At 38.2% G+C, this 57,671-nt stretch carries 44 protein-coding genes (1 of these 44 cut by a window edge); 13 read left to right on the top strand and 31 right to left on the bottom strand.

What is annotated here, in order from left to right:
- Together ACFPQ3_RS04335 and ACFPQ3_RS04330 are read right to left on the bottom strand one after the other, a co-directional pair.
- Positions 1-915 carry the 5' portion of a transketolase family protein gene (locus ACFPQ3_RS04335; RefSeq protein ID WP_156805700.1) on the bottom strand. Its footprint begins 33 nt before the window's first position, so 915 of the gene's 948 nt are visible here — the first part of the coding sequence; the start codon lies at positions 913-915; its stop codon lies off the left edge, out of view.
- Positions 905-1,738 carry a transketolase gene (locus ACFPQ3_RS04330; protein ID WP_156805699.1) on the bottom strand — a complete coding sequence of 278 codons (834 nt, stop codon included), beginning with the start codon at positions 1,736-1,738 and terminating at the stop codon, positions 905-907. Before ACFPQ3_RS04330 ends, ACFPQ3_RS04335 begins: the two co-directional genes overlap by 11 nt.
- 203 nt (positions 1,739-1,941) lie before the next feature.
- On the opposite strand from ACFPQ3_RS04330, the gene ACFPQ3_RS04325 reads away from it, so the two are divergent.
- Entirely contained in the window at positions 1,942-2,964 is a 1,023-nt protein-coding gene (locus ACFPQ3_RS04325; RefSeq protein WP_198039885.1) for a LacI family DNA-binding transcriptional regulator, read from the top strand.
- 618 nt (positions 2,965-3,582) lie between these two features.
- On the opposite strand, the gene ACFPQ3_RS04320 is transcribed toward ACFPQ3_RS04325, so the two are convergent.
- The 8 genes from ACFPQ3_RS04320 to ACFPQ3_RS04285 all read right to left on the bottom strand — a co-directional run bounded on the left by ACFPQ3_RS04320 (position 3,583) and on the right by ACFPQ3_RS04285 (position 14,450).
- Complete coding sequence (locus tag ACFPQ3_RS04320; RefSeq protein WP_198039884.1) at positions 3,583-5,844, bottom strand: glycoside hydrolase family 3 C-terminal domain-containing protein; 2,262 nt, start codon at positions 5,842-5,844, stop codon at positions 3,583-3,585.
- Between the two features lie 134 nt (positions 5,845-5,978).
- Positions 5,979-6,911: a nucleoside hydrolase gene (locus ACFPQ3_RS04315; protein WP_156805696.1), complete on the bottom strand. Its 933-nt coding sequence runs from the start codon at positions 6,909-6,911 to the stop codon at positions 5,979-5,981.
- A 15-nt stretch (positions 6,912-6,926) separates the two neighbouring features.
- Entirely contained in the window at positions 6,927-8,393 is a 1,467-nt protein-coding gene (locus ACFPQ3_RS04310; RefSeq protein ID WP_156805695.1) for a DUF1593 domain-containing protein, read from the bottom strand.
- A 1-nt stretch (position 8,394) separates the two neighbouring features.
- Positions 8,395-9,261, bottom strand: a complete 867-nt coding sequence (locus ACFPQ3_RS04305) for an MBL fold metallo-hydrolase (RefSeq protein ID WP_156805694.1) — start codon at positions 9,259-9,261, stop codon at positions 8,395-8,397.
- An 83-nt stretch (positions 9,262-9,344) separates the two neighbouring features.
- A complete protein-coding gene (locus ACFPQ3_RS04300) occupies positions 9,345-11,759 on the bottom strand; it encodes a glycoside hydrolase family 2 TIM barrel-domain containing protein (RefSeq protein WP_156805693.1) in 2,415 nt (804 codons plus the stop codon).
- Positions 11,760-11,902: 143 nt separating this feature from the next.
- Complete coding sequence (locus ACFPQ3_RS04295) at positions 11,903-13,291, bottom strand: MFS transporter (RefSeq protein ID WP_156805692.1); 1,389 nt, start codon at positions 13,289-13,291, stop codon at positions 11,903-11,905.
- Positions 13,292-13,418: 127 nt separating this feature from the next.
- Positions 13,419-13,613 (bottom strand): alpha-L-rhamnosidase C-terminal domain-containing protein, encoded by a 195-nt coding sequence (locus ACFPQ3_RS04290; RefSeq protein ID WP_269747722.1) that lies wholly within the window; start codon positions 13,611-13,613, stop codon positions 13,419-13,421.
- A gap of 39 nt (positions 13,614-13,652) precedes the next feature.
- Entirely contained in the window at positions 13,653-14,450 is a 798-nt protein-coding gene (locus ACFPQ3_RS04285) for an alpha-L-rhamnosidase-related protein (protein ID WP_232323190.1), read from the bottom strand.
- Positions 14,451-14,586: 136 nt separating this feature from the next.
- On the opposite strand from ACFPQ3_RS04285, the gene ACFPQ3_RS04280 reads away from it, so the two are divergent.
- Together ACFPQ3_RS04280 and ACFPQ3_RS04275 are read left to right on the top strand one after the other, a co-directional pair.
- The gene (locus ACFPQ3_RS04280; RefSeq protein WP_156805691.1) at positions 14,587-14,763 is read left to right on the top strand and encodes a cupin domain-containing protein; all 177 of its coding nucleotides are present in this window, start codon (positions 14,587-14,589) and stop codon (positions 14,761-14,763) included.
- A 319-nt stretch (positions 14,764-15,082) separates the two neighbouring features.
- Entirely contained in the window at positions 15,083-15,382 is a 300-nt protein-coding gene (locus ACFPQ3_RS04275) for a helix-turn-helix domain-containing protein (RefSeq protein ID WP_156805690.1), read from the top strand.
- Positions 15,383-15,420: 38 nt separating this feature from the next.
- On the opposite strand, the gene ACFPQ3_RS04270 is transcribed toward ACFPQ3_RS04275, so the two are convergent.
- Both ACFPQ3_RS04270 and ACFPQ3_RS04265 read right to left on the bottom strand, forming a co-directional pair.
- Positions 15,421-16,467, bottom strand: coding sequence for a family 43 glycosylhydrolase (locus ACFPQ3_RS04270; RefSeq protein WP_156805689.1), 1,047 nt, complete (start codon positions 16,465-16,467; stop codon positions 15,421-15,423).
- A 69-nt stretch (positions 16,468-16,536) separates the two neighbouring features.
- Complete coding sequence (locus ACFPQ3_RS04265) at positions 16,537-17,925, bottom strand: MFS transporter (RefSeq protein WP_156805688.1); 1,389 nt, start codon at positions 17,923-17,925, stop codon at positions 16,537-16,539.
- Between the two features lie 224 nt (positions 17,926-18,149).
- On the opposite strand from ACFPQ3_RS04265, the gene ACFPQ3_RS04260 reads away from it, so the two are divergent.
- Complete coding sequence (locus ACFPQ3_RS04260; protein ID WP_156805687.1) at positions 18,150-19,148, top strand: helix-turn-helix domain-containing protein; 999 nt, start codon at positions 18,150-18,152, stop codon at positions 19,146-19,148.
- A gap of 163 nt (positions 19,149-19,311) precedes the next feature.
- Here ACFPQ3_RS04260 and ACFPQ3_RS04255 read toward each other — a convergent pair whose 3' ends face one another.
- The 3 genes from ACFPQ3_RS04255 to ACFPQ3_RS04245 form a co-directional block, all read right to left on the bottom strand.
- Entirely contained in the window at positions 19,312-20,250 is a 939-nt protein-coding gene (locus tag ACFPQ3_RS04255; protein WP_156805686.1) for an alpha/beta hydrolase, read from the bottom strand.
- Between the two features lie 150 nt (positions 20,251-20,400).
- Complete coding sequence (locus tag ACFPQ3_RS04250) at positions 20,401-21,402, bottom strand: helix-turn-helix domain-containing protein (RefSeq protein ID WP_156805685.1); 1,002 nt, start codon at positions 21,400-21,402, stop codon at positions 20,401-20,403.
- 53 nt (positions 21,403-21,455) lie between these two features.
- Positions 21,456-22,454, bottom strand: coding sequence for an AraC family transcriptional regulator (locus ACFPQ3_RS04245; RefSeq protein WP_156805684.1), 999 nt, complete (start codon positions 22,452-22,454; stop codon positions 21,456-21,458).
- Between the two features lie 129 nt (positions 22,455-22,583).
- Here ACFPQ3_RS04245 and ACFPQ3_RS04240 point away from each other — a divergent pair, with 129 nt between their 5' ends.
- The 3 genes from ACFPQ3_RS04240 to ACFPQ3_RS04230 all read left to right on the top strand — a co-directional run bounded on the left by ACFPQ3_RS04240 (position 22,584) and on the right by ACFPQ3_RS04230 (position 28,266).
- The gene (locus ACFPQ3_RS04240) at positions 22,584-23,969 is read left to right on the top strand and encodes an MFS transporter (RefSeq protein ID WP_156805683.1); all 1,386 of its coding nucleotides are present in this window, start codon (positions 22,584-22,586) and stop codon (positions 23,967-23,969) included.
- Between the two features lie 63 nt (positions 23,970-24,032).
- Positions 24,033-25,679, top strand: a complete 1,647-nt coding sequence (locus tag ACFPQ3_RS04235) for a glycoside hydrolase family 3 protein (RefSeq protein WP_156805682.1) — start codon at positions 24,033-24,035, stop codon at positions 25,677-25,679.
- Positions 25,666-28,266 (top strand): alpha-L-rhamnosidase, encoded by a 2,601-nt coding sequence (locus tag ACFPQ3_RS04230; RefSeq protein ID WP_156805681.1) that lies wholly within the window; start codon positions 25,666-25,668, stop codon positions 28,264-28,266. The genes ACFPQ3_RS04235 and ACFPQ3_RS04230 overlap by 14 nt, the downstream gene beginning before the upstream one ends.
- A gap of 479 nt (positions 28,267-28,745) precedes the next feature.
- On the opposite strand, the gene ACFPQ3_RS04225 is transcribed toward ACFPQ3_RS04230, so the two are convergent.
- On the bottom strand, positions 28,746-28,928 hold the full coding sequence (locus ACFPQ3_RS04225) for a hypothetical protein (RefSeq protein WP_156805680.1): 183 nt from the start codon (positions 28,926-28,928) through the stop codon (positions 28,746-28,748).
- A 248-nt stretch (positions 28,929-29,176) separates the two neighbouring features.
- Here ACFPQ3_RS04225 and ACFPQ3_RS04220 point away from each other — a divergent pair, with 248 nt between their 5' ends.
- From ACFPQ3_RS04220 to ACFPQ3_RS04200, 5 genes are all read left to right on the top strand, one after another.
- Entirely contained in the window at positions 29,177-30,862 is a 1,686-nt protein-coding gene (locus ACFPQ3_RS04220) for a glycoside hydrolase family 3 protein (RefSeq protein ID WP_156805679.1), read from the top strand.
- Positions 30,863-30,877: 15 nt separating this feature from the next.
- Entirely contained in the window at positions 30,878-33,679 is a 2,802-nt protein-coding gene (locus ACFPQ3_RS04215) for an alpha-L-rhamnosidase (RefSeq protein WP_156805678.1), read from the top strand.
- Between the two features lie 486 nt (positions 33,680-34,165).
- Complete coding sequence (gene pgmB, locus ACFPQ3_RS04210; RefSeq protein ID WP_156805677.1) at positions 34,166-34,837, top strand: beta-phosphoglucomutase; 672 nt, start codon at positions 34,166-34,168, stop codon at positions 34,835-34,837.
- A 4-nt stretch (positions 34,838-34,841) separates the two neighbouring features.
- Positions 34,842-35,744, top strand: coding sequence for a glycoside hydrolase family 43 protein (locus ACFPQ3_RS04205; protein WP_156805676.1), 903 nt, complete (start codon positions 34,842-34,844; stop codon positions 35,742-35,744).
- A gap of 1 nt (position 35,745) precedes the next feature.
- Positions 35,746-37,302 (top strand): glycoside hydrolase family 43 protein, encoded by a 1,557-nt coding sequence (locus ACFPQ3_RS04200; RefSeq protein ID WP_156805675.1) that lies wholly within the window; start codon positions 35,746-35,748, stop codon positions 37,300-37,302.
- A gap of 317 nt (positions 37,303-37,619) precedes the next feature.
- Here the strand turns inward: ACFPQ3_RS04200 and glgP are convergent, their stop codons facing one another.
- The 15 genes from glgP to ACFPQ3_RS04125 all read right to left on the bottom strand — a co-directional run bounded on the left by glgP (position 37,620) and on the right by ACFPQ3_RS04125 (position 56,946).
- Positions 37,620-39,890, bottom strand: coding sequence for a glycogen/starch/alpha-glucan family phosphorylase (glgP, locus tag ACFPQ3_RS04195; protein ID WP_156805674.1), 2,271 nt, complete (start codon positions 39,888-39,890; stop codon positions 37,620-37,622).
- 55 nt (positions 39,891-39,945) lie between these two features.
- On the bottom strand, positions 39,946-41,469 hold the full coding sequence (gene malQ, locus ACFPQ3_RS04190; RefSeq protein ID WP_332307252.1) for a 4-alpha-glucanotransferase: 1,524 nt from the start codon (positions 41,467-41,469) through the stop codon (positions 39,946-39,948).
- 121 nt (positions 41,470-41,590) lie between these two features.
- The gene (locus tag ACFPQ3_RS04185; protein ID WP_156805672.1) at positions 41,591-42,610 is read right to left on the bottom strand and encodes a LacI family DNA-binding transcriptional regulator; all 1,020 of its coding nucleotides are present in this window, start codon (positions 42,608-42,610) and stop codon (positions 41,591-41,593) included.
- 2 nt (positions 42,611-42,612) lie between these two features.
- A complete protein-coding gene (locus tag ACFPQ3_RS04180) occupies positions 42,613-43,443 on the bottom strand; it encodes a maltodextrose utilization protein malA (protein ID WP_156805671.1) in 831 nt (276 codons plus the stop codon).
- A 21-nt stretch (positions 43,444-43,464) separates the two neighbouring features.
- Positions 43,465-44,322, bottom strand: a complete 858-nt coding sequence (locus tag ACFPQ3_RS04175; protein WP_156805670.1) for a sugar ABC transporter permease — start codon at positions 44,320-44,322, stop codon at positions 43,465-43,467.
- Entirely contained in the window at positions 44,323-45,627 is a 1,305-nt protein-coding gene (locus ACFPQ3_RS04170; RefSeq protein ID WP_156805669.1) for a carbohydrate ABC transporter permease, read from the bottom strand. It lies immediately after the preceding gene.
- A 3-nt stretch (positions 45,628-45,630) separates the two neighbouring features.
- Positions 45,631-47,343, bottom strand: a complete 1,713-nt coding sequence (locus tag ACFPQ3_RS04165; RefSeq protein ID WP_156805668.1) for a glycoside hydrolase family 13 protein — start codon at positions 47,341-47,343, stop codon at positions 45,631-45,633.
- A 114-nt stretch (positions 47,344-47,457) separates the two neighbouring features.
- Positions 47,458-48,717, bottom strand: a complete 1,260-nt coding sequence (locus ACFPQ3_RS04160; protein WP_156805667.1) for an extracellular solute-binding protein — start codon at positions 48,715-48,717, stop codon at positions 47,458-47,460.
- A gap of 130 nt (positions 48,718-48,847) precedes the next feature.
- Positions 48,848-50,131, bottom strand: coding sequence for an alpha-amylase family glycosyl hydrolase (locus ACFPQ3_RS04155; protein WP_380433636.1), 1,284 nt, complete (start codon positions 50,129-50,131; stop codon positions 48,848-48,850).
- Positions 50,132-50,897: 766 nt separating this feature from the next.
- On the bottom strand, positions 50,898-52,157 hold the full coding sequence (locus ACFPQ3_RS04150) for a UDP-N-acetylglucosamine 1-carboxyvinyltransferase (protein WP_156805665.1): 1,260 nt from the start codon (positions 52,155-52,157) through the stop codon (positions 50,898-50,900).
- A 332-nt stretch (positions 52,158-52,489) separates the two neighbouring features.
- Positions 52,490-53,755 carry a D-alanyl-lipoteichoic acid biosynthesis protein DltD gene (dltD, locus tag ACFPQ3_RS04145; protein ID WP_156805664.1) on the bottom strand — a complete coding sequence of 422 codons (1,266 nt, stop codon included), beginning with the start codon at positions 53,753-53,755 and terminating at the stop codon, positions 52,490-52,492.
- A complete protein-coding gene (gene dltC / locus ACFPQ3_RS04140; RefSeq protein ID WP_156805663.1) occupies positions 53,748-53,987 on the bottom strand; it encodes a D-alanine--poly(phosphoribitol) ligase subunit DltC in 240 nt (79 codons plus the stop codon). The genes dltD and dltC overlap by 8 nt, the downstream gene beginning before the upstream one ends.
- A 33-nt stretch (positions 53,988-54,020) precedes the next feature.
- Positions 54,021-55,274 (bottom strand): D-alanyl-lipoteichoic acid biosynthesis protein DltB, encoded by a 1,254-nt coding sequence (dltB, locus tag ACFPQ3_RS04135; protein WP_156805662.1) that lies wholly within the window; start codon positions 55,272-55,274, stop codon positions 54,021-54,023.
- Positions 55,271-56,809, bottom strand: a complete 1,539-nt coding sequence (gene dltA, locus ACFPQ3_RS04130) for a D-alanine--poly(phosphoribitol) ligase subunit DltA (protein WP_156805661.1) — start codon at positions 56,807-56,809, stop codon at positions 55,271-55,273. The genes dltB and dltA overlap by 4 nt, the downstream gene beginning before the upstream one ends.
- 14 nt (positions 56,810-56,823) lie before the next feature.
- A complete protein-coding gene (locus tag ACFPQ3_RS04125) occupies positions 56,824-56,946 on the bottom strand; it encodes a teichoic acid D-Ala incorporation-associated protein DltX (protein WP_156805660.1) in 123 nt (40 codons plus the stop codon).
- Between the two features lie 306 nt (positions 56,947-57,252).
- Between ACFPQ3_RS04125 and ACFPQ3_RS04120 the strand changes: the two genes are divergently transcribed.
- Positions 57,253-57,671 (top strand): transposase (locus ACFPQ3_RS04120; RefSeq protein ID WP_465269565.1); only part of this gene is annotated, 419 nt, incomplete at its 3' end.

Raw genomic sequence — 57,671 nt, 5'->3', positions numbered from 1 at the left:
AGTTTGACTAATGCCTTCCGAAGAAAGACCGTAATGATTAAAGACTTCCTGACTAGTACCTGTGATAATATGATCATCTGGTAACGCCATGATGTTTACAATTCCCTTGCCTTCTTGGGCAACAACTGATGAAATGGCTTCTCCTAAACCACCATTCACGCTATGTTCTTCAACAGTAACAATCGCTCCTGTCTCTGCAATAGCCTTTTTTATCGCCTCTTTATCTAGCGGCTTCAAGCTAGCAAAGTTAAGAACTCGTGCAGAGATACCTTCTTTCGCCAAGCTAATCGCAGCGTCCATTGCTGGTCGAACGGTCTCTCCTATGGCTGCAATGGTGATGTCATTTCCAGCTACCATTTCATGAGCTTTACCGATTTCAAATGCGACATTGGTCTCTGTGAAACAATCTTCGACAGGATTTCGCCCTAAACGGATATAAGCTTGTTTATCCGATTTGACTAAATAGTCAAATACAGCTTTCGTTTCATGGCGATCTGCAGGTACAATGACTTCTAAATTAGGAATTGCGCGTGTCACTGCAAAATCTTGTAACGAATGGTGGCTCATCCCTAGAGCACCGTAGCTAACACCGCCACTGATACCAACTAATTTGACATTTTTATCTGAATAAGCAACATCAACCTTAACTTGTTCGATACTTCTCATGCTAAGAAAGCAAGCTGGAGAGGCTACAAAAGGTCGTTTCCCATTAAGGGCTAAACCAGCGGCAATACTCACTAAATTTTGTTCAGCAATCCCAATTTCAATGTGTTGCTCAGGTAATTCTTGCCCAAATTTGACTAAGGAAGCTGAGCCACGCGAATCACTGGTTAAAACCACTAGGTCTCGATTTTCTTTACCTGCTTCAATCAGGACATCACACATAACCGCGCGGTTTGCTATTTTATTTCCCATTTTCCAAGGCCTCCATTGCTACATCTAATTCTTTCATTGCTTTTTGATATTCCTCAACATTAAGAACATGATGGTGCCAGCTTGCTACACCTTCCGCATCTGACACTCCTTTACCTTTTACCGTATTAGCAATAATAACCGTTGGTTTTCCAGGTTCCTTATCTTGATAGGCTTTCAGTAATCGCTCAACATCATTTCCATCCGCAACATCAACAACATGCCAGCCAAAAGCTGTCCATTTATCATGTAAGTTATCTAGTGCCATGACATTTTCTGTTGACCCTGTAATTTGTAAACGATTACGGTCAATAATAGCCGTTAGATTATCTAATTTATAGTTAGCTCCAGCCATTGCTGCTTCCCACACAGAGCCCTCAGCTAATTCACCATCTCCCATTAGTGTGTAGGTGTGGTAAGATTCTCCATCTAGTCTAGCTGCTAAGGCACTTCCTACAGCCAAGGCCAGTCCGTGACCAAGTGATCCTGTATTCATTTCAATACCTGGCACCTTATTGTTCGGATGTCCAAGCAATCTAGAGTCAAACTGTGAAAAAGTTTTGAGCTCCGCTTTTTCAAAAAATCCTTTATCAGCTAGAATTGCCCACAAAATTTCAACTGCATGCCCCTTACTTTGAATATAACGATCTCGTTTGGGATCCTTAGGGAAAGCAGGGTTTACATTGAGTTGATGATAGTATAGACTAACCAAGATATCTGTACACGATAAATCTGATCCGATATGACCTGTGCCAGCTTCATAAATCATCGTGATAAAGTCTTTTTTCAATTCTAAGGCCTTTCGTCGTAACGATAATGTATCCATCTTCTCACTCCTTATTTTTTAAAAACTTGCAATTTACAAAAAGTAAGCGCTTAACTTCTTGTTATTTTAGCATGCGACCTCTAGAGATTCAATTCATTTTATAAAATAAAGAAAATATTTTAGCTTAGTTTACTAAACTAAATTGACAAACCAAATCTTAAACGATATGATAAATCTATCAACTATCAAAAATGAGGAGAAATATGATTAAGTTAGAAGATTTAGCTCGCTTAGCAGGCGTCTCAAAAGCCACTGTATCCTTAGTTTTAAATAATAAGTCTGGCGTCAGTCCTAGTAAGCGTGAAGAAATTCTGAGTCTTGCTAAAGAGCATCATTATCAGCCATTGCGAAAATCACGAAAAAAAGAGGCCTACCAACCTCAACATACTGTCCGTTTACTTGCCTGCAACTCTCTTCATCGCTTTACCTATAATTTTCAGCAATTACCCTACTTCAATGAACTCATCAATGATTTTATTGTTTATGCTCCGAAATATGCTATTGACTTACTGATAAACTCTATTTCAATTGATAATGTGGAGGATGAGCTCAATGCACTCGAAAAAAACCAACCTTCTGAGGCTATTATTTTACTCGGAACAGACCTACCTGAAACAACTGTTGAAACAATTCTAGACTTGCATAGTAATATCATCGTTATTGATGCTTGCTTTGACCACATCAATAATAATTTTATTGCTAAAAATAATTTTCAAGGAGCTTATTTGGCGACAGCTTATTTGATTGAATATGGTCATACTGCCATAGGATACGCCATGTCAAAACAACGCATTCGCAATTTCCAAGAGAGGCAAGCAGGGTTTAAAGCAGCGTTAAAAAAATCTCATTTGGATACTGAACATTTCCCTAAACTCATCTTTCCAGCACACGAAATTGCACCTCATCCTGAATTATTGCGAAAAAATAACTTAGCAACTGCCTATTTTTGTGATAATGATTCCATAGCAATCAGCCTCATTAAATCCTTACAAGCTATAGGACTGAAGGTTCCCGAAGAGGTCTCCGTCATTGGTTTTGATAATATTTCTGAATCAAAAGTCATTACACCAGAATTAACAACCATCGATATTGATAGACAATTTATGGTTAACAAAGCTCTCGAAAAAGTAGCAACCGTCATCAGTCAACAACCAGGTCAAGAAAACTATACTCAATACCGGATCAATGCGAAATTAGTAGAACGTGATTCGGTGAAAAGATTGTGATTTCACGCCATATAATAGACTTGTTCGTAAACTATTTCAACTCATAGTTGATGATGCCACAAATCAGCTCATACCTTAGTTCAAATCTTTTCCTTTCAATAATTTAAAGTTCTTAGGAGTTAGTTGTACGGTTTTTTGGTGCATCGTTTTCATAGTTATAGTAGATTTCTTTATTGTTTCCGAACAAGTCTAATATTCATTTACAATCAAAATCTGATAACTTGTGAATGCTGTTTCTGAAAAGGATTCTAGTCTCAATATAAATGATAAATCTGGTTGAATTTTTACAACAAGAAAGACACCTAATCCACTCCACTTGTCATAATATAAGTTCCACAATCTCATATTTTGAAGTGAATTATAGTATTTTGAATCAAGAATAGGACAACTGGGAATGAGATGAATATTAGAATTATCTCCCATAAACCCAATTAAATATCGTCTTGTTCCTAATTCAAATAACTATAAGGATAAAAAAGGGGGGGATAAAAACTTTTAAAAATAACAAATGGCTTAGATTAACGTCATCAAGAAACGTTGATTCTAAGCCATTTTATATTGTTCAAATGTTAAGAGAAAGGCTAAAAATTTAGTTTTCTCCCAAATCTTTATTTGCACTCACTCAACAACTGTATTTAATGCAATCAGTGTCTCCTCGAGGGAATCATCTGTTAATATGCCAAAGCTTAAGAGTGCTCGTAAAGGCATTGAGGACATCATTTGGGTTGCCATTTCGTCTGAAACAGCACTTGATTCAGACTCTTCGTTATGGTCTCCAAAGCTTGCTGCTATGCGTTTCATGAGATCTTTAGTGATACTTTGGCAGTTAGGTTGTTCTAATAATTCACCAATTGTTGTATTACGATGTACTTTAAACGGTAAGGCTTGTGAGCTATTTATTCGAACCTCAGTCTCGCAAATAACCTCTCGGGAACTACGACATACTTGAATGTTATAAATACCACTAGCAATGTACCAGTCATTAAGTTCTTCACTGAAATAAGCAAAACTACGTGGAGTTAGGTTTAACGTCACTTTTTGACTCTCACCTGGGGCCAAGTCAATTTTATCAAAAGCTTTTAATTCACGTATCGGTCTCTTATGATTTGCATTCTGATTGGAAACATAAAGTTGAACAACCTCTTTACCGCGGCAAGTGCCACTATTTGTGACCGTAACTGAAACTTCCAAATTGTCTGATTCAGTGAGGGTGTCCTTAGATACTTTTAAATCACTGTAGGTAAAAGTTGTATAGCTCAACCCATGTCCAAATGGATAGGCTACGGGTAGATTTTTCGTATCATAATAACGATACCCCACAAAAATCCCTTCTTGATAATCGACGTCACGGCCATTCCCAGGGAAATTAAGATAGCTTGGATTATGTTCCAATTTCAATGGGAAGGTTTCCGCTAAGCGACCGCTTGGGTTCACATGACCAAATAAAAGATTCACGGTTGCTTCACCTACAGCTTGACCAGCTAAATACATTTCTAAAATAGCTGCCACTTTATCAGCCCACGGAAGTTCCACCACAGATCCATTATAAAGAACGACAATGGTATGAGGCTGTACTGCGGTAACAGCTTCTACTAAGTCCGTTTGATTTTGTGGTAAGCTCATGTGAGTACGGTCATAACCTTCTGACTCGTAACTGTCTGGTAGTCCAATAAAAAGTACAGCAACATCAACGTTCTGAGCCACTTCAACAGCCTCGGTTCTTAATTTGACATCATCTGTTTGCTCCGTCACATCGTAACCTTGAGCATAGATAATTTTAGTTTCCTTGTTTGCTTCATCTAAGGCATTTGTCACTTTGAAACTGTTAATATGAGAACTACCACCACCCTGGAAACGTGGTTTTTTAGCAAACTCACCAATAAAAGCAATTTTTTGACTAGCTGAAAGTGGTAAAATGCCACTATTTTTAAGTAGCACTGCTGATTCCTCTGCAATCTGTCTAGCAACTGCATGATCCGCTTCTTTATCCCAAGTGACTGCTCTGCGATGATCAATATAATCAAAAGTCACAGTTAATAGACGTTCTACCGCTAAATCTAAGACACTCTCCTCTAAAAGACCTGCTCGCACAGCTTCTACTAACTTTGTATCATTGATGCCATTTGAGCTAGGCATTTCTAACTCCAAACCAGCTTCAAGACTTTTTACGCGATCGTCAACAGCACCCCAGTCAGAAACAACGTAGCCTTCAAATCCCCATTCCTTTCGCAAGATATCTGTTAACAACCACTCATTTTGAGAGGTATAGACACCATTTAAGCGATTATATGAAGACATGATAGTCTTAGGTTGAGCCTCTTTTACGATTGTCTCAAAAGCAGAAAGGTAGATTTCACGTAACGCTTGTTGCCCTACTTGGGAAGAAATGCTCATGCGACGATACTCTTGGTTGTTAGCAGCAAAATGTTTAGGGCTTGTTCCAATTCCTTGAGATTGCACACCTTTAACAAAAGCCGTTGCTAATTCTCCTGTTAGGTAAGGGTCTTCTGAAAAATATTCAAAATTACGACCACACAATGGCGAACGCTTAATATTGACACCTGGTCCCAAAATAACCGAAACATCTTCTGCCTGGCATTCATTGCCTAAAGTTTCTCCCATTTGTTGCAATAGATTTCGATCAAACGCCCCTGCCGTAGCACAAGCTGCTGGGAAACAAACAGCCTTGATACTATCGTTGATTCCTAAGTGATCTGCTGATTGGTCTTGTTTACGTAAGCCATGAGGACCATCACTCAGCATTAAACTAGGAATTCCTAAACGCTCAATTGCTTTAGTATGCCAAAAATCCTGTCCTGAACAAAGACCTGCCTTTTCCTCCAATGTTAATTGGGAGACGATTTCTTTAATATTTCTCATGATACCTTCCTTAAACTTCTTTCTAATCATGATTATTAAAATGGATATAGATGGTTATTAGCAAACATTAGACTAATGTAACTATTCCCCATCTATTCCAACGCTATACTGATTCAACTTTCATCAACCATCCATTATTTTGCAAATAGGGCTATTTTACAGAAGAGATCTTCAAGCGTCAATCGAGTATCCATATCTTTATAGACTCTTATAAGGCGATTATCAGGATTTGGTTCATAGTTCATCGTCTCTAAATTAATTTTGGGAGCAGGTACCTCCGTATAAAGATCTGTACGTTGATTTTCCTGCATAAGGGCAGCTACGACACCTTCATCTCCTAGCCCCCAAATTTCACCATGTGGCCAATCAAAATCTGGCATTTGTTTTCCTAAAGCCATATTGAGTTCTGTTAATTCTTCAAAAAGATAATTCCCTAATTTACCATAAGGTTTAACCTTGTATTCCAGCTCTGCTATTGACACTGCAAAACGCTTATAAACATTAGCTGGAACCTGCCATAAGGGCATATCAGATTGGAAAACAACATTGGCTGCATGGACATCCTGCATTAGGTTAAATTCAGAGCCACCGTCTGGGTAACTCCCTCCACCAATCCAAATCGCTGTCATTTTTTGGCAAATTTCAGGTTTTAATAAAATAGCTGACGCTAAATCTGTCAAAGATCCCTGCATCCCGATATAAAGAGGACGGTCATCATCCTTCATCGCTTCATCAATAATGAACTGTGCCCCTTCAGATAAAATTGGCGTCTGTTCATCTACCATTGCCTGCTCTGCCCCTAGTAAAACGGGATAATGACTAGTTAGTTCCATTACCTCTAACACTTTAACTAGCTCATCATAACTAGCTTTAGCAGACGTGCCTGCTGGATAACGTCCATAATTTTTATCAAAATGAGCAGCAATAAGTCCTTTTACCTCAAATCTTGGTGTCAATAGGCAATGCGCTACTGTAAACTGATCATCTGCCTCATTTTTACAATCTGAATGGATAATATAACGCACTTTACGACTTTCAGGGACTTGATAACTTAATTTTTCAAACATGACAACACATCCTTTCTATTTCACTGTCACAATCACACGCTCATAGGTTTTCAAGGGTAAATCTGCTACATTTGATACCTCCAAAATCATGTGCAATGTTTGACCAGGTTTCGCATCTTCTGGTACCGTAAATTGCACAACTGGCGTATCTTCTCCAGTCAAAGGCAATGCCCAATCTATTTCCATTTCTTTAGAATGCCACGAGGACACATGATCCATATCTCCTAAGCGAAAAACATCTGATTCTAACTCAAGGTTACTAAAATCCCAGTAGGAAGAGGCTTCATGGTAACACCACCAATGATAATTAAGACTATACCCATTGAGATCACTTGCTTTTGCTTGCAAGGTTATGATTTGGCCAGGTTCAGCTTGGATATCTTTTTTTGCTACTTTTACCTGCGGATAATGGGTCACTGACTTAAAATCATCCGTAATACACCACTGCGCTCTTGCGGCTAAGTCTGCTTGGATATCGGGAATCCAGCGGTAAAGACTGTACTCTTGCTCAAAACGTTTGGTATAAGGATTGTAGTCAATCGTCTGATTCGTCGTAAATGTATTTGGACTAATCTCCCTAAAACGACCTCCCCAGCCACCAAAACCTGGGTTTTCAAATCCCCTCAAACTAGTCTGCAAAAGGTAAAAATATGACGGCGAATCGCCTTCAGAAATAAAGTCATAGGCCTCATAATCTGGATGTTGATTTAACCAGGCCTGTTGCCCAAACTGCTCAGACTCAACTTCTCCTTCCAGGTAATAGCCATCACCGATAAGAGCATACTGGTCTAGCAGCGGTCCCTTATTTTTCAAATGAGTCAGATGCCAGTCAGCATTAAGACTTGCCCGAAAAGCCTCTGGCAATCCTTTCCAACCATAAGCAAAATACCCAAAATTCAAACTATCATTAAGTGTCTTAATATTCCAATTCTTTGAAATATAGTCGCCATAGGTCCCATCTTGATCAAGAATAATGTAGAGAACGACTTTATCCTCAACCTTTTTCTTTATCGTGTCCCAATCTGCGGTTCCTTCATAACGTTCTTGAATAGATTTCAGGGCTCTGGCAGTTGTATTTGTCCCACCCCATGTTTGAATGTATAAGGGCCTATCATCATCGTCCAGTATAAGATCTGCTAAAAAGTTAGAACCTTCTGTCTCCTCAGTCATATCACTCACATCATCAACATTCCCAATGCGATAAACCGATAATAGGGACTCCGGAGTTGGAAAAGTTGGATCGTGTTTCATAAGGTTTGGATAAACGTGACCGTATTTAGCAATCAACTCTGGAATCCAAGTCTCCCCAGTCCAACGATAAGCGGGTTTCTCTGCTGTTCCTCGGTAATGAAACATCGACGACGTTAAAATGATACCAGCAACATCAACATCATTGCTGTAAAGCAGGAATCGAATAAACGAATCCATATCGTCGATTTCACCGTCTGTTGTCACTACCGTACGTAATTTTAGTTTTTTCATGTCATTCATCACCATTCTCCAAACCAGTACCAAATACTTTTAACACGTCATCTTTGACCAAGATAATGCTTCCCTTACCGTAACGAATACGGCAAAAGGTCGCTGAACGAGGATCCATTTCAATAAAACGGTGGTTCAGCTTATCTTCAATCGTAACCGTTCCTGCAAAAATACCGTCCACTAAATCAAGGTAATCTTGTAAGTAACTTTTCGCAATCGGTCCTCCATTGTGATTTGGAAGGAGGTAATCATACTGGTCTTGGTAGGATAGTAGTAGTTCCGTATTAGCCTTAAAATTCAACAGACGCTCTTTAATGTCATAAGAAGCAGCCATTTTAGGATTACGCGAATTTTCCAGTAACAATACCTGAGCTGATTCCATCTCATCTCCACAAAACATCATCCGCTCTCCCTCATCAAAGAAAAAGAGCGATGAATTACAATGCGCAGGTTTAACTTCCAGCAACTTCAACTGACGATTTCCTAAATCAATAACATCACCTGCCTCAATCAACTTTTTGCGATAGTGAGGAAAGGGTAACCTTGTAATATCAAACGGACCTGTATTATTCATTACAGAATGTTCATCATCAACATAGCCAGAGTTTACCAAAACTTCCTCAAATTCCCCGTTTCCAGACGAATGATCAGGATGAAAATGCGTATTAGCACAAATCAAAGGCTTAGTGGTTAAAGTTTGAGCAAAAGCTCGTAAAGTCCCTGAACCATAACCAGTATCTAGAAGTAGAGCTTGTTCATCCCCTTCTAGAAGGTAAATGTGTTGACTCCCTCCCATGAATTGAATCACCCAAGTTCGTTCTTTCAATTGGTATGCTGTATAGGATGCAAATACTTCTAACGGATTCATATTAACTCCTTTCAATTCAATAAAAAATCACAGTTTCGTTACTATTATATTGTTTAATTTAATACTGACCTTTTTAAATTTCTCTAAATATTAACATCAAGGTTAAGGTTCTCACCCGAAACTGTCATTTTGGCTAAATCTTCTGTTTTTTGAAGAATCGCTAGAGCTTGACCATAATAAGTTGTTGTATTTGACTCTAGGTAGTGTTCTTCTGGTTTAGGGTTTCCTGTACCAAATCCAAGTAATTTAGCGCCTTCAAGTTCAATATGCAGGTCTTGTTCAACTGACGGGATAACCATACCACTGGCATCAACTACAGAAAAACGCACATAAGTTAAATCAGCATTTTCCTCAACTTCTGCCACTAAATGAGCACTGCTCTCATCTGCTGTGCCTAAAACATGCTCTGCAATGATTTCACCATTGAGGTAGTTGACGGCTTTCAATTCTCCGGCCTGATAAATCGTTTCAAACGTGGTCAAACATCCAAGATCTTGACCAACAGATTGTTTAGCAAGTAATTCATCATTTAGGTATAGAGCTACTTCATCACCAGCCGCATAAACTTCGACGACAACAGGTTGTCCTTTGTGACCAGACCAAGTCCATGAATGAACCGCATCTGATAAAACCCATGGTGTCTTGATAAGCTTTTTACCATAGTGCTCGGGTTTTTGCACCGCAATATAAGGTTCTTTTCGCAAACCAAACACAATCTCACGATAGTAAGAGAGCGGACGGCGTTCACCTGTAATATCAATGTCTCCACAGTAGGCTAATTGACAAGGGAACTGAGCTCCAAAACCTCCTTCTCCCCAATTATAAGCAGGAACTCCGACACCAGCTTCTCCGATATAATCCCAGCCTGTCCATGTAAAGTCACCGATAACACTTGGTAGTTGCTGAATAACCTCCCAGTTTCGAGCAATCTCTGGCGGATAAGTTTCACTACCAACCATCACGCGATTAGGGTAGTTAACCGCATCCAAGGCATAACGGGCAGTCATGTAGTTATAACCTGCAATGTCGGTTGCTGCTGTAGCCCTCTCCAGATTTTCAGAAACAATAGGATGGACAACGATTTGATCCATACTGGTATCCATCATGGACATGAAGTCGTTGACATTTCCGACCACTTCCTCACCTTTAGCTTCTTTTTCAGCAACCACATCTCTCAAGATTTGAGGAATACCATCACTAGAAGCAAAAACTCCGTTAATCCCTGCAAGAGTTGGTCGTGTAGAATCAAGAGACTTGATATGGTCATGAATATCCTTAGCTAGATGAGCTCCGTGTTTGGTAGCGATTTCAGGGATTTCATTACCAATTGAATAAAGAATCACGCTTGGGTGATTAAAATCCGTTAAAACCATAGCTGATACATCTTTACGCCAATTTTCTTCAAAAACAAGACTATAATCAAAATCTCCCTTAAATCGCGTCCACATGTCAAATGTTTCATCCATCACATAAAGTCCCAATTCGTCACAAGCTTCTAGTAAAGCTGGGGCTGCTGGATGGTGAGCCATACGAATCGCATTGAATCCTGCTTCTTTGAGGAGACGAACACGACGTTTCTCAGCAGTTAAGTAAGTTGCTGCTCCTAAAAGGCCACTGTCATGGTGAATGCAAGCACCACGCAACTTAACAGTCTTTCCATTGATACGCAAACCACGCTTACTATCAACAGTAATTGTCCTAATACCAAAGGTTTGTTTATCACAGTCAATCAATTGATCATTTTCTGTCACATCAACTTCTAACTGATAACGATAAGGAGAATCCGCTGACCATAGCTGAGCTTTTTCAATAACAAGTGAGGTAACCAAATCAGAAGATTCACCAGCTTTGATAAAGTATGGACGAGAATCTTGCTGAACCAATTGCCCTTGATCATCTTTAATACGTAAAACAAGATTGAAAGTTCTTGCTCGACTGCTCTCATTCACCAGAGGAACCGTCATTTTAACCGTTGCTAAATCATCACTCACATCCATCGTTTCAACACGGCTACCGCTGGCAGCCACATGAAGTTCCTGACTGCGCAAGAGGTAAACATCACGGTAAATCCCACTTCCAGAATACCAACGGCTATTACTCATAGCACCATTACGGACTTGAACACGGATTTCATTGCCCCCAACTTGTAAAAAATCATGGATAGGAACATAGAAAGTTGTATAACCATTGTGATGTTTACCAGCCAATTGCCCATTGACATAGACAAAGGTATTCATATAAGAACCTTCAAATTTTAACACAAGGCGTTGCTCCAAATCAGCTTCAGTAGCTTTAAAGGTTTTGACATAGACATAATTGCCACCATCTCGAAAACCAGTATTCCCACCATTGTTACTCTCTGCGTAAGGTTTCTCTTCTAGCATCGCATCATGTGGAAGTGTCACTGACTTAGCTTTTTCAGGAACATTCCAAACTAAAGCAAAAGAATCTCCGTCATTCCAAAATAACCAATTGTCGTTATAAAGTTCTTGTTTCATGTTATGTTATTACCTGATGTCAACATCACTTGGACACCCAAATGTTCACATCGTTTCCTTTCTGTTCTATTATATCTTTTTAACAAACAAACGACACCGCTGATACAAACCAACCGTGTCGTTGCCGCTATATTCAGTTGGTGTTACGCTTCGTGATTATCATCTGAATGGTCACGAATCATTGATTTCATTGTTTGAATATCATCATAATGTTTTTCAACTGGGTTAAATCGCAAACAGAACAACATGATTAGTCCTGTAATAATTGGCGCTCCAAATCTCATAAAGTTCAGAACAAATAGTGTTGCTTCATTTTGTTGCCCAACCGCACCGGCTACATAACCAACAAGACCAAGAAGGAAAAGTGGCAATGAGTTTGATACAGTGTTACCCATTTTTTGAGCAAAACCTTTAATAGAAGAAATTACGCCGTTTGCTGAAATACCTTCTGTAAATTGAACATAGTCAATCGCATCATTAACAAGAACGTTAACCAGAGCATTTTGCATAGAAGCAAGTGCTGTAGCGATAAAGGTAACAACACATAGGAAAATAAAGTTACTATTTCCAAAGAAGAATAGTAAAGCATAGCAAATTGATGAGCTAATCACTGACACTGTCAAAGCACGTTGACCAGTTTTAAAGACACGCAAGAAAATTGGAAGTAGAACAACCATTGACACCAAAGCACCCATAGATACTACAAGCATGTAAGTTTCAATAAGATCAGGACGGGCAAGATAGTACATCACATAAAAAACTGAAGTCGCAAACATTAAGCCATATCCCATAGAAGCCATAATCCACACAATGATGAATGGAGATAACTCTTTGTGCTTCAAAATACGTTTCAAGTCCTGAGACATTGGACGGTCTGGTAGGGGTTCAATATATTTTTCCTTAGATGTTGCAAATAGCCCCCAGAAGGATACGCATGATAGAGCACCGAGGATAAGCATAAGTGGTACCCAACCATTTGATACTCCAAAAAGATTTCCTAAAAATCCTTTAATAGAATTTGCATAGGAAGAACCTACTGTAAACATAATGGCTGTTGCACTTGCACCATAGCCAATAACCTTATTACGAAGAGCGTCACTTTTAACATGTGCTGGTAATACTGACATTTGAGGCATGGTGTACATGGTTACTGTCATTTGATAGCCGATGTAAGCAATCAAGAAGTACCACCAGTTACCATTTTGACCAAGGCCTGGATTTTGCCAAAGCATAACAGCAAAAATAGTCAAGAAAATTGGCGCTGGAACGAAGTACGGGCGATAACGACCCCATTTGGTCTTAGTACGGTCAGCAATCAATCCCATCATTGGATCATTAACGGCATCCCAAAATGTTGAAATTGTCATCAGCAAAGCTACCGATGTCGCAGTTAAGCCAACTGTGTCAGTTAAATGAATACTAAAGTAACTTCCCAAAATAGCTGCAATCATCATGGCAGTACCACTAACCGATGTGGCATGGAAGAAGGCAAATTTACCATCTAATTTTTCTTTTGGCTGTTTATTTTCCATAAGAATATCTCCTTAATTTATTTTCTTTTGGTTTTTACAAGAATAAGTATATCAATTAGAAAACGCTTCCTCCATATCCTAATAACACATCTTGTGTGTTCATTTCGTAGATATAAACCAAAATTGATTACCCCTTTAAAAAGCCACCTACTCGACTCAAATCAATTTCTACATCAATTTCTTTCGGAACTGTCACTACCCACTCTCTTTTCCTTTTTGAAATACAAATTTGGCCCGAAACTGATTGATAAGTCATCTCAAAATCCTCAACAATTTCCAACGATGGCTTGATTTGGATAGCTTTATAGCCTGGTTCTAGGATTTTGAGTCCAACCGTTTCACGAATAATCCAATCCAGAACTCAACCGAAAGCATAATGATTAAAAGAGAAGGTGCCTACTGTCCCATCAGGTTGAATGCCTGCCCAAGACTCCCAGATCGTTGTAGCACCTTGGTTAATTTCATAGAACCAGGATGGACAAGCATCTTGGAAGAAGACTGTTTTTGCTAACTCTTCTTGACCATACTCACACAAGACATCCAATAGGTAGGGAACCGATAAAAATCCTGTGTCCAAGCGATTATCATTATCTTTGATTTTTTGTACAAGCTGGGCTAGTAGCTGATTTTCGAGAACTTTAGGAACCATCGCGAAAGCTAGCGCTAGGACGTAGCAACCTTGATAATCTGCAATCAATTTTCCTTCTCTGGTCACAAAATATTGGGTGAAGGCTGACTTGACTTTTTTCGCATAATCACGAAAATCTGCTCCGCTTTTTCCCAAAACCTCAGAAATATCTGCCAAAAGCTCTGCCGAATGGGCAAGAAAAGCTGTCGCCACCAAATCCTTTGTAACCTCTGCTGTCCGCATGGGGTTAGACTCAGTCATCATGAAACTCGGAAACATCCAGTCACCATAGTGGAACTTGGTATCCCAAATGTAGCGAGCATCGCCTTTTTTATCACCAGCCGCACTTTTCTGCGCATAGGTAAACCATTTGAGCATAGCTTCATAATTGTCTTCAAGGGCCTTTTTATCTCCGAAGCGCTCGTAAAGTGTCCAAGGCACCATGATAATAGCATCCCCCCAACCTGCAGATGAATAAGAACCCGTGAAGGACGAATCTTTGGCATCTTTTGGTGTCGGTGAATAGTCCACATTCAAATAAAGAAAATTTCATTTATAAAGAAGATGATTTCATGCCTTTTACAAAATTAAAAGATAAATCCGTCTTATTTGCTTTAAAGATATCCCATACAGTATTAATCTCCCTCAAAATAGCCAATTAGCCCTTATGCATCACCACCTAGATAGACCTTCCAAACTTCATTTTCATGACTATATTGAAATTTGCTATGTTGCCAGTGGCCGTCTCATCCATATCGTTGATAAAGACCCCTTTGTCATGACTGCTGGTGATCTGATTGTCATTCCAGAAAAGAAGGAGCATCTATTAGCTCCTTTAGAGTAAGAAAAACCTATTCTTATCAACCTCCTCATTCATCCTAATCTTCTAGTGCTAGTAACTCCACTAACCCCCACATTTTCTATTTCCAACTCCAATACGCCTTTTTTGAAAATATTACTCGGTCTACTTCTCTCGAATACGCCTTTTATCAATTGCTTAAAGAATATCAACTCCAGCATCATCACGATAATCTTTCAACAATAGGTACTCTTTTACAATTTTTATACCATCTCAATCAGCAAGAAAGGTTAAGCGAGAGTACTTATGATTTACTAACAATAACCTGCCTAGCCTAGATAAGATTAATTAAGATAGCCATCAAATGACTCAGAAAATTTTAGCTGAAGCAGTCAATTATAGTCCTAGCTATCTATCACGTCATCTCAAAAAAGTCACTGGAAAAACAATTTCACAGTTGATAAGCGAGGCCAAACTCCGACTAGCACAAGATTTACTAGCAAATACTAATATGCCTATAAGCAAAATCGCTGAACAAATTGGTTATACAAGTGAAAGCCACTTTTTTAAACTCTTTAAAAATAACTATCAGATTACCCCTAATCATTACCGTAGGCTGATGAGTACTTCCCAATACAACGTTAAAAAGCCTAGAAATACATGATATTAAATCATTGTAATTCTAAGCTTTTTAGTTAGTGTTTACTCAAACTCATCCAGCGTCCATTCGTCGCGCCAATCAATATAGGCACGTTCTCCTTCAAAACGAATTGGGAGCCAGACGTAATCTGCAATCGCTGTATTTTCAACAGGTGTTTCTCCCATACGGGAAAAATTAAAATCATCCTTGCGCCCTTGGTAAATAAGGTCAAACATTTCAGCGTAAGTTTCATAATCACGGTGCATCTCATTTGGTAGCCAACGGTCAGCACAGGCAATATAAAGGTCTTTCTTACCTTCAACTTTGAGAACAGAAGAAATTTGTGAGTGGAAAGAGGTATTGCTCTCGTCTCCCACATGTGGGTTACCTTGCACTATAAATGGTCCATGCCATGTATCAGCGATTGCCACTTCAGACGGGTTTGGCAGATAACCTGTTGTCCCAGAAGTCAATAAGTAATGCTTCCCATTTCTGTAAAAATGAGCTGTCGCTTCACGTACATAAGGAGGGTGCACACGCGGAAAATGTGTGGAATAGTAGCCTGTTACATCTGTATAATCATCTGTCAAATCCGCACAAATCGTCTCACTATGTACGCGCTCAAAGTAATAATAAGCTTTTCCATCAGGAGCAACTGCCAAGTCAAAATCCCCAGCACTCATGCCTAAAGGTCGTAACCCTTCTTTCACCTTTGTGTAAGGTCCCAAGATATGATCAGCAGTTAAAACTGTTTCGGTTTGTTCATCAAAACCATTCATAATTTTTAGCCAGCAGACATATTTTTTGGTCCGTTCATTGTAGATAATATGTGGGCGGTCCATACAAGATGATGGGTGAAGGCTCGAAGTCTCATCATCTTGCTCAGGCTCAATAATGATACCTTCGTCCTTCCAATTATACAAGTCTGTTGAGCTATAACATTTAACGCCCCAATGCCAAATACCGTTTTTTCCATCTGTTTTTTCTTTATTTTCACCGTACCAATAATATACACCATCCACATAAAAAACTGAGCCACCGTGGGCTTGGATTCTCTTGCCGTCCGTATCTAACCAAGGTTCCCCTGGTTTAAATGAATGATAAGTCATTTCTCTTCCTCTGCTTTCTTTGAAATGAAAAGTCCTTGAACTCAAAGACTTTTCGCATGTTATCAATTTTTACGCTCCGTGATTATCTTCTGAATGGTCACGAATCAGAGCTTTCATTGCTTTAATATCCTCACGATGTTTGTTTACAGGATTGAAACGAAGGGCAAAAAGCATAATTAGACCAATCACTACTGGTGCACCGCATTTCAAAAAATTAAGAGCAAACATTGTTGCAGCATTTTGTTGACCTACAGCATTAGCGACATATCCAGTCAAACCAAGAATAAATAAAATTCCTGAATTGGTAATCGTACCACCACACTTTTGAGCAAAGCCTTTAATGGAAGAAATTAAACCATTGGCAGAAATACCTTCGGTAAATTGAATATAATCAATAGCATCATTGACCAAGACATTTACGAGAGCATTTTGCATAGTCGAAAAGAGTGAAGCACCAAAGGCAAGGACACAAAGGAATATAAAGTTACTCGTACCAAAGAAATACATAACTACATAGAAAATGCTAGAACTAATCACAGAGAAGGTGATAGCTTTCTCTGCCGTCTTGAAGATTTTCAAAGTTAGTGGCATTACCACCATCATTGATAGGAGGCCTGCTGGTGAAGCAATAAGCATGAATGTACCAATCAAATCAGGACGTTGGTAATAATAAGTCATGTAATAAACAGATGAAGCAAAGGACAAGCCGTATCCAACAGAAACCAAGACCCAAACAATAATAAATGGTAGCAATTCTTTATGTTTCAAGATACGTTTCAAGTCTTGTGACATTGGACGATCTGGCAATGGTTCAATATATTTTTCACGTGATGTCGCAAATAGTCCCCAGAAAGACAGACATGATAGTACGCCTAAAATAAGCATTAGAGGAATCCAGCCATTTGACACACCTAGCGTTTTTTCAAAGAATTTTGTCAAATCTGGACCAAAGGATGTTCCTGCTGTAAACATGAGAGCTGATGATACTGCTCCAAAGGTAATGATTTTATTGCGGTGGTTATCATTTTTAACATGTGCTGGCAAAATTGACATCTGTGGCATAGTATACATGGTAGTTGTCATCCCAAAACCAATTTGCATAGCCAGTACCCACCAGAATTTTCCAGTTTGTGAAAGATCAGGATTAAACCACATTAAAGTCCCAAAGATAGTTAATAAAATTGGCGCTGGAAGAAAATACGGACGATAACGTCCCCAACGAGATTTGGTTCTATCTGCGATAATCCCCATCATCGGGTCATTAATCGCATCCCATAACGAACCAATAAACATAACAAGAGCACCTGCACTGGCTGCTAATCCGATGTTATCGGTCATATAAACACTAAAATAAGTTGATATCAATGCCATCATCATCATGGCTGTACCATTTACAGATGTAGCATGAAAGAAAGCAAACTTACCGTCAAACTTTTCAGTTACTTGGGTCTTTTCCATAAGAAAAACTCCTTATAAATAATACTTATGGTAAACATGTGAAACTCTTGTCTTTTCTATAAAAACCAAAAATCGAAAAGTCATCAAAGAGTTGGTAAAAATTTTGATTGAGCTTCACAGTTACCTACATTTGTTATTTTAATGAAAAATATGGTAGAATAACATACAAAAAACCAACTTAAAACACACTTTATTTCTTAAAAAACGACCTTGGGAGTTTAAAGATGACTGAAAAACAAGATGACTTTAGTTATAAAACTGAAAATACGCGTTCTGCTGATAACTATCCTTTGATTGATGTCCGATATCCTCTGGCTATGTTTTATAAAAAGACACTCGGAAAGCAGCAACTTTTAACGCTAATCCAAGATAAAACTATCGAATTCATTGTTAAAGAACAATCTCAAGATATGTATAAAAGTAATAGTTTTCAACTATTCTATGTCCTTTCTGGACAAGTTACCGAATGTATCGAAAACAAGGAATATACCTATTTAGCTGGTCAAGGTTGCTTACTGAATCGAAGAATTGCTCACAATGATTTTATAAAAGGTGGTCATCTATTAATTTTGGATATCTCAGAAAGAATGGTTGAAGAATTATTAGAAGTAATGACAATAGAGCAAAGAGAGCAACCCATATTTTCTTATCTTCAACAATTTTTTCAAAAAAATCAAGATTGGAAACGCCATTTTATTGAATTTAATGCCATTTTGCCTATAGAAAACCAGCCTTTTAACAAGATTTTGGATACCATTCAAGTTGAATTATCTACCCAACCTTTGGGGAGTTTATTTTTTCAAAAAGGGTTGGTCTTACGCTTACTTCATGCACTTGAAAATCCTCATTTTTTCACACTACGCCAGGTTGCATTAGACGCATGCAAGGAAGACTTTCTCACTCACCGTCTAATGACCTTAATCGAGGCTAGTCATGGCAATATTTCTCGGCTAGAAATTGAAGAAACATTACATTATAATTCGGAATACCTTAATCGATTATTGAAAAAGAGATATCAACATACTATTACTAGTTATTCAAAAATTATTCGTACTCAAAAAGCTCAACAACTCCTTACAACAACAGACCTCACTGTAGCTGCCATTGCAGAGGCACTCAACTTTTCAACGGAACACTACTTCTATAACTTTTTCAAAAAAGAAACAGGTTTCTCCCCAAAACAGTATCGATTAAAGCATCAAGATAGCAAAAATAATTTTTGAGCCTTAACAAGGAATCTAGGAGACTAGGCAAAAAAACTTAAAACAGTAAATGGCTTAGATTAACGTCGTTAAGAAACGTTGATTCTAAGCCATTTTATATTTGTTCTATTTTTTTAAGAATAGTTGAAATCTAAGTCTCTTACTACCCTATTTTTGAGGATTCCTATGCCCATCTACTTTTTTCTTCTAACGGTAAAGCAAAACGTTTTTGGAGCCAGATATCGGCTGAAGTAATCCATTCTGCTGCTATCGAATTGAGCTCTGTCTTTGCTTTAGCAGTTGCCTGAGTTGCTAAGGCTAAGCCATGGTTCCCTTCCTCATAAATATGAACCTCAAACGGGACACCGGCATCAGCTAAGGCAGTTGCCATACGAGTCGTATGTCCTACTGGCACCAAACGATCTCCTGCCGTTGCCCAAAGAAAGGTCGGTGGGGTTGTTTGAGTAACGAGACGATTTGGGCTCAGCTTAGCCAACTCCTCTTCTGTCGGCTCTTCCTTTCCAAAAAGGGACAAATTCCCAATCCTAAATAGATTTTTAGCCATATCATCTTGTGTCTTTAAGAATTCTTTCATATAAACGTAGTCTGACAGCGGATAACCTGCAATGACTGCTGCTGGCTTAACTTTTTCTGAGTCAAATACATCTGTAATGACTGCTTTATCATAATGCACAGCATAATTTAGGACATTGTGCCCACCTGCAGAAAAACCACAGATAGCAATTTTATCAGTATCAACCAGCCATTCATCGGCATGATCATGAATCGTCACAAAAGCTTTGGCGATATCTCTAATCGCCGCGGGATAAATAGAATAATCACGTTTTTCTAAGTGTTTCCCTTCAAATACCACGCTAAAATCATCTGATTCTGTCATGAAAACATTGTAACGAAGAACAAAAGCATGGTACCCCATAGCAGCAAAACGAAGAGCTACTGGCTCCCCTTCACGATCAGAACAATTGAGGTAAGCACCTCCTGGACAAATGATAATCGCTGGACGTTTCTTTCCATTTAACAGTTCAGAAGAATCATCCAAGATATAGGTGGTTAGTGTAACATTAGGGTTATTGTCATCTAATTGAATTTTTTTAACAAGCATTGTGACACCTCCTTTCTCTAAATTATAAAACTTTGTAAGCCTTTTCTCTATGGCTATTTTACAGAAATATACTGTCTTTTTCACAGAAGGAAGATTAAAAAAAACTCTAAAAGTCGTTTCCCCTAAACTAAAATGTTCAGTTAATCACTTTTATTTCCCTTTACCGCTATTACGATACTCAGCTGGCGACATGCCTAAGATTTTCTTAAATATTTTGTAAAAATAAGATGGGTTTTCATAGCCAACTTTAGCTGCAATTTTTTCAATTGGTGCATTGGTATATAAGAGATAATCCGCAGCAGCATTGACACGCTGTAAGTGAAGTAATTTAATAAAAGACTTACCTGTATGTTTTTTCAAGTAGGAGGACAAATAATTCGGGTTAAAACCAAAATATTCTCCCATCTCATCTAAGGTAGTAGAAGCATAGTGTTTTTCAATATAGAGAAGCAATGACATTAAGGTTGATTCATTTTTACGACTGCTGACCATTGCTGTTTCTTCTTTTATAGATAAGCGTAATAATTTTGCAAATAAGACAAGGAGTTCGTATCGAATAATAGAACTTGATTGACCATCTGTAATTCGATAATATTCATAAACAATATTATTAATCGTATGTAAAACACCGTCCTCGGGTTTGGTATGAAAAACAGTATAGATTCCCTCATCATCACTCGTTTCTTGCGGTGTAAAAAAAAGAAGATCTGCTAAGTAGCTACTGGCGCCACTTCTTCTCAAAAAATCTAAATCTGTATGTGAAAATGCAGTAGGTTTCAGTGCAATATTTAATGCTAAATCATCTGCTCCAGTTTTTAAATTTTGGTGAACAGTATTAGGACCAACAATGAAAATATCTCCTTTGGTTAGGTGGATGTGCTCTTTTTCCGTTATAATATCTAAGTTTCCTCTAATAGGAATAATCATCTCTACATGATTATGATAATGGAACGGAACAAAGGAGTCTACAGGATTTACTGATAAAGCAATTGGTTGCGGATTAACATCTAAGGAATCATCTAAGTTATGAAAAAACTCATAAACAGGTTGTCCTTCAAAGGTTTTTGCTGGAATAGGATGCATTGTTGAAACAATAGTTTCCCAATCTCTTTTTTCCCGATATTTAACTAAAAGATCAAATATATCAAACATGACTAACTTCCTTATTCTTCCCCTTCATTTATAATAAAAATTTCCTATCTAGGTTAAACATTATTTTTCCGATAAGCACTTGGGGTGCAACCGTATCGTTTTTTAAACTGCCGAAAAAAATAACTAGTCGTGTTAAATCCTGATTCAAGTGCAATATTATCAATAGAAAGTTCTGTATTCGATAGTAAATCACATGCGATTAACAGCCGTTTTTCTAACAAGATTTCTTGAAAATTCTTACCCGTATGCTTTTTTAACATATTGCTCATATAGTTACTATTATAGCCAAAATGCTGAGCTAAATCCGAAATCTTTAACCCCTGATAGTGAGAATCAATATAATCTAAAACTTTAGCATAATCAAATCGCTGTGACGTATGGTGAGCAAACGTTTCATCACGGTAAATACGAAATAGCTCCATAAAAATTAATTGCAAATAATGAGATAAGAAACTTTCTCGTTGACTTTGATATGACCAATATTCAGATAGAAGCATCTGCATTTGCAAGTGAATGCGACTATTGCTACTTGTATCAAAAATCATGTACCTATCATGGCTAGCCTGTTTATCAAAAGCTGTCGTTAAAAAAGAGGTAGCCAGACTCGTATCATTTTGCAAACGTAGAAGAAATAGTGAAGAAAATGTCTCCTCATTAATTAAAATATTAATAAGAATATCCTCCTCACCAAGCGGCTCAATTGAATGTGGTACATCTCGATCTAGAACACAAAGGCTACCTTGAGGCAAATCTATTTCTTCTCCGTTGATTTTTTGCCTACACTGTCCAGCATAAACATAAATGATCTCAATAAAGTCATGTAAGTGTTCAATCATTGGAGCAAATCTGTTATGACGGCTGATGAATACATTTTGCCCCTCCTTGAAAAAAGCATTTTTAGGGAAGCGTATAATATTAAACAAGGGATCTAAATACAGTTTTTCTGTTTCATTCAACATAGGAAAATCATTTATAGATTTCCCAGATTCCTTTTGTTTTTGTTCAATAACATTAATATGGTGTAAATAAGTTTCTAACTCTCTGAGATTCATAACAACCTCCTATATGTAGATAGTTCATTATAAACTAATTTTTGTGCATTGTAAATTTTTGAGGAAGATACTAAAATGAAAAGAAATAAAACGCTTACAGATATCTATAGATATCTAGAAAGGAATTATATGTCTCAACAAAATGCAACTAAAGTACCTTTAAGCGAAAAGATTACATTTGGTTTTGGTAATCTTGCTGCTAACCTAATGATTACAACCGCCAATGGTTTTATTACCTATTTCTATACTGATGTCATTGGATTAACAATGACTGTAGTAGGTTCCATACTCCTATTTGCTCGTGTTTTTGACGGGGTATCCGACTTAATCATGGGGGCCGTTGTAGATAGAACGTCAACAGCAACTGGTAAGGCGAGACCATGGATTAAACGAATGATTCTTCCTTATGCACTAGCTCTTATTTTACTATTTACATCTCCTTCTTTTCTCCCAGAAAGTATGAAAGCCATTTATGCTTTTGCAACTTACGTTATTTCTCTAGCAGGAGTTTATACGATGACAATGGTTCCTTATAATACATTGCTTGGAACGACTTCATCTGATTCAAAAGAGCGTGGCTATCTTTCAACTTCTCGAACCATTTTTGGTTTCGCTGGAGCCTTCTTAGTTAACGGAGCTGTCCTACAAATTGTAAACTTCTTTGGTGAAGTAACTTCCGCTTCATCTTGGACTAAAATGGCTGCAGTATTCGCTCTCTTTTCAGTGATTCTGCTCTTTATTCTGCATCAAAATTCTAAGGAACGTGTCCTTGAAAATAGTGAAGCTCTCAGTGCCGATCAGGCACAAAAGGTCTCCACAGCTGATAACATTAAAGCCCTTTTCCAAAATAAATATTGGATTATCTTAATTTTAACAATGTTAATTAGCTTTATCAGCTCTGGACTTGGAGGCATCAATATCTACTACGCTCAATATGTTCTTGGTGATGTTAGCAAGGTTGCCTTGCTTGGTATGCTCTCCTTTGCACCGATTCTTGTAGGTAGTTTAGTTGTCCCATTCTTGATGGCCAAACTATCTAAGAGATCTGTGATGATTTTGGGAAATATTATCATGCTAATTGGTACTATTCTCCTTGCACTTTTCCCTACCGATTTCACTTTAGTTATTGTAGGACTTGTCATTCGTGGTTTAGGTATCGCCCCTGGTGCCGTGGCTGGATTTGCCATGCTTGGGGATGTAGCCGACTATGGTGAATGGAAAACAGGTATCCGTTCTGACGGCCTCATTTTCTCAGCAGCAACATTTGGTGAAAAAGTTGGTTCAGGACTTGGTGGGCTTATCCTTGGACTGGTCATGGCATCTGGTGGCTATGTCGCAGGAGCAGCAACTCAATCAGCAACAACACTCTTTGCTATTAAAGCCGTCTTTGCTTATATTCCGATACTTTTAGCCGTTATTTCAATTATCCTATTGTTCTTCTATGATTTGGATAAGAAACTCCCTCAAATTGTCAAAGATATTCAAGTACGTGCTAAAGGTGTTAACGAAAATTAATACGTAGTATTCTAGGGAGAGGAGCATTGCTCCCTCCTTAGTCTTATGTGAAAGGAAAATACAATGAATTTAAAACAGAAACCATTCTATCTTGATGATGATGCCATCCAGTGGGTTCAAGAAACACTAAGTCACTTGAGCTTAGATGAAAAAATAGGTCAACTCTTTCTTCCTATCGGTTACTCGACAGAGCCCGAATACCTTGATCATTTAATTTCTCTCGGTATTGGTGGGCTATTTTTCCGTCCTGGAGAAGCTGCGGAGGTGCAGAAAACTTATCAGTACATGCAAGAAAATAGCAAAATTCCACTACTAACAGCAGCCAATCTTGAAGATGGTGGTAACGGAGCTGCGTTTGAAGCAACAGCCTACGGTCGTCAAATGGCCGTTGCTGCTACAGGTGACTCTCGAGATGCTTACACTTTAGGAAAAATAGCTGCTCGTGATGGTAAGGCAGTCGGTGTAAACTGGGGATTTTCTCCAGTCATTGATCTAGACTTCAATTTTAGAAATCCTATCACAAATGTCCGTACCTATGGTAGTCAAGTTAACCATGTTATTGAAAATGCCAAGGCCTATACACAAGCTTTCCATGATAATGGTTTAATGACATCAATCAAACATTTCCCTGGAGATGGGGTGGATGAACGTGACCAACACCTGTTGACCTCTATTAATAGCTTGTCAATGCCTGCTTGGCGCAAAACATTTGGCCGTGTCTACCAAGAACTGATTGATTACGGGTCTAAAGCAGTTATGATTGGCCATATCGCCCTACCAGCCTACACAGGTGATGAGATGCCTGCAACACTCAATCCTAAGATTTTGCAAAATTTACTCCGAAAAGAACTTGGTTTTAACGGATTAACCATAACAGATGCCAGTCCTATGGTAGGATTTGGATCAGCGATGAAACGTCGTGAGGCTGTTCCTTATACCATTCAAGCAGGTTGTGACATATTACTCTTTAATCGTGTTTTAGAAGAAGATATTCAATTCATGAAAGACGGTATCACCAATGGCATTTTGACACTGGAACGTCTAGATGAAGCTGTTACAAGAATTCTAGCTACTAAAGCTTCACTTGGATTACACTTACACATCGAACACGGTTCAGGACAATTTGAAAACTACGAACAAGAGCAAAATGAGCTGGCAGACCGCTCTATTACTCTTGTCAAAGACGATCAAAACTTACTGCCTCTCACTCCAAAACATCACAAACATTTACTTATTCAAATTTTAGGTAGTTTTGAATCCAATTCTCAAGTAACTCCGCAAGTTATCACCGAATTAGAATCACGTGGTTTTGATGTAACTATCTATGAACCTGAAACTAATTTTTGGGAATTAGATACCGTCCAAAACTTTACCAACAAATATGATGCGGTCCTCTACATTGCTAACGTTGAAAATGCAAGCAATCAAACTGTTGCTCGTATCAACTGGCATACTTTATTTGGTTTAGGAAATAATCTCCCTTGGTTTGTCAAAGAAATTCCAACTGCTTTAATTAGCTTTGGAAATCCTTATCATATTTTTGACTTACCTATGGTTGATACTGTCATCAATGCTTATTGTAACTATGAGCATTTCATTAAAGCAACTATTACTAAACTAACTGGTGAAACTTCCTTCAAGGGAATTAGTCCAATTAACCCATTCTGCGATAATCATATTTTAAAGGAGCTAAGACATGAAAATCCATAATTTAAAGGTAAATGGTATCAATGAGCCCCTTGGGTACCATTTTGATTATTTAACGTTTTCTTGGGAATTGGCTACTCAACACGTCCCAGATAATCTCTCTTTCACCATTGAAGTAGCTAAAGACAGTACATTTTTAGACATTGTTTGGAAAGATGAAACAATTGACACCTTTAATACCATAAGCACTACGGCTGATTTTTTAGAACCTAGACAACACTATTTTTGGCGAGTTTCCACAGAAAATAGTCAAGCAGTTAGCCATTTTGAAACCTCAAAGATGGATGAACTTTGGAGTGCTGATTGGATTACTTATAACGAAAAAAGTTTACCAAGCGTCCGCTTTTCAAAACACATCTCTGTGGACAAACCAGTTCAATCTGCAAGACTGTACAGCATTGGTTTAGGACTTTACGAAGTTGAACTTAACAATCAAAAGGTTGGGCAAGAATATTTCACTCCAGGTTATCATAGCTATGATTTCATTGAGCAATATCAGACCTATGATGTGACTGATTTACTCACTCCAGAAATGGAACTCTCTTTTATTTTGGGAAATGGCTGGTACCGTGGCCGTTTTGTCTTCGAAGGTGGTTTTGAAAACCTTTACGGGGATAAGCAAAAACTAATTGCTGAACTTCATATTACTTATCAAGACGGTAGCACTGAATTAATTGTTACCGACAATTCTTGGAAAACGACGAGCACAGCAATTCAGGATAATTCTATTTACGATGGCGAAACTATTGATTTTGGACATACTATTAAACTTTTAACCACAGTAAAAGTCAACGATACTAAGCAGAATTTACAAGGGCGAATCGACCCACCAATAGGAATTGTGGAATCTTTCACTCCTTGTGTTTTTTATGACGCTGCTGGGCAACTTATTTTAGACTTTGGGCAAGAAATGACAGGATGGATTAGTGGTACATTACCTGCTAATAAAAAAAGAGTGACCTTTCAATTTGCAGAAATCTTGCAAAATGATACTTTCTACACGGATAATTTACGAACCGCTAAACAAACGTTTACCATTCTTAATAATGATATCCAGCGCTATATCAGACCTCACTTCACTTTCTTTGGTTTTCGATATGTAAAAGTTGAAGGACTAACCGAACATGAAGCAAAAACATTTAAAGCTCAAGCTATTCATAGCTTGATGGATGAGAGATTTTCTTTCTCATCTTCTCATGGTAAATTGAACCAACTGATGAGCAATATTCGCTGGAGTCAAAAAGATAATTTTCTAAGTATCCCAACAGATTGTCCACAGCGAGATGAACGTATGGGATGGACAGGGGATATCACTGTTTTTGCTAATACTGCCTGTTATAATATGGAAACTAGAGCTTTCTTGGGACATTTTATGCAAATGCTTACTCTAGAACAAAAACATCTTAATGGAGCTATACCTTTCTTTGCCCCTCTTCCTAAAGTTGATAAAAAAGAAGGGTTAAATCCCTTCTTGACAAGTGCTGGCGCGGCTGTTTGGGGAGACGCTGCTACTGTTCTGCCTTACACGCTCTATAAACATTTTCGAGATAAGGGGTTACTAGCAAAACATATAGATAGTATGGTGGATTGGGTTGATTTTATTTATCAACAAGATGAAGCCAGAGGCGGAAACAGACTATGGGATTTTGGTTGGCAGTTGGGAGACTGGCTAGCTCTTGACTCTGGTATCAAAGGCTCTGTATTTGGTGCTACAGATTCTGCTTTGGTAGCTTCTGTCTACTACTACCTCTCTGCTAATTATACGGCACAAGCACTCCACATTTTAAACGACAAACGTACTAAGTTTTACCAACAATTAACCGAGGACATTCGTCAAGCAATACTAAAGACTTACTTCATTGAAAATAAACTAAACCTGAATCCTAAAACACTCCAATCTGAGGTTGAGCATATTCGCCAAAATATGGCTAATACTTTTGCTGGGCAAAGTATCCCAACTCGAATTGACACACAAACAGGTTTATCACTCCTCCTTCGATACGGTCTTTACCCAAATGAAATGGCGCAAAAAGACTTGATTGACCGTTTGAAAAATAACTTAACTGAGCACGATGGCTTTTTAACCACAGGATTTGCCGGAACTCCTGCATTACCACATGCCCTACTAGATAATGGGCTAAAACAAGAAGCTTTTAATCTATTATTCAAAGAAGCTGCTCCTAGTTGGCTATTTGAAGTCAATATGGGGGCTACAACCACTTGGGAACGTTGGGATTCTCTTTTGCCAGATGGAACGATCAGTGGTACAGATATGAACTCTCTCAACCATTATGCTTATGGTGCAATTGAAGATTTTATTGTTGAAAAATTACTTGGAATAAACCTTCCAGATGTTATTGACAACACCGCAACTTATACCATATTTCCCCATTACACAGATCATTTAGATTGGGTGGAGGGGCGTTTAAAAACTCCTAATGGTGATTTAACGGTTCGTTGGGAAAAAAATGGCACAAGAGTCTCTATTTCAGTGAACTTACCCGTTAGAACAAAAGCTATTTTCATCACACCTAATGATGATTATCAATGGTTACAAGCAGGAGAAAATCATTTGTCCTTCATCGCATAATCATGATATGCTAGATTTTTTCGTAAAAATAGTTGACTCATCACTACTAACCAGACTCATTACAAATGGCTGGTTTTGCTGTATGATGTCAAAAAGGTTTGGATAAAAATATACTATACTAACCTTCCCTTTTGATAGTAATAACATTGATGTAGTGGATGATTGGAAGTCTGCAACTGCACACCTCTTCATTTTCAAGTGTCCACCTTAAATAGTCCACTGGACTATGGTTTAGTACCACGCAATCGTTAGCGGCCATCCTATATGAATGTGATGAACGTCGTTCATCTTATTTCCAACCTCCAAAGGTTCCCCAAACCTTTGGAGCTATACAGAAGTGGGAGTGAAAGTATCCAGTAGACAGTTTCAGCCCGAGCTTAGAAATCAGAGAGCGAGGGGAAGTCAAGACTTCGAAACCATGACTTCTGCCACACTCTCAAAATGGCATGAAAAACAGTTGTAGCTTGCTATGAATATTATTACCGACGCTGGTTATATCTTTTGTAGATACTTCTGATTGCTGCACTGAGTAAAATGCTAAGCATTCCCCAAAGTCTCATACTATCTTTTGAATTGCCAACATCTGACAAGACAGTCACTAACAGCAGATAAAGGCCTATTCCACCCAATAAGATACTGATGCCATAAACGATATATTTCATAAAAACCTCCATTCTTAGCTTCAAATCCTTATATGAGACTAGAGCTATACATTAGACTTACTCTTTCAATCTTTCCTAAAGGATATGCTATTATATGTTATTAATCAAAATTTTTTGAATACATCTCCGCTAAAATAGACACATCGCCAAAAATCTGTGAAATGAACACAATAGAGGTTATTTTAAGCTATTGTTTCCGTTAACAATTATTGATAAACTGAAGAAAATGATTTATTTGGAGGACAGCTATGGTAGACTTATCACAATCTCCCTTTCATTTGACACAAGAGCAAAGCGATTTTGTTGCTCAAACCGTCAATAATCTTACCCTAGACGAAAAAATTGGTCAGCTTTTCTTTGTTATCGGTCAAGATGACAATCTAGAGACCTTCATTGAAACTTATAAACCTGGTGGCATGATGTACCGTCCTGGTCCTGCAGCAACCATCAAAAAGAATATCCAAACGATTCAGAATCACGCTAATATTCCTCTCTTTTTTGCAGCTAATTTAGAATCTGGTGGTAACGGTATTATTTCAGAGGGAACTTGGCTCGGAAATCCTCTGCAAATGGCGGCGACTGATGACACAGAGTCAGCTTATCAACTGGGAAAAGTAGCTAGCTACGAAGCTAATCAGGTCGGTTGCAACATGAGCTTCTCACCAATCGTTGATATTGATTACAACTTCAGAAATCCAATCACCAACACGCGCACCTTTGGTTCAGACCCCAGACGAGTACTCCACATGGCTCAGGCTCAGGCAAAAGGACTAGAAGAAAATCATGTCATTCCCGTGATCAAACATTTCCCTGGAGACGGTGTGGACGAACGTGACCAACATCTCCTCTCAAGCATTAACAGTTTATCTGCTGAAGATTGGTCAAAAACCTATGGTCATATTTACAAAACATTAATTGACGAAGGTGCCCCAAGTGTCATGATTGGTCATATCTATCAACCAGCTTGGGAAAGAAAATTGTGTCCTAGCATTGCAGATAAGGACCTCCGCCCAGCTTCTGCTTCAAGACTGTTGATCAACGGACTGTTACGAACAGAACTTGGTTTTAACGGACTAGCCATTACTGATGCAACAGCTATGGTAGGCTACAACGTTATTATGCCACGTGAACAACTTCTTACAGAAACCATCAATGCTGGTATTGATATGATTTTGTTCAATAAAAATATTGATGAAGATTACGTTGCCATCCGTAAGGCAGTTGAGACCGGTGTCATTTCAAAAGAACGTCTTGACGAAGCTGTCACGCGTATTATCGCAACAAAAGTGGCACAACAACTATTGACCGTGGATAACAAGCTAGGTATTGCTATTCCTGAGACGCTTACCTTAAAAACAGAAGAACACGGTGTTATCACTTCAACAATTGCTCAAAAATCCGTAACACTGGTTAAAGATCGTGATAACCTATTACCTCTTTCACCAGATAAAACACCTCGAATTCGTCTTGTCGTCCTTGGCGATTCTGACGAAGGGGGCTTTAAAGAAGGTGGGAAAGTAACTGATCTTTTCAAGGTTGGTTTAACAGAACTTGGTTTTGAGGTTACCCCTTATCAGATGGATTTTCATGAAATGTTTGAAGAAGGCGTTGAAGATTTGAAAGAAAAATGTGATTTGGCCTTTTATGTTGCTAATGTCGAAACAGCCTCTAACCAAACCACTACACGCTTAAATTGGATCCAACTGATGGCAGCTAACGCACCGTGGTTTGCTTCAAGTTTACCAACTGTTTTTGTTTCTACTGCAAACCCCTACCACCTTTTTGACGTGCCGTACCTATCAACATTTATTAATGCCTATACCGGTACACCTGAGACTGTCAAAGCTGTACTTCGCAAAATTGTTGGTCATGAGTCCTTTGAAGGTATCAATCCTGTTGACCCATTCTGCGGTGACTTCGTTGCTAAATTATAACTAGAGGAGGAATAAATGAACATTTCAAGTATTCTTATCAATCATATGACCGAACCTATTGGTTTTGAATTAAAAAGCTTACGCGTTGATTTTAAAATCGAAGCTGATACAGATATAGCTGTTCAAAAAAAATTAGTCATCTCAACTGCTGAAGCAGTCGTTTATGAAACGGACTTTATGGCCTATGACAATAATCATTTTGAGGTTCCTATAAAACTCACTCCTCGGACGCATTATGATGTTGAGGTTATGATTAAATCCTCAGAAGACATTATTACTGCTCAAACCTTTTTTGAAACCGGGAAAATGTCTGAACCTTTCAATGCCAAATGGATTGCGAACAAGGATAAGTCTGTCCAAAATACCCTTTTTCGCTCTGCTATTTCCATTGATAAACCCGTGAAACAAGCTCGTCTTTATATGACCGCTCTTGGGGTTTATGAAACCTATATTGATGGCAAGAAAATCGGGAAAGAATTCCTAGCTCCTGGGCAAACGGCTTACGATGAGTGGGTACAAATTCAAACCTATGACGTTACAGAAGCTTTTTCTTCTGGGCAACATGAACTCCTTATCTCAACTGCTGATGGTTGGTTTAAAGGGGCTTATGGTTTTATTGAAGGCGTGGATTGTATCTATGGGGATCAGCACCGCGCGCTTGCTGAATACCATATTGTTTACGAAGATGGCACAAACGCTATTTTTGTCACTGATGAAGGTTGGGAAACAACCTCTGGGCAAGTCACTAAATCTTCGATTTACTATGGAGAAGACCGTGATGATACAAAGATGATTTCAGACTGGCAACCTGTTATTCTGGTTGAAGCTGACAATAGTGTTTTAACAGACCGTCTTAGCCTACCTCTCATTGTCAAAGAAACCCTTGATGTTCAGGATGTACTTCAGACACCTGCCGGTGAAACTGTTCTTGACTTTGGACAAAATCACGCTGGCATTTTCCGCTTCTACAATCGGTCTCCAAAAGGAACTCGTATCTTCTTACAAGTCGGCGAAATTTTACAAGAAAATAATTTTTATAATGGTAATCTTCGTTCTGCCCGTGCTGGTTTTGAATACATCTCAGATGGTGTGGAAAAATGGGTACAACCTAAGTTCACTTACTATGGTTTCCGATACATGAAGGTGGAAGGCCTCACCGATATCATTGCTGATGACTTTAAGGCTGATGTTGTTTATTCAGACATGCCTTCAACAGGCCACATTACGACCAACAATCCAAAGGTTAACCGCCTTTTTCAAAATGTTATCTGGGGTCAAAAAAGCAATTTCTTTGATGTTCCAACCGATTGTCCGCAACGCGACGAACGTCTAGGTTGGACAGGAGATACAAATGTCTTCTCAAATACAGCCCTTTTCAACATGGATGCCTATGCCTTCTTCCGCAAATTTTTACGAGATGTTGCCATTGAACAAAAACTTAATAATGGGCGTTCCCCAATGTATGCACCGTCATTTGGTAATCCTGATGGTGGTGGTGCTATTTGGGGAGATGTCACTACCTTTGTCCCTTGGAACAGTTACCAAGCTACGGGAGATGCTAGTATCTTAGCAGAACATTATGACAATATGAAAGCTTGGGTTGATTGGATTGGTCGCAATACTAAAACTGAAAATCTCTGGACAGGCTGCTTCCAGTTTGGAGACTGGTTGGCTCTAGACGGTGAAAATCCTGCTATGCCAACAGGTAAAACAGACGAAGATTTTATCGCATCTATTTACTATCACTATTCTGCACATATTGTTGCCGAAACCGCTAAATTGATTGGCGATACTAATGATGCCTTAGCTTATGAAACTCTTTCTAAAAACATTCTCAAAGCCATTCGTGATGAATATATTTCAGCTAACGGTAAATTAACTATTGATACACAAACAGCTTATGCATTAGCTCTTCAATTTGAACTGGTTCCTACAGAGCAACGTCAACGGGTTACTGCTGACTTGATCAAACGTTTAAACAAAGACGATGACCACCTCAAGACTGGTTTCATCGGAACACCATACATCAACCAAATGCTATCAAAATATGGGCAACATAAATTAGCCACAAAAATTTTCCTTTTGGAAGATCTACCAAGCTGGCTATATGCTGTTAATATGGGAGCAACAACCGTCTGGGAACGTTGGAATTCCGTAGAACCGGATGGTCACATGAACCCTGAAGGAATGAACTCTCTCAACCATTATTCTATCGGTGCCATCATGGAGTGGGCTTACAAATATATTGTTGGTATCCGTAACCCTCAAAACGGCTACAAAGTCTTTGATTTTGCTCCTGAATTTGATTATCGTCTTGATAGTATTGACGCTCACTTTGATTCTCCTTATGGAAAAATTGCTGTCGCTTATCAGATTGAAAGTGATGACAACCATACCATTAAACTCAATCTAAGTGTTCCATTTGGTAGCACTGCACAAGTGACTCTTCCACGTTCTGAAAACGTCGTTGTAACTATTAATGGTGCTAACCAAATAGGAGGACCGTTTAATCTGACTGCTGGTAACTATTCTATTAGTTACATTCCAACCGAAAATTACATCGAGCACTACTCTACTGAGACGACAGTTGCTGAAATTATGGCTGACCCATATCTTGTGGAGCAAATTGATGCCATTAATACTGAAAATCCAATCCTAGGCTTCTTTAAAAACGATACCGAAGCTGTAAATGGTGGTCTTGGTAAAATGTCACTAGCCAAAGTAAATGCTATTTTGCCATTCATCACCATTTCAGAGGAAAATCTCGAAATGGTGAATCAAGTATTAGAATCAACTGTCATTTTGGCACAACGCTAGTTTATATGAGAAACGAGGTTGGGACAAAATATCTCAACCTTCTCTTTTTGATAGTAATAACAGATCGACGCAGTGGTTGATTGGAAGTCCTAGACTGGACACTTCTTTATTTTCAAGTGTCCACCTAAAATAATCCACTGGATTATTCTCGCTCATTCGTTTTCAATCTCGAACTAAAATAGTCCACCGGACTATTTTACGACCACGCATCGTTAGCGGCCATCCTATACGAATGTGATGAACATCGTTCATCTTATTTCCAACCTCCAAAGATCTCCCAGACCTTAACGATTGAGACGAACTTCGTTCGCTTTATTCCCCACCTTAAAAGGTTTCCCAAACCTTTTGAACTATACGGATGTGAGAGTGAAACTGTCCACTGGACAGTTTCAGCCTAAGTTTATAAACCAGAGAGCGAAGGTCATTTGTTGACGATTTAACGATTGTTGTCCCACTCTCTTCTCATTTTTTAGAAAGGAAATATCTATGTTTAAAGGTGCACTTTTCGACCTTGACGGTGTGATTGCAGATACTGCCGTCTTTCACTTTGCTGCTTGGAAAAATTTGGTAAAAAAACACTTTAACGCTGATTTACCAGATGAATTAGAAGAAAAAACCAAAGGGATTAGCCGCGAGGATTCACTCCATGTTATTTTAAATTATCTTAATATCCAAGTCTCAGATGAAGAGTTCAGAGCTCTAGCATCTGAAAAAAATGAAGCCTATGTAGAAGCATTAAATGTTTTAAATCCAAATTACATCCTACCTGGCATTACATCATTTATCAGCGATCTCAAATCAAATCATGTCAAAATCGCCCTAGCATCAGCTTCTAAAAATGGACCATTAATCTTAAAAAAATTAGGCCTTTCAGACGCTTTTGACGCCATTGCTGATCCTGCTAAAGTCGCTGCTGGAAAACCTGCACCAGACATTTTTTTGGCAGCAGCTAAATCTCTTAATCTTGATCCTAAAGACTGTATTGGGGTTGAAGATGCAGTTGCTGGTGTATCTGCTATCAATGCTTCTGGAGCCACTTCGATCGCTGTCGGAGGAGTTGAATTAAGTCAGGCTACCAAGCGCTTTAACAATACATCTGAACTTAATTTTAAAGAAGTCTTATCAGCTTGGCAATCTAATATGGCATTAGAAAGATAGTTCTATGAAGCGTCAAGAAATTAATATTCGAGATCCATACATATTAGTACATAATGAGAACTACTATCTCTATGGAACAAGAAGTCAAACAACATGGTCAGACGCTGATGGCTTTGACTGCTATGTTTCCCAAAATCTTACCGATTGGGAAGGACCAATAGAGGTTTTTAAACGTACAGATGATTTTTTTGCTACCCAAAATTTTTGGGCTCCTGAAGTTTATGCCTATCAGAATGCGTTTTATATGGTAACAACTCTAGGAGCTAAAAATCAAACCAAGGGCATTTATGTCCTAAAAGCAGATCAACCAATCGGACCATTTGAACTCATCAGTGATCGTCTAACGCCTGAAAATTGGGCTGCAATAGATGGCACCTTATACTTTGAAAAGGAGACTCCTTATCTTATTTTTTCTCATTCTTTTGAGACTTCCCCTGATGGTGACATGTGCCTATTACCTCTGAACAAGGATTTAACTTCAGTAAGAGAGGAACATCCATTAACACTTTTTTCTGCCAAGGAAGCTAGCTGGGCCAAGCCAGTTCCTTTTGCCAAGGAAGAATTTGGCATGGATGAAGATGTGTATTTCACAGATGGTCCTTCTCTGTTTAAGGATGAACAAAATGACCTATACATGATTTGGTCTTCTTGGAGTACTACAGGATATGCAGTAGGATTAGCACAATCTGAGACTGGTTCGGTGATTGGTCCATGGCAACAGCTCCCTGATTTGTTATTTGGTGAAAACGGAGGTCATGCTATGGTTTTCAAAGACCTAAATCAAACATTACGATTTGCATACCATTTCCCAAATGACCATTACAGAGAAAAACCTCAATTTGCTGAACTTATCCAAAAACACAACTCTTACAAGCTAATCAATCGCACTGATCTTTTGGAGGATTAAAATGGCATTTTCTTATCAAAACCCCATCCTACGTGGTATGTATCCCGACCCATCCATCGTTCGTGTAGAGGATACTTTTTACCTTGTTAACTCAACCTTTGAATATTATCCTGGTATTGCACTCTCTAAGTCAACTGACCTTCTCAATTGGACGAAATTACCATCAATCGTAACAGAAGTCAGCCAGGCTGATTTACGTTCTTCCAAATCTAATGAAGGTATTTTTGCAGTCTGCATTCGCTATCACGACGGTCATTTCTATGTTATTACAACTAACTTCGCTGAGTTTAAAAACTTTATTATCCGTGGCACTTTAAGTGACGATGGTAGACATATTATCTGGGAGCGAAACCGTGTCGTTGTCGATATTTTTGGTATTGATCCTGATCTCTTTTTTGAAAATGGCAGAGCCTATGTCCAGTTTACGGGTTATATTGATAATAAAGGCACTAAAGCCATTCAGCAAGTTGAAATTGATATTACTAGTGGTACTATTCTTAAAGGCCCAAAAGTCCTAAGTCTAGGAACTGGTGGACGTGATGTCGAAGGGCCACATATCATTAAACGAAACGACTGGTACTATCTCTTAGCCGCAGAAGGTGGAACTGGATTAGGGCATATGATTACCATGTTCCGTAGCAAGTCCTTATGGGGGCCTTACGAAGAAGCACCACAAAATCCGCTTTTCACTAATCGAGATCGTGCGGATGAACCTTTGCAAAATATTGGTCATGCCGATCTCTTCCAAGACGCTTCGGGTAATTGGTGGTTGACTTGCTTGGGAACTCGTCCTACTGCCATTGATCACATCCAAATTACCAATATTGGCCGTGAAACATTATTATACCCCGTTGATTGGTCAACGGAGTGGCCAAGTATTTACAATGGTACTCCAACACTTACAGTTGATTTAACAGATTTCCCAGAACATGCCAAAACACTCAAAAATCAAGACTTAACTGACTTTGTTGATGATTTTTCAGAAGATAAATTACATCCCGAATGGGTTAGCCTTAGAGATTCTCTAACAGCCAGATTGAGTCTTACAAATGGAACACTAATCCTGTCTGGCTCTTCTCTCACATTAGCAGATTTAGGAACACCAAGTTTTCTAGCACTCAGACAAACCGAACATCAGGAAATATTTACCCTTGATATTGATACTAAAGAAACTAAAATCAATAATGGTGCTATTGGTATCGCAGTAACCATAAACACTGATCACTATGGTGCCCTCTTAATCGAAAAAGGAGATACCGAAGGTACTTACCATATCTTTAAAGTAGCAAAAGTTCTTGATTTAGAAATCAAAGAACGTATTGCTACTATTGAGCAACTCCCTGAACAATTGGTACTAGAACATGGCAAAGATTATAAGCGTTTCTCCGCACTCCTTGACCACAAAACGATAACATTTGACCTCCATGCTCAGCACTTCTCCAATGAGGCCATTGCAGCTCTAAATACAGGAGATTTCCAAGGTATGTACGTCTTAGACGATGCTAAGCTAGTTGTAGTTCATGCAAGTAGGAAGGTTCTCTTAGACAACGAAAGGTAAGGTTCCATTACGCTATATTTTTAAACATTTGTAATTCCTATTGTTTTAAAGCAACCTCCTTAATATTAATGAAGTCTCATTTCAATTTCCAACTATGATTATCCTTTATCGTCGTACTATAGTGGATTGAATAAAGGTCAGGACATCATTAAGTAGCTTTGATGAACTCTAGTTCTATCAGCAGCTCCTAGCCTTGTCCTATTATTTTCTCAATCCACTATAAATTTTTCTTCTCCCGAGTTATCACAAAAAGCTCCTTTCCAAAATTATTGGAAAAGAGCTTTTTTTCTGATAGTAATCCATCCAAATGATTATTTTTACAATGAGTTTGAGTGCCAAATGTCTTTGTTGTACTGTTCTATGGTACGGTCAGATGAGAAGAAACCTGCTTTAGCAATGTTTTTAATGACTTTTGTCATCCAAGCGGTTTGATCTTCATAATCAGACAACATTTGTTCCTTGACTCTGATATATTCTTCTAAGTCAATCAAGGTCATGAACCAGTCTTTGTTAAGCAATTCCAGGTAGAGACGTTCCAAGCGTTCCTCATTGCCTAAGTTCAGAAGAAGCGGATTAATAATAAAGTTCACTGCTTCTTTGATGACTGGATGCTCGTCATAATATTTTTTAGAAACGTAACCACTTGTTGCATAAAGGTCAATAATGGTATCGGAATCTTTACCAAATGTATAGATGTTTTCAGCACCTGCTAACTCTGCTATTTCCACATTGGCACCATCCATGGTACCTAGAGTCAAAGCTCCATTTAGCATGAATTTCATATTCCCAGTTCCGGATGCTTCTTTTGAGGCGAGCGAAATTTGCTCTGAAATGTCTGTCGCAGGAATCAAATGCTCAGCTACTGTTACATTGTAGTTTTCTACAAGGTGAACATTGAGATATGGGCTTACTTCCGGGTCATTGTTAATCAATTCAGACAAGCATAGGATAAGGTGGATAATGTCCTGAGCAATGATATAAGCTGGTGCAGCTTTACCACCAAAAATAACGGTAATTTTGCGTTTTGGAAGATTGCCACGCTTGATTTCCAAGTATTTATGAATCACGTAAAGGGCATTCATTTGTTGGCGCTTGTACTCGTGGAAACGTTTAATTTGAGTGTCAACAATAGAGTTTTCGTCAAATTCAATGCCTTTATTTTCTTTCAAATAACGTTTAAGAGTTAATTTGTTATTATGCTTGATTTCTGCTAATTTCGCATGCACCGCTTGATCATCAGCAAAAGCTAACAGTTTTTCAAGTTTTGTCGCATCCGTTAAGTAATCATCACTAATCAAAACTTTAATGTAATCAGCCAAATCTTGGTTGGCAAATTCTAACCAACGACGGAAAGTGATTCCGTTCGTTTTGTTGTTGAATTTTTCAGGGTATAACTCGTAAAATCCTTTAAGTTCTGAGTTTTTAAGGATTTCTGTGTGGAGGGCTGCTACACCGTTAACGGATGTTGCAAAATGAATATCCATGTGCGCCATGTGAACGCGGTAATTCTCATCAATGATGTGAAGGGCTACGTCTGGTACTTTTTGGGCAATCATTGCATCCAACTTTTCAATGATGGTCACTAAATGTGGCACCACTTCATTGAGGTAGTCAAGTGGCCATTTTTCCAAAGCTTCTGCAAGGATGGTGTGGTTGGTGTAACCAACCATTTTTGAGACAACTGCTACTGCTTCTTCAAAGTCAAAGCCATGCTTTTCAGTCAAGAGACGAATCAACTCAGGGATAACCATTGATGGGTGAGTGTCGTTGATTTGTACATAAGCATACTCGTGAAGGTCGTGAAGGTTTGAACCACGCTCAATCGCTTCATCAATCAAGAGCTGTGCAGCGTTTGACACCATAAAATATTGTTGGTAAATGCGAAGCAATTCACCATTTTTGTCAGAGTCATCTGGGTAAAGGAAAAGGGTAAGGTTTTTCTGAATCTCTGTCTTATCAAATGAAATTCCATCTTTAATGAGACCGTAATCTAGTCCATCAATGTCAAACAGGTTAAGGTAGTTCTTAGTCTCTTTTTTGTAGCCAAGAACATCAATGCGATCCAAACGAGATTTTAATGTGAAATCTTTGAAAGGCACCTCGTAAGAAATATCTGTTGGAACCAACCATGAATCATTCTCAATCCAGAAGTTTGCTTCTGCTTCTTGTTGGTTTTGTTTAAAGACTTGCTTGAACAAACCACAGTGGTAGTTAAGACCCACACCTTCACCATTTATTGCTAAGCTAGAGATAGAGTCAATAAAGCATGATGCTAAACGTCCAAGACCACCGTTACCAAGTGATGGTTCTGGCTCTACATCCTCAATTTCTGCAATTGATTTTCCAGCTTGTGCCAATTCTTCTTTGATGTCTTTGTAGATACCTAGGTTAATCAAATTATTTGATAAAAGTTTACCAATCAAAAATTCAGCTGAAATGTAGTAAACTTTACGTTTTGCTGTGTTTTTTCCTTTGCTTGCAGCAGCTTCTTTGACAAAATTCAAAAGCGCTACATAGATTTCCTCGTTGCTCATTTGAGCCAAAACGTATCCTTTTGTTTCAAGATAATTCGTAAATGTACCAGACATAATTCCTATTTTGATAATGTTAGCTCCGTTTAAATGCTAACACTCAATCCTTTCTTTATTTCTCTGGAGTGCGAGCGTAAAGCTCAGTAATATCTGTTAAAAATGCTTTGCGTTCAGGCGTTAAATCTTCTGCAAGCATACGCCATTGCCAGTTACCACCGACAGTATTTGGCATATTGATACGAGATTCAGCACCCTTATCCAAAATGTCCTGCATACATGCAATTGCCACATCACTAACAGTAGCATAAAGCGTACGCAACATTGCTTGCGTAATTGGCTCATCTACTGAGCGGTGCAAATATTTGTCAACAAAGTTCTGTTGTTCTTCTGATAAATTGTCATACCAACCATTGACCACTTCATTATCATGAGTACCAGTATAGGCAATTGTGTTTGACGTGTAAAAATGTGGAAGATCAAAGCTTTGACCAGTTGTATCAAAGAGACCAAATTCCATAATTTTCATGCCTGGAAAAGCTGTGTCTGCCAATAATTTTTCAGCTTTCTCATCAATATACCCAAGGTTTTCAGCAATAATTGGTAAGTCACCAAGTTCTCTTTTCACTGCATCAAACAATGCAACACCTGGTCCAGACACCCACTTCCCTGGTCGGGCAGTGTCAGATCCTGCTGGAATTTCCCAATAATCTGAAAAACCTTTGAAGTGGTCAATGCGAAGCAGGTCATAAATTTTAAAACTTTCTTTGATACGGTAAACCCACCATGCAAAGTCTGTTTCAGCATGTTTATCCCATGCGTAGATTGGGTTACCCCAAAGTTGACCTACATCTGAAAATTCATCCGGTGGACACCCTGCAATGAAGATTGGTTTCTTATCAGCACTTACTTTAAAGAGCTCAGGCATGGTCCAAACTTCCACACTGTCAGCTGATACATAGATTGGCATGTCACCAATAATTTGAATACCTTGCTCATTGGCATACGTTTTTAAGGCTTTCCATTGTTGGAAGAAGAAATATTGCGTCACCTTGAAATAAGTGATTTTATCTGCTAATTGCTGGCGATATTTTTCTAGAGCTTCTGGTTGGCGTTCCACAATAGACAAGTCGTCCCACTCTTGAAGCGCTCGATTGCCAAAGTGTTCTTTGATAGCCATAAACTCAGCAAAATCAGCTAACCATGACTGCTCTGCCTGTTCAAATTCTGCTAACTGAGCAGGCCCATCCTCACTGGCTAAAAATCCAGCAACCGCTTGTTCTAAAATTGGACGACGGAGTTCATAGATACGTGCGTAATCAACTTCCTCTGGATTATCACCAAAATTGATATTTTCATAAATTGTCGTATCCAAATAACCCGCTTGAGATAATAAATCCAAATCAATCAGATGGGTATTTCCTGCAATGGCAGAAAAAGATTGATAGGGTGAGTCTCCAAAACTTGTTGTTGTTAGGGGTAAAATCTGCCAGTAAGTTTGTTTTGTTTCTTTTAAAAAATCTACAAATTGATAAGCCGCTTGACCAAAAGTACCAACTCCCTGTAGTCCTGGAAGAGATGTTACTGACATCAAGACACCACTTAAACGTTTCTTCATACGGAATTCCTCCTGCGATATTCTATAACTATCATAACGCAAGCGTTTGCGCAAGTCAAGCAAATTCTTGTAAATTTACAAAAAAATCTGAGATAACTCAGATTTTTCAGAAAAAACTTACTAAACTATAACTCTTCCTAGTTTAACCTTTTAATAAATTCCTCACGGTTTCTCTTTCTTTCAATAAGAACGGGATGATGACACGTTCTGTATGAGGCATGCGTTTTTCAACCATATCAAGTAAGCGCACAAGGCTTGAACGCCCTAATCTTTTGACATTGATATCAAAACTGGTTAAATACGGATGCATGATTTTAGCATAGACAGAGTTATTGAAGGAAATAATTGATATATCATCTGGGACTTTTAAATCATAGAAAGAAAGGAACTGCATCACTCGTAAGGCCAACATGTCATCGATAACAATCAATGCTGTTATATGATGGTGATGAATGGTTTCAATAAATTTCTCTAACCCTTCAGGATCTTTACGATTAAACAAGACAGCGGAATGATTTTCTAGCTGCAACTTATTCAATCCCTTGAGGTAACCGATGTAGCGCTCGGAAAAGATTTCACTTTGTAGGTCATCGGTAATAAACAGCATTTTTTCATGACCTCGTTGATTCATGTAATCAACTGCTGTTTTTGACATAAGTTGGTTATCATTATCAACATATGTGACCTCATTTTCAAATTCTTCTGGCTGCCCAACAATAACAAAGGGAATTTTATTTTCCATCAGATAGCGCCGAACAGGATCGTCCGTTGAAGAATAAAGAACAATAAAACCATCTACCAAACGTTGGCGATACATCAACTGAACTTGCTCTTTCAATTCATCAACAGTACTTCCAGTTGCTATTGACACAGTAAAATCGCGTTTTTTCGCCTCATCATTGATAACGGTCAAAATCTCCATAAAGAAGGGGTGCGTCACACGCTCTTCATTAGAAAGAGGCGGAAAAATCACACCTACAGCATGTGTTAGACCACTAGCTAGCATCTTCGCAGCCACATTTGGCACATAGCCAAGCTCTGCCATTGCCTTCTTCACTTTTTCTTTTGTTTTTTGTGAAATAGTCGAACTGTCTTTTAACGCCCGACTCACTGTCGAGGCATTGACGCCAGCCCGCTCTGCAACATCTTTAATCGTAACCATACTTATTTCCTCAATTGTTTATCACGAAATCCCGTGCGATATAATACTACCATTAGCATTAAAATACTACCAAATACTTGCGTGTTCATAACCATGATAGGATTTTCTACTAAACCTGTCAAATTGGCTAACACTGCTAACAGACTTGGAAGACCTAGACAGTTGGCCAACAAGCCTACACAGCCTTTAAAAGTTTTCAAATCAAAGATGCCTGCTTTACGTGTTAAATAAAGCGTAACTCCTCCTGCAATGACAACTAAGCCACTTCCAAGATAAAGTAGGGCTGCATAGACAAGCATGACAAAGACGAAAACTTCTGCTCTATGACTATTGTACCATTGTTGGTTTAGGAAGTCTAAAACAGCGTTCCGGCTCGTTAATTGTGACAAATTGTATTGCCCTGAAAGAAAACTCTCAATAACTGAACCATTCGGGTAGTAAAAATACCATTTATCAGTCGTTAACACGATACCATACTTCTGTGATTGGGCTAAGGCTTCCTGTGTTTTAGCATCAGGAAGAACCGCTATAACAGCTTCTTCTGTCTCAATCAACTGAGATACTCCTGAAAAACGGCCTTCTTGAATACTTCCACCTCGCAGAGCCGGATAGGTCTTTTCGGTCACCGCCGCTAAACCATTGTCAACAATTCGGTCAATCTGATACGTCTCCATACCAGCATAATGAAAGCTGACAGGCATTAAGATGAGGGCATTTAGAAAGATGACAATCACAAGTAATTGCCACCAAGAATAAGCCGTTCGCCCCGCAAACATGTTGCGAGGCGTCAGCATATTGGTCACATAAGAAAAGGGAAATTTCTGAGATAACATGGTAAACTCCTTGACTTCTCCCTAACCTTTTGTACCTCCGTTTGTCAAACCTGACACGAAATTCTTTTGCAGGAAGAAGAATAATACTGATATAGGGACGGCAATTAAGATGGCTCCTGCAGCAAACAAGGTTACTTTTTGGTTTTTAGCATCAGAAATAAAGGTTTGTAACCCGACAGCTACAGTATAGTTTTCTTGAGAACGAAGCAAGAATTTAGCAAGCATGTAATCACCAAATGGTCCCATAAATGCCCAGAGGGCTTGCACGGCAATCATTGGCCTTACTAGTGGTAAGACGATTTGAGCAAAGATACGTAAGTGCCCTGCTCCATCTAATTTAGCTGACTCATCCAAGTCATAAGGCACCGTATCAAAATAGCCTTTCATCAACCAGGCATTCATCGGGATACCGCCACCGACATAAATTAAAATCAAGAACCAGTATTGGTTTAAGGCATTAAAGAGCCATGCCATAACAAAGTAAGCGGTCAAGGCTGCCATTGTTGGTACCATTTGGATAATTAAGAAGAACATCAAGCTCTTTTTGCGTCCAATAAAATTATAACGGCTGTAAGCATAACCTGTCAAGGTAATAACCGTCACCTGAATCAGCATCGTAAAGAAGGCAACTATCAAGGTATTGAAATACCAGGTACCATACAAGGTTTCGTTAAAAAGTCTTTGAAAGTTAATCAGAGACCACTCAGTATCAAAATTAAGGGTAAAGGCTGTGACATTTCCTGCCCGAAAGGCTGAACTAACCGTTACCATCAGTGGAAAAAGAATAATCACTGCTAACAGAAGCAAGTAGGCATACGTCCAAAATTGCGTCCAAAAGCGTTTCATTTTAAGTGAACTATTTACACGAGTTTTAGCCATTTACTTGTCCCCCATGTCAAATGCGTTAAATTTCTTAAAGCTAATCAAAGATACTGAAATGACAATCAATGAAATAACCAAAGTAACGGCTGATGCCATTGAGAATTGTGGTGAGGTCTGAGTTGTCAATTTGTAAATCCATGAAATCAAAATATCTGTTGCACCAGCACCACCACCTACAGACCCAGGTCCACCGTTATTGAAGAGGTAGATAATTGAGAAGTTATTAAAGTTAAAGGTGTATTGTGAGATGAAGGTTGGAGCAGCAACTGCCAAAATCATTGGCAAGGTAATTTGACGGAACTTTTGCCAAGCACTAGCACCGTCAACAGTAGCAGCTTCATACAGATCGGCTGGAATAGATTGTAAAATCCCTGATACTAAAACATAGATATAAGGGAATCCTAACCAGCCCTGTACCATGATTACAGCAATTTTTGTAAAGGTTGCATCGGTTTTCCATGGGATAATCCCAAAATCTAAGAATGGTAATAATTTTTCAATAAATGGTAAAACTTGAACATTCATGGCACCGATTGAGTCATTGAAGAAATTTCCAAAAGTCATGATTGAAATAAATGCTGGTACAGCCCAAGGGAGTAGGAAAATCACTCCGAATAGACGTCTAAACTTAATAAAGGATTGATTAGCAATAATAGCTGTTGCTACGCCAATCACAATTTGCAGTGTTGAAGCAGCAAACGTCCAAATAAATGTCCAACTTAATACTGAACCAAAAGCTTTACGGAAAGTGCTTAATTGTACCATATTCATAAAGTTTTTACCGCCCACCCAATCCAATAATTTCTGTGGTGGAATATGGCGAAAATCATAATTGGTAAAAGCAATAAAGAGAGTTACCACTACTGGAAAAACAATCGCAAAAGCCATTGCAAGATACGCTGGGATGATTAAAAGATAAGGGAATCCATTTTCATAAACCCCATCCATCGTCTCTTTTAGACTCAATGGTACCTTCTCGCCACGATTGAGTCGCTCTGCTGTTAACTTAGCATCACGTATACTTGCCGCATGGATAAGCACCATTACAATCGTCAAAATGAGTTGCATTGACCCCTTAATTAAAAGAAATAGCGAATGATCAACAACGGGCCTATCTCCTAGAGTAATCAAGCCAATCAGTGCTGGAATACCAAAGACGAGCCACTCGACAAGCTCTAGCCCAAAAACAGCTAATAACATCAGCCCTTTGGCAGTTTGCTTATTATATAACTGTCCTAGCCCTGGAACAGCTCCTAAAAGCATAGCTACATTTGGATTTTGTTTTGTGGTTGACTTAATCATAGTTCAACTCCTTTCCGTTTCATATTTCAATAAAGCAAAGCCTTTTGGCAATAGTTCTTGACCTTTTTTCAAATGGTTTAATAAACACTCTACTTGAGGAAGTGGGTGGTTTTCGTTACCACCATTTACCCTTAACTCAATAGTAACACCGGCTGTATGACGTTTGAGCATAAAGACACCATTATCTGCTACCATTTCAGTAACTCCCTCTTGAAGACATTTCTCTGTTTTTCGCAATCTGAGGATATCACGCACCGTCACCCAGAACGGGTTGGTAGTGCCAACTTTTTCCCAATCAAATCCTCGGCGACAATCGGGGTCATAGCCTCCTGCCATCGCAATCTCTGTTCCATAATAAAGACATGGACTTCCCTCAAAAGTTAACAAGATAGCCAAAGAGAGTAACAAATCATCTCTATCGCCTCCTAATTGATTGAGAAAACGATGCGTGTCATGTGAATCTAGCAAATTCAAATTCATCTGATTGACCTGCCAAGTATTCCGCATTCTCAAATTTGTCAAGGCTTCTGCAAGCCATTTGCCGTCGTATGCCTTTTTGGTGACATAGTCTAAGATAGCCTTACTGAAGGCATAGTTCATAATACTATCAAATTGATCTCCTTGAAGATAAGGGTAAGCATCGTGCCAATTCTCACCGATGATTACAGCTTCTGGGTTAGCATTTTTTACCACTTTTCGGAACTGTCGCCAAAATTCATGCGAAATCTCATCCGAGACATCCAAACGCCAGCCATCAATATGGTATTCTTCAATCCAATATTTAGCAATATCTAGTAAATATGCCTGCACCTCTGGATTTGAGGTGTTCCATTTAGGCATCTCTGCTACCGTTGCAAAAGTTTCATAATTCAGCGGTTTCATAGTTGGGTAATCGCCATCAATCATAAACCAATCATAATATTTCGACTCTCTACCGTGTACCACCACATCTTGAAATTCTGGCAAGAGATGACTGGAATGGTTAAAGACAGCATCTAGGACCACTTTAATCCCTCGATAATGTGCTTCCGCAATCAATTCTTTCAAGGCCATAGATGTTCCAAATTGTGGGTCAATGGCATAGTAATCACTGATATCGTATTTATGATTGCTAAGTGATTGGAAGATTGGCGTAAGGTACAGGGCTGTGATACCTAAATCTTCTAGGTAATCCATTTTTTGCGTTATCCCCGTCAAATCGCCACCCGCAAAACTACGCGGTGTGGGTTTATCGGACCAAGCCATATCAATGTAGCTGTCATCTTTCTCAAAATCCCCACGCGCAAAGCGATCAATGAAAATCTGATAAAAGGTTCCTTTCCCCATCCATTCTACTGGGCGATGAATATCTACCGCATTGACATAAGGCATTTGGAAATAAGTTTGGTAACTCAAGTCAAAATCATAGACATCAAAGAAACCTCCTTCGCTATAATAAAATTCTTCCTCACCCTGTTTCACATGAAAAATGTAAGCAAGCCGTACATCTTCAAGAGGAAGGCAAATTTCATAATATGCATGTAGATGATCACAGCCAACAAAAGGCAGAGGAATGCGTTGTTGACGCTTATAATATTCATATTTCATCCCATAAACTAAGGTAATCTGAGCATCTTTATCTTCCTTAGCAAGTCGTAATCGAATCACTAACATTTTATCTGAAATCGCAAAACAATAGCGAGAATCTGGCTCATGGTAAATCGCCGCTCTATTCATGATTTATCCTTTTCTAATCTCAAGCGAGAGCTTCTTATCTCTCTGCCACAACAACTGAGACAAAGAGATAAAAAGCTGAACAGAAATGTTCTGAATCAGCTTTTTACATGTTCATTATTCAGAATATTTTTGTTCGATAGCTTCTTTAATCGTAGATACAGCTTCTTTTGCTGCTTCTTCTGGTTTTTTATTACCAGATGCCACATCGAAGAAGAGTGTTGCTGCTGGTTCCCAAACTTCTGCCATTTGTGGAATATTTGGCATAGGTTGAGCGTTAGCAAACTGTGCGATAACAGCGCTTGTCAACTCATTACCTTTAGCAGTAGCGTACTCGCGAGCTTTAATATTTGCTGGGATTTCTTGAGTTGCGTCATAGAAGCTAGATTGATTTGCTTCATTTGTAACATAATCTAAGAATTTTTGTGCAACTTCCATATTTTTGCTGTAGTTTGAAACAACCCATGCTTTACCACCACCGAAGGCTTCGTATTTACCACCGTTAGCAAGTGTAGGGATTTGTGCAGCACCCCAGTTGACACCAGCCTCTGTTAGTGAGGCAGCTGCCCATGGACCGTCAATGATTGCTGCTGTTTTACCAGTTGTAAATTGTTCAGTGATGAAATCACCAGCTTTAGTTGTATCTTGCATACCTTGTGGCCAAGTATCGTACCAAGATTTCGCATAAGTCAACCCTTCAACAGCACCCTTATTAGCCAAACCAAGGTCTGAAGCTTTTGTGCCATTTTCACCAAAGACATAACCACCATAACCTGCTGTCAAGCCGTAAGCATAATAGAAGTTTGTCCAGTTAGCTAAGAAACCAACAGCTTTGCCATTTTCACCTGAAAAGGCATATTTAGCATCTTTTTGAAGAGCCATTAACTCATCAAATGTTTTTGGAGCTTCTTTTATAAGGTCTTTATTGTAATATAGAATCAAGCTTTCAACAACCGCTGGCGCTCCATAAATTTTACCATCAAGTGTTACTAATTTTTTAGCTGTCTCATCATAATCAGCTTCATTTCCAAGTTTAACTTCTGCAACTTGTCCATCTGCGCCAAGACCACCTACACGGTCATAGGGAGCTAAGAAAACATCTGGAGCAGCACCTGTTGGGCCGTCAGTAGATAATTTATCAAGGGTGTCAATCATTCCTTCTTCCTTGATTTCAATATCTACACCATTTTCTTTTTCAAAATCTGCTTCAATAGATTTAATGTAATCAACATATCCTGTATCCACAGATACCACTATTTTTTTATCTTCTGAGGCAGTCTTTTCTTTATCTCCTGAACCACTACTACAAGCAGCCAAAGTCACTGCTGAAGTCAATGTCACTGCACCAAATGCAAATTTTTTCCAATTCCATTTCATAAATGGGTCCTCCGTAATAGGTTTTGTTTTAACAATTTAATTATAGCAAACACTATATTTTTGTGCAAGCGTTTTCCGTTATTTTTTTACTTTTCTAAAAAATCTTATTTTCTACCTAAAAATTTCTATATCACTCAGTAATTGACAAAACAATTACTTCTTTTGATATCAACAACTCATGGTTGACAATATTGACTTTTTCGCCATTAAATACATTTTCATAACTACCGTCTGCTAAATCTAATGAAACTTTAACTTCTTTCCCTTTAAAAGAAATAATGACAACAATCGCTTGTTTATCTGTTTTATGAGTTACTATCACTAAATCGTTTTGGTCATCAGCAACTAATTGGTAATCGCCCTGAATTGGTAGCATTTTCTTAATGTGAGCCATCTTTGTCAAATATTCTGAAATATCTTCACCAGACCAATTAATCGGATCATTTTCAAAAAGACTCGGAATTGTCAAAGCTTGTCGTTCTTGTCCATTATAAATAAGCACAGCTCCTTTTTGAAGGTAATTAAATGCTGTCCATCTCAAAAGCTCATCTTTATCCGAAATCAAGTCTGCTGCTCTGCGATTATCATGATTTTCAAGATTACGAAGTTTAATATAATTAGCCGGGAATATAACCTCTTGTAAATTCAGGCGATCAATATAAGCTGATAATGGTATTTTCCCTTCCAGATAGTCCACCCATAGGCCACGAACATCGTAATCATAAGCCATGTCAAAGACTTGGAAAATCTCACTATCGCTAAGTGCTGTAAGACCCTGACTACGCATATATTTAATAAAACCTGGCTCAATGCTTTCTGAAAGCCAAATCACATCTGATTTAACCTGTTCAACTTTCTGACGAGCTTCTTTCCAAAATTCTAATGGAATCAGCGGAGCGACATCACAGCGGAAACCATCAACACCTCGGTTAACCCAAAGTTTTAAAGTCTCAATTTGATAATCCCACAGGCCACGATGCTCATAATCTAAATCAATAATGTCAGACCAGTCTCCAACACGATTTCCAAATGAACCATCCGGTTTGTGATAAAACCATTCTGGATGTTCCTGAGCTAAAATCGAATCTGGCGAGGTGTGATTGTAAACAATATCAATCATTACTTTCATCCCACGATCATGAATTTCTGAAACCAATTCTTCAAAATCCTCTAAAGTTCCAAAATGATTATCTACTGATCGGTAATCCTTAATAGCATATGGCGAACCGACCGTCCCTTTTCTTGCCACTTCTCCATTTGGATAAAATGGTAAGAACCAAACAATATCTGTCCCCAATGCTTTAATACGATCCAATTCCGGAATAACTGCTTTAAAGGTTCCTTCTTCAGAAAAATTGCGTACATAGAGCGAGTAAATCACCGCTTGACGTAAGTTGATGTCTGTCGTTTTCACGTCCATTCCTCCTTAATACATTCTCTTCATTAGTGTACCAAATATGCAATTTTTACGCAAGCGGTTTCTGTATTTTTGTAGTTATTCCTGATTAAAAATATTTTTCATTCAGTTATGACCATCCGCACAGCTGCTAATCATTTTCTTCGCTCAATAATAAACTAAGAGTTACTAACATCTGCAATATTAAATGTAGCAGATAAACTCACATCTCCATCCTTATTTGAACCAGAGAGATACCCTAAACGATACCGCATTAAGGTTTTTAGTTACGGCATTCGAAATTGTTAAATTTCTGAGTTTTCCCAGCTATATTTCTAACACTTTTCCACAAGGTTGAAAACATTAAAAGTATGAAAGGGCGACATTATCCACTAAAGTGAAACAGAAGCCATAATTTCAACATTTTGTCGTCTCCTTATTATCTCAATTTTAAGCTTCATCTCTACAATGTTCAACAGACTTGAAATAGCTTTATTGATACCGACTTTACAAGATTGATCTATCCTTTTTTTCAATTTCTTGTATAGTAGAATGAAACTAAAACAGGACACCATCGAATCAGAGACATGTGAACTAATTCCCGCTTTATTACGACTCTTTTGTATCCTATTATTGATTCAAACCACTATAAAAATAGCTTTCGAGTCTATCTAGAAAGCTTAGTTTAGTTACCATTGTCCGTAAAAATAAAAAGAGAAGGTTGAAATATTTTTTGTCCCAACCTCCTGATTTTTGTTATTTTAATAGAATGATATAGCAACAATTATTGCTCCACCAGTGTAATGTCTGCACCTAAGGCTGTCAATTTTTTAATGATATCAGAATATCCGCGTAGAATAAACTCAACATTGGTAATCTCAGTTGTGCCTTGTGCCATAAGTCCCATTGTTACAAGAGCTGCTCCTGCACGAAGATCAGATGCTTTAACTGGAGCGGCTGTTAATTCACGGCCTCCTTCATACACAATTTGGCCACCTAATACTTGAATACCTGCTCCCATACGAGCCATTTCAGGGACATGATTGACACGTTTTTCATAAATAGTATCAATGATTTTTCCTCTTCCTTTGGCTTTTAACAACAATGGAGTTAACGGTTGTTGTAAATCTGTAGCAAAACCTGGATATGGAGCAGTCTTAATGTTTACTGCTTTAAGTGTCTCTTGTGCTTCCACAAAAATACTATCTTCATTGACTGTCATACGGACACCCATCTCTTCCAATTTAGAGATAAAAGCTTCTAGATGCTCGTAAAGAACATTTGTGATTTTGATACCTTGACCGATAGCTGCTGCCAGAGCAATATAGGTACCTGCCTCAATACGATCTGGAATCACTTGATGGCGTGTGCCGTGCAACTGCTCGACACCTTCAATGGTGATAACATCTGTACCTGCACCACGAATATGAGCTCCCATATTATTAAGGAGAGTTGCCACATCTATGATTTCTGGTTCACGCGCAGCATTTTCAATAACCGTACGGCCGTTGGCTTTAGTCGCAGCAATCATAGTATTAATCGTCGCTCCAACACTCACTGTGTCCATATAAATATGTGCTCCATGAAGAGGCTGACCATTTGTCGCAATACGCATGGCTTCCAATTCATAAGTGACAGTCGCTCCCATTGCTTCAAAAGCTTTTAAATGCAAGTCTATCGGACGTGGTCCTAAATCACAGCCACCTGGTAATCCTACTGTTGCCTGGCCATAGCGCCCTAGAAGACTACCATAAAAATAATAAGAAGCACGCAAACTATTTATTTTGCCAAAAGGCATCGGTATATCTTTTACACCACGAGGATCAATTTCAAGACTGTCTCCATCACGTGTGACACTACCACCCATGAGCTCAATAATTTCAACAAGAGCATCCACGTCACTAATCGCAGGGACACCGTCAAGTGTTACCACACCATCTGATAAAATAATTGCAGGAATCAAAGCAACAACAGAGTTTTTTGCTCCTGAAACTGCTACCTCGCCCGTTAGTGGCTTACCACCATTGATAATAATTTTTTGCATAATAAACTTTCACTGACTAAAATTCAACCCTATAATTTTATCATAATGTATATTATTTTACAAACTTTCAAGTTACAAAATCACAATGGGTAATTTCCAAAAGTAAGTTCCATTTTAGTTTTCGAATTGTCTTAGCCTAAAACGGATTTTTATAGTGGAATTAAGTCTGAGACGTTTGCGATAGAATGAGGCCTTATTACGACTAAACGCACTAAAAAGCAGTATTTCTGGTTGAAATCGTTAATTCTCCCTAAGGAAAAAGACTCCATTTTGATGTTTCCAAAATGAAATCCTTTTATTTTTCTATTAAAATGTCCTATTGCACTCAATACTTATCGGCTAAAATCTCTCGGATCACCGATATAATCTTCCCACTCTTCAGTCAAAAAATTAGGATTGAGTTGATAATTAGTTTTTTCTGATTCTTTCGTCAAAAAAGGATTAACATTCTTATCCATCTCAAGCCACCCTTTCCAGCCAATGTGAATCGTATCTTGCATGAAGAACTCCTTATCACCGTCTCTTGAAAAATCAGCGATATGCGTAAATCCTTGACTCTGTAATTGGTATTTAATTTTGTCAACAGTCTGTTGATACATTTCTTGGTCAAGACCAGTAAAAGCAGCCCACTTACTATTAACCGGTGGAATAATAAAGAGGACATTCGTTTCGGTTTCCGCAAATTGATGAAGCATCAGCTGAAAATCTTGATATTCGGGAGAAATTCTATAATCAAATGATTTTTGGTTTCCTCTCAACTGTCTTTTTCGACCAGCAATTTTAGTCTGATAAAATTCATTGCGAATTCCAAATTCATTATTAGTCGTTTCTGCCTCTCCCTCTTCAATAGCTAGCGCTTCTAACCTACTATAAGAAAAATCTTTAGGCAACTTTTTAACTTGTTCCAAAACCTTAGCATAGTTCCCAAAATCAATCGAGAATTGCCCAAAGAAATAATCTTCTTTTTTCAAAAGGTAACTTTGAAAGGCTAACTGCTTAATGTCTTTATTGTTTAATCTTTTTCCTTTAGAAACCTTTTTCAAAAACTCATTAAAAGGAACCTCTGGATAAAGTGTTAGCAATCGTTTAGCAGCATATTGGTCATAGCTTGTTCCCTTTTGTTGGCATAAAAAGTCAACTATCTGTCCGTTAGTAAGATAATTCTGGAAGGCATTGGCATTAGTACCAGATTTCACAAACCATTGAGGAGAAACAAAATAAATCGCCTTCTTTTTCTTAAAAGTTTCCGTAATTCCTTGAGTTCCAAAAAAATGGGTCAATGAGGCTGCCCCTCTTTGCCCTAAAAGATAGGGGGTGTATGGACGATGATAAGCTTCTGCAATTACAGATGGATGCATTGCATCAAATCGTAACCACTCACTTGAACCAAAAAATGGGACAAATTGTGTATTACTGTCATTAAAAGCACGTAATTTTTTATACTTACTCTTGAAATTAGTTTTTGTTAAAGAAACAGCATCTTTCTTTTCATTTTTCATAGAATATATGATACGATTGGGATAAAATCCTATTAAACATACCACCAAAAAGATGGCGCAAATGACAGGACCTAAAATCTGCCAAAGACGCCTACTCATGACGAAGCCCCTCTATCCCTGCAACGATTTTATTAACAGTATTCCAGTCTTCTCTACCAAGTTCAGATACAGGCACAATAATATCAAAGCGATCCTCTAGGACTACAATCAATTCAACGGTTCCCAAGCTATCAAGAATTCCCGCATCATACAGGTCCTCGTCTAGCATTTCAGACACATCTTCCATAAAAAGATCATCAATAATTTCTAATAATTCTGTTTTAATATCCATTGTAAAATTCCTTTTTTATCGTTTTTAACTAAATTAATGATTAGAAAACCAAAGTTGATCTAAAAATCCTGAAAATATTAGGAAAGATAGCATCACGATATGAAATGTCACAAACATTCCTAAAGCTTGAATCCATCTATTATCAGGAAGTGGTAACTGTCCTTTGATTTTTCTCTTCTTGTTCAGTTGCTTTTTATAACGAATCCACCAGTCATTGACGATTAATCCTAAACCATGAAATACGCCATAAAGCACATAATACCACGTTAACCCATGCCATAACCCCATGAGTATCATATTGATAAGGTAGGCAACTCCTGAAGTCACATTACGATTTTTAAAGACTTTATTTTTAAGCATTGCCTTAACTAATCGCATAAAGACATAATCTCTAAACCAAAAAGATAAACTCATGTGCCAACGATTCCAAAATTCTTTTAAATCACGTGATTTAAAAGGAGAATCAAAATTCTGTGGACTTCGGATACCGAAAAGATTTGAAACACTTAAAGCAAATAAACTATAGCCTGCAAAATCAAAGAATAGATGTAGGCCATAAGCATACATCACACCTAACGTAGCTAGATTAAAAACACCGCCTGCCTGCACAGCCATTTGCTTTAAAGGAATCAGAAAAAACTGTCCTATAGTATAAGCTAAAATATACTTGTAAAGGAACCCTTTCATCAGATAGCGAACAGATTGATCTAACATCTCCAGTAACGTTTCTCGTTCTGGAATACAGTTGTATTCTTCATTAAAACGTCTAAAACGGTCAATCGGTCCACTTGAAAATGTTGGCATGAAAAGAAGAAAGCGTAATAATTGCCAGACTGTGAAATCCTTTAAAACACCATCCCTCATTTCTATAATCATCCCTACTGACTTAAAGGTTAGGTAAGAAATTCCTAAAAAACCAAAAGTCATCGTTGCACGCGCTTCTGATAATATTGGATTAACTTTGACAACGATTAGAGGTAAAATAGCTAAAAATACCCACAGGTAAAATAGCCACGATGATTGAGATTTTTGACAATAGTATTGATAAGTTAAGATGAGTAAAACTTGCCAAACAACATAGATAACTAACGATATGAGTTGACTCAAATCATCACCAACCAGCATGAATACAATAAAAGCCAAACTTACAAGGGTCTCATAAATTGGAAATCGTTTCTTGAAAAAGAGACCTACAAAAATAGGAAGTACAGCCATAATGAGATAAACAAAATACTGTGGATTCCCATAAACTTCTAAACGAGGCAAGTTCAACAAAAAATTACTCATGCCTTGTTCACCTCAATAATCAATCCTTTAAGATCAACTTTCCCATTTGGTGTCAATGGTAAATTGTCACAGTAAATGAATTTTGTTGGCATCATATAATCCATCATCACTTCTTTTAATTCGTCGCGGATGGTTTTAGTTATAGTTAGTTCTCTGTCAAATTGCTGAGCGATACCCGCTTTAAGAACAACATAAGCAATCAAGTTTTGAACCTTGTGCTCTTTGTTATACCGTGGAACAGCTACTGCAGTCTCAATCAACTGGGACTTGTTTAGATTTTGTGCCACATCTTCCAATTCGATACGATAACCGTTAAATTTAATTTGAAAATCAAGGCGCCCGCCATAGTACAGTAAGCCATCTTGGGTCATTATTCCCAAATCACCTGTATGATAAGCTGGTTGACCGTTTAATTCAAAGAAAGCTTCCGCAGTCTTCTCTGGATTATTTAGATAACCCTTAGAAATAGCAGGCCCTGTCACTACAATTTCTCCCTGTTCACCTGCGGGTAGAACTTTGCCTTCATCATCAATAATAAAGGTTGGAGAATCTGATTTAACATAACCAATCGGAAGACGTTCACCTAATTCAAGTAAATCATTGGTAATGGTCAAAGCTGAAAAAGCAACCGTAGCTTCCGTTGGGCCGTAAGAATTGATAATCCGTGCCTTTGGAAAACGTTGGCGTAGTTTTTGAGCCGTTTTAAGCGTCAGCTCTTCACCACAAAAATAGAAATGCGATAAATCTGGCAAGGTTTCAGCATTAAAATCATGAGAAGCCATGGCCATATCGACAAAGGAAGGTGTTGACGTCCAAACACCTATCGGAAGCTCATAAATAGTACTAAAAAGACGTTTAAAGTCTGTTACTAAAGTCTTCGGTAGGGCAAACAATGTTCCTCCTTTAGCCAATGTTGGTGCCCAGTACATCACCGATAAATCAAACGAATAGGGAGGTTGTGCCAACATTTGTGGACGCTCAGGTACCTTGAAATCTTCCGAGGTAATCATCCAGTTTGTAAAACTTAGTAAATTGTTATGAGAAATTTGAACCCCTTTAGGAGCCCCCGTTGTTCCAGATGTGAAAATAATATAGTATGTTTCATTTCCTTTAACAGAATGACTCAATTTATAATCCAATTTTTCAGTACATATTTCATTTATTTTATTAAGATTGATCAATGGTACGGATAGTTCCGCCAAAGGAAAATCACCAACTGATAGAACGATACTTGGTTTAGCAATCTCTAAAATAGCTTCAATTCTCTCTAATGCTGAATGCTGATCTACTGGAATATAAGCATGACCTGACTTTGTTGCAGCAACAAAACATACTAACATCTCATACTCGTGACCACCAAATACCATAATTGGGGAATGTTCCAAAAGATTTAAAGAATCAATATAGGCTGCCAAGGCATCTGAGTCTTCTTTTAACTTTTTGTAACTGTGTTTCTCTCCTAAAATATCATATACGGGATAATCTCCTTGAACCTCAGCCCAATAATTTAGCTGAGAAATCATATCCTGAATCATGCGTCACATCCTTTCTAAAATTCATTGTAAACAAAATTACCTTGATTTTGTCCCAAATAACTAAATAAATAAATTAAAATTAATATAATAACCGCATAAAAAAAGGTTCTAACCATAAAACGGTACAAATTCCTCATAACAACTCCTCATTCCTCAAAGAAAAACTCATTTCAAAAGTTTCAATGCTTGATGTTGTCCAACTAAATCGTTTTTTTTTGGGTGGGGGGCATGATAGTCTTGTCATTCCAAAAACTAATCCCAAATTAACGATTCCGTAAACTATTATATCATAAATCAAATAAGACTAAAGTTCAAAACAAACATAACGGCAGAAAATGTCTAACCTTTTATTAACCCAATTTGTAAAATTAAGCTAGACAGAAAAAAGCCATTTATGTTAGTCTCAGATAAACACCACATTTTTCTGAGAGGAACTAACATAAATGACCTACACTCATCTTACCACAAACGAGCTTGTAATGATAGAGGCTAACTACCAAGAAGGAATGGCAGTTAGAGCTATTTGTCACTCTCTCAAAAGATCAAAACAAACTATTTATAAGATTATTGCTTATTTTAAGGCTGGACACACTGCCTATGATCACTATGAACACTACAAAGCTAACAAGCAGCGTTGTGGTCGTCGTAAAACCCAACTCACTCAAAATGAACAAACATTTATCCCAATGCATTTAAATCGCGACTGGAGTCTGGATGTTGTTAAAGGAACTTATCCTGATAAAATCTCTTGTTCTATGAGAACTCTTTATCGCCTAGTTGACCGCGGTATCTTCAAGAAAGAGGATCTTCCCTGGAAGGGAAAGCGCAAGCCAAATGGTAAGACAGAAAAACGTGGCAAGCA

The organism is Streptococcus caledonicus, assembly GCF_042656225.1.
GTDB classification, from domain to species: Bacteria; Bacillota; Bacilli; order Lactobacillales; family Streptococcaceae; genus Streptococcus; species Streptococcus caledonicus.
Note: the sequence above shows the minus strand (reverse complement) of the source record. Positions and strands in the feature narration are given on the sequence as shown.

Bases quoted from the DNA above. Each gene is read 5' to 3' on its own strand.
- ACFPQ3_RS04330 (WP_156805699.1), bottom strand. From the start codon at position 1,738: ATGGATACATTATCGTTACGACGAAAGGCCTTAGAATTGAAAAAAGAC.
- ACFPQ3_RS04325 (WP_198039885.1), top strand. From the start codon at position 1,942: ATGATTAAGTTAGAAGATTTAGCTCGCTTAGCAGGCGTCTCAAAAGCC.
- ACFPQ3_RS04320 (WP_198039884.1), bottom strand. From the start codon at position 5,844: ATGAGAAATATTAAAGAAATCGTCTCCCAATTAACATTGGAGGAAAAG.
- ACFPQ3_RS04315 (WP_156805696.1), bottom strand. From the start codon at position 6,911: ATGTTTGAAAAATTAAGTTATCAAGTCCCTGAAAGTCGTAAAGTGCGT.
- ACFPQ3_RS04310 (WP_156805695.1), bottom strand. From the start codon at position 8,393: ATGAAAAAACTAAAATTACGTACGGTAGTGACAACAGACGGTGAAATC.
- ACFPQ3_RS04305 (WP_156805694.1), bottom strand. From the start codon at position 9,261: ATGAATCCGTTAGAAGTATTTGCATCCTATACAGCATACCAATTGAAA.
- ACFPQ3_RS04300 (WP_156805693.1), bottom strand. From the start codon at position 11,759: ATGAAACAAGAACTTTATAACGACAATTGGTTATTTTGGAATGACGGA.
- ACFPQ3_RS04295 (WP_156805692.1), bottom strand. From the start codon at position 13,291: ATGGAAAATAAACAGCCAAAAGAAAAATTAGATGGTAAATTTGCCTTC.
- ACFPQ3_RS04280 (WP_156805691.1), top strand. From the start codon at position 14,587: ATGCATCACCACCTAGATAGACCTTCCAAACTTCATTTTCATGACTAT.
- ACFPQ3_RS04275 (WP_156805690.1), top strand. From the start codon at position 15,083: ATGACTCAGAAAATTTTAGCTGAAGCAGTCAATTATAGTCCTAGCTAT.
- ACFPQ3_RS04270 (WP_156805689.1), bottom strand. From the start codon at position 16,467: ATGACTTATCATTCATTTAAACCAGGGGAACCTTGGTTAGATACGGAC.
- ACFPQ3_RS04265 (WP_156805688.1), bottom strand. From the start codon at position 17,925: ATGGAAAAGACCCAAGTAACTGAAAAGTTTGACGGTAAGTTTGCTTTC.
- ACFPQ3_RS04260 (WP_156805687.1), top strand. From the start codon at position 18,150: ATGACTGAAAAACAAGATGACTTTAGTTATAAAACTGAAAATACGCGT.
- ACFPQ3_RS04255 (WP_156805686.1), bottom strand. From the start codon at position 20,250: ATGCTTGTTAAAAAAATTCAATTAGATGACAATAACCCTAATGTTACA.
- ACFPQ3_RS04250 (WP_156805685.1), bottom strand. From the start codon at position 21,402: ATGTTTGATATATTTGATCTTTTAGTTAAATATCGGGAAAAAAGAGAT.
- ACFPQ3_RS04245 (WP_156805684.1), bottom strand. From the start codon at position 22,454: ATGAATCTCAGAGAGTTAGAAACTTATTTACACCATATTAATGTTATT.
- ACFPQ3_RS04240 (WP_156805683.1), top strand. From the start codon at position 22,584: ATGTCTCAACAAAATGCAACTAAAGTACCTTTAAGCGAAAAGATTACA.
- ACFPQ3_RS04235 (WP_156805682.1), top strand. From the start codon at position 24,033: ATGAATTTAAAACAGAAACCATTCTATCTTGATGATGATGCCATCCAG.
- ACFPQ3_RS04230 (WP_156805681.1), top strand. From the start codon at position 25,666: ATGAAAATCCATAATTTAAAGGTAAATGGTATCAATGAGCCCCTTGGG.
- ACFPQ3_RS04225 (WP_156805680.1), bottom strand. From the start codon at position 28,928: ATGAAATATATCGTTTATGGCATCAGTATCTTATTGGGTGGAATAGGC.
- ACFPQ3_RS04220 (WP_156805679.1), top strand. From the start codon at position 29,177: ATGGTAGACTTATCACAATCTCCCTTTCATTTGACACAAGAGCAAAGC.
- ACFPQ3_RS04215 (WP_156805678.1), top strand. From the start codon at position 30,878: ATGAACATTTCAAGTATTCTTATCAATCATATGACCGAACCTATTGGT.
- pgmB (WP_156805677.1), top strand. From the start codon at position 34,166: ATGTTTAAAGGTGCACTTTTCGACCTTGACGGTGTGATTGCAGATACT.
- ACFPQ3_RS04205 (WP_156805676.1), top strand. From the start codon at position 34,842: ATGAAGCGTCAAGAAATTAATATTCGAGATCCATACATATTAGTACAT.
- ACFPQ3_RS04200 (WP_156805675.1), top strand. From the start codon at position 35,746: ATGGCATTTTCTTATCAAAACCCCATCCTACGTGGTATGTATCCCGAC.
- glgP (WP_156805674.1), bottom strand. From the start codon at position 39,890: ATGTCTGGTACATTTACGAATTATCTTGAAACAAAAGGATACGTTTTG.
- ACFPQ3_RS04185 (WP_156805672.1), bottom strand. From the start codon at position 42,610: ATGGTTACGATTAAAGATGTTGCAGAGCGGGCTGGCGTCAATGCCTCG.
- ACFPQ3_RS04180 (WP_156805671.1), bottom strand. From the start codon at position 43,443: ATGTTATCTCAGAAATTTCCCTTTTCTTATGTGACCAATATGCTGACG.
- ACFPQ3_RS04175 (WP_156805670.1), bottom strand. From the start codon at position 44,322: ATGGCTAAAACTCGTGTAAATAGTTCACTTAAAATGAAACGCTTTTGG.
- ACFPQ3_RS04170 (WP_156805669.1), bottom strand. From the start codon at position 45,627: ATGATTAAGTCAACCACAAAACAAAATCCAAATGTAGCTATGCTTTTA.
- ACFPQ3_RS04165 (WP_156805668.1), bottom strand. From the start codon at position 47,343: ATGAATAGAGCGGCGATTTACCATGAGCCAGATTCTCGCTATTGTTTT.
- ACFPQ3_RS04160 (WP_156805667.1), bottom strand. From the start codon at position 48,717: ATGAAATGGAATTGGAAAAAATTTGCATTTGGTGCAGTGACATTGACT.
- ACFPQ3_RS04150 (WP_156805665.1), bottom strand. From the start codon at position 52,157: ATGCAAAAAATTATTATCAATGGTGGTAAGCCACTAACGGGCGAGGTA.
- dltD (WP_156805664.1), bottom strand. From the start codon at position 53,755: ATGAGTAGGCGTCTTTGGCAGATTTTAGGTCCTGTCATTTGCGCCATC.
- dltC (WP_156805663.1), bottom strand. From the start codon at position 53,987: ATGGATATTAAAACAGAATTATTAGAAATTATTGATGATCTTTTTATG.
- dltB (WP_156805662.1), bottom strand. From the start codon at position 55,274: ATGAGTAATTTTTTGTTGAACTTGCCTCGTTTAGAAGTTTATGGGAAT.
- dltA (WP_156805661.1), bottom strand. From the start codon at position 56,809: ATGATTCAGGATATGATTTCTCAGCTAAATTATTGGGCTGAGGTTCAA.
- ACFPQ3_RS04125 (WP_156805660.1), bottom strand. From the start codon at position 56,946: ATGAGGAATTTGTACCGTTTTATGGTTAGAACCTTTTTTTATGCGGTT.